The sequence below is a fragment of the Paenibacillus sp. HB172176 genome, from assembly GCF_011947265.1.
In the GTDB taxonomy this organism is placed as follows: Bacteria; Bacillota; Bacilli; order Paenibacillales; family Paenibacillaceae; genus Pristimantibacillus.
Genome location: NZ_JAATHD010000006.1, coordinates 115,343 through 173,013, shown reverse-complemented (window position 1 = coordinate 173,013; position 57,671 = coordinate 115,343). Strand labels below are relative to the sequence as shown.

Annotated in this window: 52 protein-coding genes, 1 tRNA gene and 1 riboswitch (2 of these 54 running past the window's edge); of the genes, 11 read left to right on the top strand and 42 right to left on the bottom strand. The window is 50.9% G+C overall.

Annotated elements, in window-relative coordinates:
• The 6 genes from HFP08_RS10980 to HFP08_RS10955 all read right to left on the bottom strand — a co-directional run.
• On the bottom strand, positions 1 to 108 hold the start of the coding sequence (locus HFP08_RS10980) for a carbohydrate ABC transporter permease (RefSeq protein WP_168120643.1). The gene continues 828 nt to the left of window position 1, outside the view; 108 of the gene's 936 nt are visible here — the first part of the coding sequence; its start codon is at positions 106 to 108; its stop codon lies off the left edge, out of view.
• Positions 109 to 123: 15 nt separating this feature from the next.
• A complete protein-coding gene (locus HFP08_RS10975) occupies positions 124 to 1,044 on the bottom strand; it encodes an ABC transporter permease (RefSeq protein WP_168120642.1) in 921 nt (306 codons plus the stop codon).
• A 212-nt stretch (positions 1,045 to 1,256) separates the two neighbouring features.
• Positions 1,257 to 2,834 carry a response regulator gene (locus HFP08_RS10970; RefSeq protein ID WP_168120641.1) on the bottom strand — a complete coding sequence of 526 codons (1,578 nt, stop codon included), beginning with the start codon at positions 2,832 to 2,834 and terminating at the stop codon, positions 1,257 to 1,259.
• An 18-nt stretch (positions 2,835 to 2,852) separates the two neighbouring features.
• On the bottom strand, positions 2,853 to 4,592 hold the full coding sequence (locus HFP08_RS10965) for a sensor histidine kinase (protein WP_168120640.1): 1,740 nt from the start codon (positions 4,590 to 4,592) through the stop codon (positions 2,853 to 2,855).
• Between the two features lie 245 nt (positions 4,593 to 4,837).
• On the bottom strand, positions 4,838 to 5,404 hold the full coding sequence (locus tag HFP08_RS10960) for a hemerythrin domain-containing protein (RefSeq protein ID WP_168120639.1): 567 nt from the start codon (positions 5,402 to 5,404) through the stop codon (positions 4,838 to 4,840).
• A 182-nt stretch (positions 5,405 to 5,586) separates the two neighbouring features.
• Positions 5,587 to 9,294: an LAGLIDADG family homing endonuclease gene (locus HFP08_RS10955; protein WP_240941279.1), complete on the bottom strand. Its 3,708-nt coding sequence runs from the start codon at positions 9,292 to 9,294 to the stop codon at positions 5,587 to 5,589.
• 198 nt (positions 9,295 to 9,492) lie between these two features.
• Here HFP08_RS10955 and HFP08_RS10950 point away from each other — a divergent pair, with 198 nt between their 5' ends.
• The 3 genes from HFP08_RS10950 (at position 9,493) to HFP08_RS10940 (ending at position 13,232) form a co-directional block, all read left to right on the top strand.
• Complete coding sequence (locus HFP08_RS10950) at positions 9,493 to 11,256, top strand: DEAD/DEAH box helicase (RefSeq protein ID WP_168120637.1); 1,764 nt, start codon at positions 9,493 to 9,495, stop codon at positions 11,254 to 11,256.
• Positions 11,249 to 12,205, top strand: coding sequence for a YqhG family protein (locus HFP08_RS10945; RefSeq protein WP_168120636.1), 957 nt, complete (start codon positions 11,249 to 11,251; stop codon positions 12,203 to 12,205). The genes HFP08_RS10950 and HFP08_RS10945 overlap by 8 nt, the downstream gene beginning before the upstream one ends.
• Before the next feature lie 115 nt (positions 12,206 to 12,320).
• Positions 12,321 to 13,232, top strand: a complete 912-nt coding sequence (locus HFP08_RS10940) for a hypothetical protein (RefSeq protein WP_168120635.1) — start codon at positions 12,321 to 12,323, stop codon at positions 13,230 to 13,232.
• Here HFP08_RS10940 and HFP08_RS10935 read toward each other — a convergent pair.
• Entirely contained in the window at positions 13,223 to 13,423 is a 201-nt protein-coding gene (locus HFP08_RS10935) for a YqzE family protein (RefSeq protein ID WP_168120634.1), read from the bottom strand. The genes HFP08_RS10940 and HFP08_RS10935 overlap by 10 nt on opposite strands.
• Before the next feature lie 147 nt (positions 13,424 to 13,570).
• On the opposite strand from HFP08_RS10935, the gene HFP08_RS10930 reads away from it, so the two are divergent.
• Positions 13,571 to 14,293, top strand: coding sequence for an N-acetylmuramoyl-L-alanine amidase (locus tag HFP08_RS10930; RefSeq protein WP_168120633.1), 723 nt, complete (start codon positions 13,571 to 13,573; stop codon positions 14,291 to 14,293).
• Here HFP08_RS10930 and HFP08_RS10925 read toward each other — a convergent pair.
• Entirely contained in the window at positions 14,258 to 15,061 is an 804-nt protein-coding gene (locus HFP08_RS10925; RefSeq protein WP_481856559.1) for a divergent polysaccharide deacetylase family protein, read from the bottom strand. The two genes, HFP08_RS10930 and HFP08_RS10925, sit on opposite strands and share 36 nt — an antisense overlap.
• Positions 15,062 to 15,313: 252 nt before the next feature.
• Here HFP08_RS10925 and HFP08_RS10920 point away from each other — a divergent pair.
• Positions 15,314 to 15,397 (top strand) — tRNA-Leu (locus HFP08_RS10920).
• A 255-nt stretch (positions 15,398 to 15,652) separates the two neighbouring features.
• Positions 15,653 to 16,699, top strand: a complete 1,047-nt coding sequence (locus HFP08_RS10915; RefSeq protein ID WP_168120632.1) for a hypothetical protein — start codon at positions 15,653 to 15,655, stop codon at positions 16,697 to 16,699.
• Positions 16,700 to 16,990: 291 nt separating this feature from the next.
• On the opposite strand, the gene HFP08_RS10910 is transcribed toward HFP08_RS10915, so the two are convergent.
• From HFP08_RS10910 to HFP08_RS10890, 5 genes are all read right to left on the bottom strand, one after another.
• A complete protein-coding gene (locus tag HFP08_RS10910) occupies positions 16,991 to 18,253 on the bottom strand; it encodes a tetratricopeptide repeat protein (RefSeq protein WP_168120631.1) in 1,263 nt (420 codons plus the stop codon).
• A 279-nt stretch (positions 18,254 to 18,532) separates the two neighbouring features.
• The gene (locus tag HFP08_RS10905; protein ID WP_168120630.1) at positions 18,533 to 19,030 is read right to left on the bottom strand and encodes a hypothetical protein; all 498 of its coding nucleotides are present in this window, start codon (positions 19,028 to 19,030) and stop codon (positions 18,533 to 18,535) included.
• A 59-nt stretch (positions 19,031 to 19,089) separates the two neighbouring features.
• Positions 19,090 to 19,785 (bottom strand): outer membrane protein assembly factor BamD, encoded by a 696-nt coding sequence (locus HFP08_RS10900; protein ID WP_168120629.1) that lies wholly within the window; start codon positions 19,783 to 19,785, stop codon positions 19,090 to 19,092.
• 393 nt (positions 19,786 to 20,178) lie between these two features.
• A riboswitch (cyclic di-GMP riboswitch) is annotated at positions 20,179 to 20,263 on the top strand.
• An 85-nt stretch (positions 20,264 to 20,348) separates the two neighbouring features.
• Positions 20,349 to 21,050, bottom strand: coding sequence for an HD-GYP domain-containing protein (locus tag HFP08_RS10895; protein WP_168120628.1), 702 nt, complete (start codon positions 21,048 to 21,050; stop codon positions 20,349 to 20,351).
• A 421-nt stretch (positions 21,051 to 21,471) separates the two neighbouring features.
• Positions 21,472 to 22,032: an HD-GYP domain-containing protein gene (locus HFP08_RS10890; RefSeq protein ID WP_277345851.1), complete on the bottom strand. Its 561-nt coding sequence runs from the start codon at positions 22,030 to 22,032 to the stop codon at positions 21,472 to 21,474.
• A gap of 155 nt (positions 22,033 to 22,187) precedes the next feature.
• Here HFP08_RS10890 and HFP08_RS10885 point away from each other — a divergent pair, with 155 nt between their 5' ends.
• The gene (locus tag HFP08_RS10885; RefSeq protein ID WP_168120626.1) at positions 22,188 to 23,150 is read left to right on the top strand and encodes a tyrosine-type recombinase/integrase; all 963 of its coding nucleotides are present in this window, start codon (positions 22,188 to 22,190) and stop codon (positions 23,148 to 23,150) included.
• A gap of 132 nt (positions 23,151 to 23,282) precedes the next feature.
• On the opposite strand, the gene HFP08_RS10880 is transcribed toward HFP08_RS10885, so the two are convergent.
• The 3 genes from HFP08_RS10880 to HFP08_RS10870 form a co-directional block, all read right to left on the bottom strand.
• Positions 23,283 to 23,501 (bottom strand): hypothetical protein, encoded by a 219-nt coding sequence (locus tag HFP08_RS10880; protein ID WP_168120625.1) that lies wholly within the window; start codon positions 23,499 to 23,501, stop codon positions 23,283 to 23,285.
• Between the two features lie 115 nt (positions 23,502 to 23,616).
• Positions 23,617 to 23,937, bottom strand: a complete 321-nt coding sequence (locus HFP08_RS10875; RefSeq protein WP_168120624.1) for a hypothetical protein — start codon at positions 23,935 to 23,937, stop codon at positions 23,617 to 23,619.
• Positions 23,938 to 24,019: 82 nt separating this feature from the next.
• Complete coding sequence (locus HFP08_RS10870) at positions 24,020 to 24,589, bottom strand: xanthine phosphoribosyltransferase (RefSeq protein ID WP_168120623.1); 570 nt, start codon at positions 24,587 to 24,589, stop codon at positions 24,020 to 24,022.
• Between the two features lie 216 nt (positions 24,590 to 24,805).
• Between HFP08_RS10870 and HFP08_RS10865 the strand changes: the two genes are divergently transcribed.
• Both HFP08_RS10865 and HFP08_RS10860 read left to right on the top strand, forming a co-directional pair.
• The gene (locus HFP08_RS10865) at positions 24,806 to 25,519 is read left to right on the top strand and encodes a hypothetical protein (RefSeq protein WP_168120622.1); all 714 of its coding nucleotides are present in this window, start codon (positions 24,806 to 24,808) and stop codon (positions 25,517 to 25,519) included.
• A 73-nt stretch (positions 25,520 to 25,592) separates the two neighbouring features.
• A complete protein-coding gene (locus HFP08_RS10860; protein WP_168120621.1) occupies positions 25,593 to 26,639 on the top strand; it encodes a YkvI family membrane protein in 1,047 nt (348 codons plus the stop codon).
• Here the strand turns inward: HFP08_RS10860 and HFP08_RS10855 are convergent.
• Genes HFP08_RS10855 through HFP08_RS10845 form a run of 3 tightly spaced genes read right to left on the bottom strand, consistent with a single transcriptional unit; the run spans position 26,586 to position 32,407 of the window.
• Complete coding sequence (locus tag HFP08_RS10855) at positions 26,586 to 29,897, bottom strand: AAA family ATPase (protein WP_168120620.1); 3,312 nt, start codon at positions 29,895 to 29,897, stop codon at positions 26,586 to 26,588. The genes HFP08_RS10860 and HFP08_RS10855 overlap by 54 nt on opposite strands.
• A 60-nt stretch (positions 29,898 to 29,957) precedes the next feature.
• Positions 29,958 to 31,247, bottom strand: coding sequence for a metallophosphoesterase family protein (locus HFP08_RS10850; protein ID WP_168120619.1), 1,290 nt, complete (start codon positions 31,245 to 31,247; stop codon positions 29,958 to 29,960).
• Positions 31,248 to 31,267: 20 nt separating this feature from the next.
• Positions 31,268 to 32,407: a glycosyltransferase family 4 protein gene (locus tag HFP08_RS10845; protein ID WP_168120618.1), complete on the bottom strand. Its 1,140-nt coding sequence runs from the start codon at positions 32,405 to 32,407 to the stop codon at positions 31,268 to 31,270.
• Between the two features lie 154 nt (positions 32,408 to 32,561).
• Here HFP08_RS10845 and HFP08_RS10840 point away from each other — a divergent pair, with 154 nt between their 5' ends.
• The gene (locus HFP08_RS10840; protein ID WP_168120617.1) at positions 32,562 to 33,734 is read left to right on the top strand and encodes a GGDEF domain-containing protein; all 1,173 of its coding nucleotides are present in this window, start codon (positions 32,562 to 32,564) and stop codon (positions 33,732 to 33,734) included.
• Positions 33,735 to 33,869: 135 nt separating this feature from the next.
• On the opposite strand, the gene HFP08_RS10835 is transcribed toward HFP08_RS10840, so the two are convergent.
• The 4 genes from HFP08_RS10835 to nrdI all read right to left on the bottom strand — a co-directional run bounded on the left by HFP08_RS10835 (position 33,870) and on the right by nrdI (position 37,990).
• Positions 33,870 to 34,322: a GyrI-like domain-containing protein gene (locus HFP08_RS10835; RefSeq protein ID WP_168120616.1), complete on the bottom strand. Its 453-nt coding sequence runs from the start codon at positions 34,320 to 34,322 to the stop codon at positions 33,870 to 33,872.
• A 190-nt stretch (positions 34,323 to 34,512) separates the two neighbouring features.
• The gene (gene nrdF, locus HFP08_RS10830) at positions 34,513 to 35,469 is read right to left on the bottom strand and encodes a class 1b ribonucleoside-diphosphate reductase subunit beta (protein WP_168120615.1); all 957 of its coding nucleotides are present in this window, start codon (positions 35,467 to 35,469) and stop codon (positions 34,513 to 34,515) included.
• 90 nt (positions 35,470 to 35,559) lie between these two features.
• Entirely contained in the window at positions 35,560 to 37,644 is a 2,085-nt protein-coding gene (gene nrdE, locus HFP08_RS10825) for a class 1b ribonucleoside-diphosphate reductase subunit alpha (protein WP_168120614.1), read from the bottom strand.
• Positions 37,631 to 37,990, bottom strand: coding sequence for a class Ib ribonucleoside-diphosphate reductase assembly flavoprotein NrdI (nrdI, locus tag HFP08_RS10820; RefSeq protein ID WP_168120613.1), 360 nt, complete (start codon positions 37,988 to 37,990; stop codon positions 37,631 to 37,633). Before nrdI ends, nrdE begins: the two co-directional genes overlap by 14 nt.
• A gap of 280 nt (positions 37,991 to 38,270) precedes the next feature.
• On the opposite strand from nrdI, the gene HFP08_RS10815 reads away from it, so the two are divergent.
• Complete coding sequence (locus HFP08_RS10815) at positions 38,271 to 38,489, top strand: MreC domain-containing protein (protein ID WP_168120612.1); 219 nt, start codon at positions 38,271 to 38,273, stop codon at positions 38,487 to 38,489.
• 127 nt (positions 38,490 to 38,616) lie between these two features.
• On the opposite strand, the gene HFP08_RS10810 is transcribed toward HFP08_RS10815, so the two are convergent.
• The 19 genes from HFP08_RS10810 to HFP08_RS10720 form a co-directional block, all read right to left on the bottom strand.
• Positions 38,617 to 39,339, bottom strand: coding sequence for a class I SAM-dependent DNA methyltransferase (locus HFP08_RS10810; RefSeq protein WP_168120744.1), 723 nt, complete (start codon positions 39,337 to 39,339; stop codon positions 38,617 to 38,619).
• Positions 39,340 to 39,380: 41 nt separating this feature from the next.
• Positions 39,381 to 40,283 (bottom strand): CvfB family protein, encoded by a 903-nt coding sequence (locus HFP08_RS10805; protein ID WP_168120611.1) that lies wholly within the window; start codon positions 40,281 to 40,283, stop codon positions 39,381 to 39,383.
• Positions 40,280 to 40,627: a ribosome silencing factor gene (gene rsfS / locus HFP08_RS10800; protein ID WP_168120610.1), complete on the bottom strand. Its 348-nt coding sequence runs from the start codon at positions 40,625 to 40,627 to the stop codon at positions 40,280 to 40,282. The genes HFP08_RS10805 and rsfS overlap by 4 nt, the downstream gene beginning before the upstream one ends.
• Positions 40,628 to 40,630: 3 nt before the next feature.
• On the bottom strand, positions 40,631 to 41,200 hold the full coding sequence (yqeK, locus tag HFP08_RS10795; RefSeq protein ID WP_168120609.1) for a bis(5'-nucleosyl)-tetraphosphatase (symmetrical) YqeK: 570 nt from the start codon (positions 41,198 to 41,200) through the stop codon (positions 40,631 to 40,633).
• A complete protein-coding gene (gene nadD / locus HFP08_RS10790; protein ID WP_168120608.1) occupies positions 41,178 to 41,780 on the bottom strand; it encodes a nicotinate-nucleotide adenylyltransferase in 603 nt (200 codons plus the stop codon). Before nadD ends, yqeK begins: the two co-directional genes overlap by 23 nt.
• Before the next feature lie 20 nt (positions 41,781 to 41,800).
• Entirely contained in the window at positions 41,801 to 42,094 is a 294-nt protein-coding gene (gene yhbY, locus HFP08_RS10785; RefSeq protein ID WP_168120607.1) for a ribosome assembly RNA-binding protein YhbY, read from the bottom strand.
• A gap of 37 nt (positions 42,095 to 42,131) precedes the next feature.
• Positions 42,132 to 42,998, bottom strand: a complete 867-nt coding sequence (gene aroE / locus HFP08_RS10780) for a shikimate dehydrogenase (protein WP_168120743.1) — start codon at positions 42,996 to 42,998, stop codon at positions 42,132 to 42,134.
• A 46-nt stretch (positions 42,999 to 43,044) separates the two neighbouring features.
• Positions 43,045 to 44,160: a ribosome biogenesis GTPase YqeH gene (yqeH, locus tag HFP08_RS10775; protein ID WP_168120742.1), complete on the bottom strand. Its 1,116-nt coding sequence runs from the start codon at positions 44,158 to 44,160 to the stop codon at positions 43,045 to 43,047.
• An 8-nt stretch (positions 44,161 to 44,168) separates the two neighbouring features.
• Complete coding sequence (locus tag HFP08_RS10770; protein WP_168120606.1) at positions 44,169 to 44,693, bottom strand: YqeG family HAD IIIA-type phosphatase; 525 nt, start codon at positions 44,691 to 44,693, stop codon at positions 44,169 to 44,171.
• Between the two features lie 146 nt (positions 44,694 to 44,839).
• Positions 44,840 to 47,086 (bottom strand): transglutaminase TgpA family protein, encoded by a 2,247-nt coding sequence (locus HFP08_RS10765; RefSeq protein ID WP_168120605.1) that lies wholly within the window; start codon positions 47,084 to 47,086, stop codon positions 44,840 to 44,842.
• The gene (locus HFP08_RS10760) at positions 47,083 to 48,330 is read right to left on the bottom strand and encodes a DUF58 domain-containing protein (protein ID WP_168120604.1); all 1,248 of its coding nucleotides are present in this window, start codon (positions 48,328 to 48,330) and stop codon (positions 47,083 to 47,085) included. The genes HFP08_RS10765 and HFP08_RS10760 overlap by 4 nt, the downstream gene beginning before the upstream one ends.
• Before the next feature lie 4 nt (positions 48,331 to 48,334).
• Complete coding sequence (locus HFP08_RS10755) at positions 48,335 to 49,291, bottom strand: AAA family ATPase (protein WP_168120603.1); 957 nt, start codon at positions 49,289 to 49,291, stop codon at positions 48,335 to 48,337.
• A gap of 200 nt (positions 49,292 to 49,491) precedes the next feature.
• Positions 49,492 to 49,842: a stage V sporulation protein AE gene (gene spoVAE / locus HFP08_RS10750; protein ID WP_168120602.1), complete on the bottom strand. Its 351-nt coding sequence runs from the start codon at positions 49,840 to 49,842 to the stop codon at positions 49,492 to 49,494.
• Positions 49,839 to 50,861 carry a stage V sporulation protein AD gene (spoVAD, locus tag HFP08_RS10745; RefSeq protein ID WP_168120601.1) on the bottom strand — a complete coding sequence of 341 codons (1,023 nt, stop codon included), beginning with the start codon at positions 50,859 to 50,861 and terminating at the stop codon, positions 49,839 to 49,841. The genes spoVAE and spoVAD overlap by 4 nt, the downstream gene beginning before the upstream one ends.
• Position 50,862: 1 nt before the next feature.
• Positions 50,863 to 51,354: a stage V sporulation protein AC gene (gene spoVAC / locus HFP08_RS10740; RefSeq protein ID WP_168120600.1), complete on the bottom strand. Its 492-nt coding sequence runs from the start codon at positions 51,352 to 51,354 to the stop codon at positions 50,863 to 50,865.
• A gap of 458 nt (positions 51,355 to 51,812) precedes the next feature.
• A complete protein-coding gene (locus tag HFP08_RS10735) occupies positions 51,813 to 53,837 on the bottom strand; it encodes a beta-galactosidase (RefSeq protein ID WP_168120599.1) in 2,025 nt (674 codons plus the stop codon).
• Positions 53,838 to 53,934: 97 nt separating this feature from the next.
• The gene (locus tag HFP08_RS10730; protein WP_168120598.1) at positions 53,935 to 55,668 is read right to left on the bottom strand and encodes an ABC transporter substrate-binding protein; all 1,734 of its coding nucleotides are present in this window, start codon (positions 55,666 to 55,668) and stop codon (positions 53,935 to 53,937) included.
• Positions 55,669 to 55,956: 288 nt separating this feature from the next.
• A complete protein-coding gene (locus HFP08_RS10725; protein ID WP_168120597.1) occupies positions 55,957 to 56,850 on the bottom strand; it encodes a carbohydrate ABC transporter permease in 894 nt (297 codons plus the stop codon).
• Positions 56,851 to 56,863: 13 nt separating this feature from the next.
• Positions 56,864 to 57,671, bottom strand: partial view of an ABC transporter permease gene (locus HFP08_RS10720; RefSeq protein ID WP_240941288.1) — the 3' portion only. It continues 116 nt past the right edge of the window; the window shows 808 of its 924 coding nt (coding positions 117–924); its start codon lies off the right edge, out of view — the gene reads right to left on this strand; the stop codon is at positions 56,864 to 56,866.

Here is a 57,671-nt window from a genome sequence, read left to right as displayed (position 1 = left end):
CGATAGCGACACGTACCCGATAAATGCCAGTATTTTGCGATCCGTATGCTTTATTCTGCGGGCAGAGCTTCCAGACTGTTGATCAACTTTCCACTGCGATGCGCTCATGGGATCACCTCCTTGTTAGAATAAAGCGCGATCAGGATCGTACCTGCGAACCGAATAATTGACCAGCATAATCGTCGCGAAGCCGAGCACCGATTGGAAGACGCCCGCCGCCGCCGACATCCCGATATCATTCGATGTGATAAGCGATCGGAAGACAAAGGTGTCAATCACATCCGTGGATGAGAATAACACGCCGTTATTGCCCACCATATTGTAGAACATCCCGAAGTCGCCTCTGAATATATTGCCCACGGCAAGCAGCACCAATATAATGAGCGTTGGATACAGATTTGGAACGGTGACCTTCCTGATGCGCTGGAACACATTGGCTCCATCAATCTCCGCAGCTTCATACATTTCTGTGTCGATGCCCGCAATTGCCGCCAGATACAGCACCGTTCCATAACCTATCGTCTTCCACGCAGATACAATCGTCAGCAATACGGGCCAGTAGGACGGCGTATTGTAGATGTCGATCGCTTGCATCCCCAGACCTCTTAGGAGCGCGTTAACCGTACCAATATCATAGTTCAACAAATTGTAAGCGATTGCGCCGACAACCACCCAAGAAATGAAATACGGCAGAAACAAGACGGATTGCGTAATTTTCTTAAACCACTTGCCTCCAACCTCGAACAATAGAATAGCCGCGAAGATCTGAAGCCCATTGTTCACGACAATGAATGCGATATTATACAAGGCTGTATTCCGCGTTACTCGCCACGCATCTCCCGATTCGAAAAAAAATCGAAAATTATCAAAGCCGTTCCATGCGCTGCCGAATATCCCGCCTGCGTAGTCATAATGCTTAAACGCGATAATAACGCCAACCATGGGGATATAAGCAAACAAAACATAAAAAGCAACGGCTGGCAGCAGCATGAGCAGAATGGTTCTGTACTTCACAAGATCCTTCCAGAAGCCGTTTACTCTCATCGAAGTTCCCTCCCTCTCTTGTTTGTCTCTTTTCTCTAATTATAGAAGAGGAGGATCGCCCGCAAAATTGCCCGAAACAACTAAAACCTATACTGTTCCAACGATAGTCAAAGTATTTTTCCAACAGATGTCTGACCTCATGCGAAAAAAGCCCATGCCTATTCGCATGGACCGGACCTGACGCTTCATTCGCTTTTTTTGAGGATACGCACCTACATCTTATGCTTTTTTCGATATTCGCCGGGGGACATGCCCATAAGCTGCTTGAATTGCCTGTTGAAATGAATCATATTCTTGTAGCCTGCCAGCTCGGCGATTTCATAAATCTTCTTTGTGGGGTCCCCCAACAGCTCGCACACCCTCTCCATTCTCAATTCTTTCACAAAGTCGCTGAATAAGCTGTCGGTCTCCGCCTTGAACAATTGACCCAAATAGTTAGGAGTAAAATCAAAATGAGCAGCCACCTCATTCAACGTAATCTTCTGATCTAATCGTTCTTTCACATACTTCGTTATTTCAAGAATTAGACCGCGCTTCTGTTTCTGCCGCTTCACGAACAGCAGCTCCGACAGCTCGAAAAATCTTCGTCTGAGCCAGGATACAATATCATGCATGGTTTCGAACTGAAACAGTACTTGAGGCTGATGCGACTCCCATTCCAATATTTCGTACATATGCTCATTCATTTGCTGCAAATCGGCATGCAGCTTGGAATTGATCCGAATAATCAGCTCATACACATCATTCTTCTGCTGCAGCGGATAAACTTCATTAAACAGCTGTGTCAAGCAATCATCCACCGTAACAAGATCATACTCCAGCATCGCCTGAAGCATGCGATTGACCGTTTCCTCCATATTGGCAAACGCATTTCCCTTGGGAGACCGGGCATTCTCATCTTGAATCAATCGATTATTGCCCACCATCCATTTGATGCTAAGCGCCGCCTTCGCTTGACGATAAGAGGCATGCAGCTGAGCCAGCTCAGCCGCGCGCATTCCCATGCCAATCGTAATCGTATAGGAGCGGAACGACTCGCGGAAAGCCGTGATCAGCTCCTCGAACAAGCTCTTGCTCTCATCCTCCTGCAGCGAGGTCAGCGCGATAAAATGATTATCGTACGCAGGAATAACGGTGCCGTTCAGCTCCTCCGCCGCGAAGGCTCGAATAAACGCAGCTGTCTGGGCGGAGAAGGCATTCCTCTCTTCATCGCTCATCGCTTGCAGCTTTCTCGGCATATCGTCAATTTCAATTATCGCTGCGGCAGCGCCGCCTTGCAGCATGGGCCCCAGCAATCGTTCAACATGCTCCTCGGCATGTCCCGGACCCGGCTCATTGAACCATCGCAGCAGCAGCTCCTGATTGACAAGCGACAGCGTTTCCGAATAGGAAACCTCGCGCTTCCTTTCATTCTCAATGCGATCGCAAATTTCCGCCAGCCTCTCGTGAAGCTCGCCGTCCTCAACAGGCTTGAGCAAATAATCGAAGGCGTGCAACTGAATCGCTTCCTTCGCATAGGCAAAATCCTGATGACCGCTAATAAACATGATTTGAATATGCGGCGAGATTTCCCTTGCTTTCCGGGCAAGCTCCATCCCCGACATAATAGGCATGCGTATATCGGTAATCATGATGTCGATCGACTGCTCCTCCATTAGCTTGAGCGCAGCGAACCCTGACTTCGCAGTCTGAACGTTGTCCAGCCTCAGCTGCTTATCGCCCTCCACTCTTCGCCTGAGCCATTCCAGATCAAACGCTTCATCATCTACCAGCAGCACATGAATCGCCATAATATCTCTGTCTCCTTATCACCTGATGTCAGCCCGCTCTTCCTCGTCTACGCCTTTATGCTCGATTGGAAGAATGATTTCAACCGTAGTGCCCGCTCCAAAATAACTTCCGATTCGAATGCCAAAGTCCGAGCCGTACCGAAGGCTGATTCGTTCCTCCACGTTCCTTAGTCCGTAGCTGTCCGATTGACTCGATTGCGTGCGCATTCTTTCCAGCGCCTCTTTCCTCATGCCAATGCCGTTGTCGATTACCTTCAGCTCGATGCAGTCGCCAAGCCGCCTGCCCGTAATTCGAATGGCTATCGTATCCCCGAACCAGGCATGCTTGAATATATTTTCAACAAACGGCTGAAGAATGAGCTTGATCACCGATATTTGCCGAATGTCGGGTTCAATATCCACATAGACGCGGAAGCTGTCCGCATATTTCACCTTTTGAATATCGAGATAGGTCTGTACTTGCTCCAGCTCTTTCTCCAGCGGAATATAGATTTCGCCTCCATTAATTGTAAGCCTGTAAAATCTCGACAAGCCTTGAACCATTTCCGTCACCTTTTGCACTTCGCCGAGATTGGCCAAGCTGCCGATTGTCGATAAGGTGTTATACAGGAAATGCGGGTTGATCTGCGCCTGCAGCGCGTCTAGCTCGGCTTGCTTCTTCTGAATGCCCTGCACATACACATTCTTGATCAGATCCTGAATGCTGGTCGCCATCTGATTGAATGAGTTGCCGATCAGCACGAATTCATCATTCCCCGAAAAGCCGACCCGTTTATGAAAATTGCCTTCCTGAAAGGAGCCTACCAGGGTGACAATCCGCTTAATCTTCTTGCCAGACAAACGCGCGACAAAGTAGCCGATGAACGCCATGACGAGGAAGCTGATGGCGCATATCCCTCCGATTACTCGCTGCAGCCTGCTGGCGTCCTTGTTCAAATACGCTTTGGGCACGAGAGTTTCGATCATATAATTCGATTGGGCAATAGGCTTACGGACGGTCAGGAAAGCATCCTTCTTCGCGGATGACACAAACTCGCCTCGTTCATACAGGGCTTGTCCCGAGCTCGTATCGACTAGACGAACACCGATGCCTTGCTCAATCGGATAGGCGTCGAAATTGCCGAACAGCTCGTCAAATCTTGCCGTGACACGCACATAGCCAATAATAGATGCATTCACGGAAACCAGCTTGCGCAAATAAGAGATATTGCCGAGCTCACGATCGGTGTCAATCTGCATCCATATCTGATCCTTATCCTGCGAAACAATGGACTTGAACCACGGTCGATTGACGATCTGATCGAGCAAGAGCACATAGTAATCGCTTCTTGAGATCGGAGTGGACATATCATCTCCCGGAATCTCGTACATCGTATCATTGGCCATATAAAGCGCGATCCGCAGATGATTTCCGTATAATTGCAAGGGGCCCTTCAATTGCGGAACCACATCATCTCGCATCTTCAGCATATTCTGCAGCTCGTCTCCCCTGTTCTGAAGCGCGTTCTGAAACGTCATATTCGAGAACAGGATATCCGTTATTCGAGTGATCTCGTTCATCTGATAGTCAATATTGTTCTTTGTCTGCTGCATAGCCGTCTGAATATTCGTCTTCGCCATTTCGGTTCTGGAATCGACAAGCATTGAATAGGAGGTGTAACCGATTACAACATCCGTCAACAGGACGAGCAATAGATAGGGAACCAGCATTTTATAAGTAAATGGCATATACATCTTCTGAGGGAGAAATTTTCGCATGCTTCGGCTCCTAACTGTTCATATACGCATCGTATGCTCTCGCCCTATCTTACAGGAAATCGGTTAATGCTGCATATACATTTTCTGGTTATCTCCTTGAGAAAAACAGAAACGCAAACAAGCCGAACAGGGCGGGTGTGCGGCTTGCAGCGTTCTATTCTCTTTCTCTTCCTGCACGGTCAGCCTCTTTCGACAGACGTGCATTCAAATTGATAATTTTCCTCGTTCGAGCAACGCTTCACAAACTATGAGAATAAATAATCGATATCTGTCAAGATCTCGTCAGTAAGCGGGTAGATCACTTCTTCCTCCAATTGAAAATGTCCTGTGAGAATCAAGCAACCCTGCGTTAATTCATTCGCCGTTGACTTCATCTGTTCCGCGGCAATAACCCCGTCGTTCTCGAGGTCAAGCAACAAGGCGTGCCTGATCGCTTTGCAATCCTCCATGAAAGCGCTGAAAAACTGCAACGCAAGCTCGAAATCCTTCTCCAGCATCCACATAGACGGCATCATGGTAGGTTCAATCTTCCTTTTGAAGTATTGGGAAAGGATAGGAAACAGCTCCTCGTTCTCCCATTGTGTGTGAGTTTTCAGATTAAGCATTAATTCAGCTGCGCCTCTTTGCAATTGATTCAATACAGCAATCACGTTTTTGCTATTGGCCGATGAGCTTGCTTGCATGCTTAATTCGCATAACGCGTCTACTTTCAATTTAAGCAGCTCATGCTCCTCCTTAAGTCGAATGGCCTGAAGCATAAAGGCGCTGGGCCTGGCAGCATTCATCGGTTCAAACTTGCCAATGTTATTCATATCTTCACCTCCGAAGAAATTCGATGGATCCAAGTGTTGAACCAATCATATCTCTGTTTCTCTTCCTATGCTGTGAGATTTTTAACAATCCTTCATTTCTCCTCAAAAAAAGGACACCCTGTACGCGCAGGGCATCCCGTGTTGGCCTTCAATTAGTCTTGGCATGAATTGCTCAACGTTCATTAACATTTGCTGAAGCCGCACACACTGCAGCTCTTGCAGCCTTCATGATGGATAAGCGCCGCCGAGCCGCAGGAAGGGCAGAGATCAATTTCGTTATTTCCAAAGCTATTCGCATCAACTCGGGCAACAAGCTGCGATGGATCTTCTGTAGCTTCCGCATGCGCATTCCCCTGATGCATCTCCAGCGCCTTCGCCACCGCATCCGCAATCGATTCCACGCGAGCCGCGCCGAAGCCGATAGCGCCTGATCCGCCGATGCCCTTCAAATGCTTAATCAAGAGCTGAACCTTGTTGCCATGATCCCCGTATCGCAGAAACAGCGAGCATACCCTGCCGAGCGCTTCGGCCATAGCGAATACATCGGAGCCGGCTTTGCCGACATTCAGGAAGATTTCCGCGGGAGAGCCGTCAAGATTGTTGATGGTAATATAAGCCATGCCGAATGGCGAGTTAATCTTATACGTGGCGCCTGTCAACACCTGAGGGCGGCGTTTGTATTGCTTGTCGAGGGCGGCCGTCTTCTCGGGTGCTGACTGGCTCTGCGGGCCCTGCGGGTTCGAGCTCTGTGGGCTTCGCTGAGCTTGCTGGAACGCAGCCTCGACTGTAGCATCCGCGTCTACCGTCTGCTGAGACTGCGACTGCGCCGGCTGATCCGCTTCCTTCTGCGAAGCCGTCGAGAGCACCTGCACATCCCGACTTCCGTCGCGGTAGATCGTCACGCCCTTGCAGCCTAGCTCATAAGCGAGCTGGTACAGCCGCTTCGTATCCTCCACCGTGAAGTCCGCCGGACAATTCGCCGTCTTCGATATTGAGCTGTCGACCCAGCGCTGAATCGCCGCTTGCACGCGAATATGATCCTCAGCGGACAAGCTCATCGCCGTTACAAAATAATCAGGCAACGCTTCTCCGGGATGCTCATCCTTCCATTCCTGCGCGATCGGGACAAGCTGCTGATCCAGCCCAAGCCTGCTCTGCCGGAAGTATTCGAAAGCAAAGTACGGCTCGATTCCGGTAGATGTGCCGACCATCGTTCCCGTGCTGCCTGTCGGAGCCTGCGTAATGACCGTCACATTCCGCATGCCTTGCCGCCTGATCGCATCGCCAACCTCGGGATAAGCAGCGACAAGCTCCTTCATGAAGCCGCTTTGCAAATACGGCTCCGCATCGAAGGCAGGAAACGAACCCTTCTCCGCAGCCAGCTCGGAGGAAGCCAGGTATGCCTCCTTCGCCATGAAGCTATAGAGCTTCTCGAGGAAGGAGAGGGATTTCTCACCGCCGTATTTGACGCCGAGCTTGATCATCAGCTCGGCGAGTCCCATCGTGCCGAGGCCGATGCGGCGCTCGCGCTTTTGGTTCGCTTCATTTTCGGGAAAATGGTAGGGCGTCTTGTCAATGACATTGTCCAGGAAGCGCACGGACCAGCGCGTGACCCTCCCTAACTCCTCCCAATCCACATCATGCGTTGTCTCGTCGTAGAATCTGGACAGATTCACGGCCGACAGATTGCACACGCCCCAACTTGGCAGTCCTTGTTCTCCACAATTATGGGCGACGATTCCGCCTGCGATTAAGGAGTTTGTGACCGGCTCATGGATATCATAAACATCGGTTTCTTCGCCTTCAACGATATTTATTACCTTCGATTTGAACTTTTCACTTTTACGCGATGGTCTTGCTATGCGTTCAAGTGCTTCTTGTTTTCTGCTGATAAATTGGAAGCCAATTTCTTCTTTGAACAATAATATGTTGTTGCCGCTCAGGATGAGTTCAAAGAAAGGCAAGCTTTTATAATGCCTCATTTCTCCATCGTTTGTCTCATATTGGAAGTTCTGTTGGTTCTTTTTGCTTCGTAGATAGATACGTCCATGAATGCCATAATTAAGCAGTAATAGCTGCACATCCTGCAATAGTTTGAAAGAAGATGAAGTTAGTCGTACAGTTCGATGCATGTCATCATTCTCATAGACGGTTCCGTCAGCACTGAATAAAGCTTGAAGGAAACCGGTAATCGTTTCTTTTGCTGCAATGAATATGCAATGCGGCACTTCTTTACGAGATGCAGTTACAGCTTTAATCCCTAGTGATTGGAGCTTTTCACGAAAACCTTTTCTCCACCAATAAAGCTGCATTGTTCCGTTCGTACGAGTAAACAACTTCGCTTCGGCGCCGCTGAATTTTTTGCCGGCTTTGATGATTTGAGGAATGATTTCTTGATCATCTTTGCCGAACACCATCCCGATATCACCACGCTTGGACAACCAGCCGTCGCCAATAAGCCAGCCAAGGAACATTCCCCAATCAGCCCCAAGATCATCTTGCTTTGCGAACAAACCTTTCCCGGATTGCACATAGACCGAATCATTAGAGGTGAGTTGCCCAGCTTCTATCCAGCCGCGATCGGTATAAATACGGTGATCTGGAGTAACCTGCAACTCCATTCCGCTTGCAAGTGAAATTTTCAACGTTTTCTTTACGCCGGTATACATCACGCTTCCGCTTCGAATCGTTAAGCCCGCAGTTTCATAATTTCTTCCATTCACTACTTGCGCAGCTTCTGTAAGACGATTATCCGTAACAAGCTGAAAACGTTCATGGCTAACCTTCTTATATAAATCACCTATCTTCATAAGTCCAAATTCAGTAGCGATTCTCGTATCTTTATGAAAGCACGGATTAGTACTCACCACTTTGTTGAAATACCAGCTGTTCGACATTTTGTTATAGCGCTCCATGAAGACAACGCCAGGCTCGGCGGACTTCCAAGCGGATTCGATAATGCTGTGCCACACATCGCGCGCTCGAACCTTTTGATAGGTAACAACCCGCTTGCCCAGCCGCTTCCATTCTTCCAGATCGCCGCTCCAAAGCTCGTCGTAGCCCGCTTCCTTCGTATCGGGGAATACAAGCTCCCACTCCAGGTCATGCTTCACCGCATGCATGAAGGAATCGCTGACGCACACGGACAGATTCGCATTCGTCACCTCGCCCATCTTCTGCTTCACCGTAATGAATTCCAACACATCCGGATGCCAGTCATTTAGCATCAACATTAAAGCTCCCCTTCGGCTTCCACCCTGCTCAATAAGCCCCGTCGTATAGCTGAACAGACCGCCCCAGGACACAGAGCCGCTCGATGTTCCGTTCACGCCGGCAACGATCGACCTGCGAGGTCTGAGCGAGGACAAATTCATGCCGACGCCGCCCCCGCGGGCCATAATCTCCGTCATATCGTTCAGCGTGTTCATGATGCCGCCGCGGCTGTCCTTCGGCGACGGCACGACATAGCAATTGAACAGCGTCAGCTCGTCGCTCGCCCCCGCACCGGCTGCAATGCGGCCTCCCGGCACAAGCTTCCAATCATTCAGAATGGCGCGGAATCGCGTTTCCCATTCAGCCTGCCCCGCAGGGGTCGGCTCAACGGAAGCCATCGCCGACGCCAAACGGTCCCACAGCTCCTCCGGTGAATGCTCCATGACAAGCGTCAGCTTGCTGATCGGGGATTCAATCAACTCGCCGCTTCGCAATCGAACCTCGGCTATGTCTCCCGATCGACTCGTCACTTCCCCGACTTCCTTCGCGGGAAATTTGGCATCGTCCTTCATCAGTACCAACACGATGTCGCCTGGTCCAGCGCTGGATGCATCCTCTTGTTTCCGAGCGTACCGATCCAGGAATATCTTCTCGCTTAAGCCTTCGAGCTTCGCCATTTCTATCGCCTCCTGCCGTATTTCCATTCTGTTTCAAGATTATCCACCTCTGCACAAATCCAATATATTGTATGTTAACTAATTATAACATACTACATATTGATATTCATCCCATTTCATGCCTGCTCTTATTATTATGGCTTAATACGGCAATACTAATGACAACTTAACTCCGTCATGCGAAAAGGAGCGCGATCCATGATTACGAACCATCAGCTTCATCCGCTCGTCGATCTGAAATTCGACCGTTCTTGGTTCGACGAGCTGCAGCTCCGATTGTCCCGGGGCGGACCATGGGATGATTGGACGCTCTATCAGCTTGCCATGGAAGCCGAGGCTTCCAAGCTGGTTGAAAGCTTTGAAGAGCTGCAATGCCTGCGCTCTCTTCCCGAATTCGAGCCGATGCCGCATCAGATCGGAACGGCAAGCAAGGTGCTTCATGAGATGGGGGGCCGGGCGATTCTTGCAGACGAGGTCGGTCTTGGCAAAACGATAGAAGCCGGACTCGTATTGAAAGAATATCTCGTCCGAGGACTCGTGAAGCGGGCTCTAATACTCGTTCCCGCCTCCCTCGTGCTGCAATGGGTGCGGGAGCTGAATCAGAAATTCGGCATTTCCGCCGTCGCCCAGCGCAAGGCGCATACCTGGGGCAGCGATATTGTCGTCGCTTCCATCGATACGGCCAAACGTGAGCCTCATCGCGAGCTTGTGCTGGGAACGGATTATGATCTGATCATCATCGACGAGGCGCATAAGCTGAAGAACAAGAAGACGACCAACTATCAATTCGCGACGCTGCTTCGGAAGAAATATTGCTTGCTGCTGACAGCCACGCCGATTCAGAATGATCTCGACGAGCTGTTCAATTTGATCACGCTGCTCAAGCCGGGACAATTGGGCGGTCAAAGCGAGTTTGCCGCCAACTTCGTGGTCGACAAGCGTCTCCCGAAGAACGAGGATCAACTGCAAGAGGCGCTGTCCTCGGTCATGATCCGCAATCGCCGAGGAGACGGCGGCATCCATTTCACCAAACGATTTGTGAAAAATATTCCGTTGCAGCTCTCTCCCGAGGAGAAGGCGCTGTATGACGCCGTCACTGGCTTCGTCCGCGAGCGTTACGACGAAAGCGGCGGCGATATGACGAGCATGCTGTCTCTCGTGACGCTGCAGAGAGAGGTTTGCAGCAGCAGGGACGCGGTGTTCCTGACGCTCGTCAACCTGTTCAAGAAGACAGCCGAGGATTCCCCGCTTCGCCCGAAGATATGGGCGCTTGTCGACAAAATCAAAGGCATTCAAGCCAATACCAAGGCCGAAAAAGCAATGGAGCTTGTGAAGGAAATGAACGAGAAGGTCATTATCTTCACAGAATATCGGGCAACCCAGGAATATTTGCTGCAATTTTTCCGAGAGCAGAATATGATTGCCGTTCCCTACCGCGGCGGCATGAACCGCGGCAAGAAGGATTGGATGATGGACCTGTTTCGCGGACGGGCTCAGGTGCTCATCGCCACGGAAGCTGGCGGCGAAGGCATCAATCTGCAATTCTGCCACCATATGATCAACTTCGATCTGCCCTGGAATCCGATGCGTGTCGAGCAGAGAATCGGACGCGTGCATCGCCTCGGTCAGACGGAGGATGTGCGAATCTACAATTTGTGCACGCTGGGTACAATCGAGGAGCATATCGTCAATCTGCTGCATGAGAAAATTAATCTGTTCGAGCTTGTCATCGGCCAGCTCGATCATATTCTGGAGAAGCTGGACGGCGGCGAATCGATCGAGCAGCGGCTGGCTAAGGCGCTGCTGGAATCCGGCGGCGACGAGCGACAGCTGCAGCAATCGATCGGGCAGCTCGGCAGCACGCTTTCGCAGGCTCGCAACGAGATGGGCTATTCGCCCGGGCCGGACCTGCTTATCCATACCGACAAACTAGGTCGAACGGTGGAGGCGCCTCATGAATGAGAAGCAAATTCATAAATATGTGAATCGTTATCTGGAAGCAACCGACTGCTCCATCATCGAGAAATCGCCGGCACATTTTACGGTCAAGCTGTCTCCTGACGCCGACCGCGAGCTGACGAATCGTCCCTACTATTGGAGCTTTGTCGATAGGGTTGGCGCAGAGCCTGAGACAATGACCTTCCTCTTCGTGACGGATAAACCCAAATATGAAGCATTCACGTCTCAGCCCGAGCCTCGCAGACAAGAACATCAACAGTCCTCCGAGGAGAAGCTGAACGCTGCCGGGGATGCGGCGCTTGCCCGCTCCTTCGGCTTCGTGAACAGCACGCTGGCCGCCTCTGCTCGAATTCCCCGTGAGGATTTGTATTTCGGCTCGCGCAGACTCGAACAGTTGTTCTCCGCAGCCAGGGCGAAGGGCAGCTTCGTCTATCTGTTTCAGGAGCCGGATCGACGGGGGCATAATCCGTTCACTTCAACGCCTTACACAGCATGGTTAGGCGTCAATATGCGAGTGGAATTCGCCAGCGACCGCAAGCGCGAGGAGCTTCACAGCTTTGGCGTGTCTCTCGTTACCGGACACTGCGTCGATAACTTCCATGAACGGCTTCTCGGCATGAAGCTGACTCCTCGCCTGCCTGCCAATGTGCATTTGGCGAAAAACGGCATAACGCATAACAAGGCGCTCAGCATAGTCGAGCAGACGCTAGAACGGAAGCTGAAGGGCTACGATTATAGCTGGGCGGAAGGCGCCTCGGCAAGACTTCAAGATGAGCTGCGCCGAATCGAGTCTTACTATCAGCCGTTGCTGGAGCATGCTTCCGAGGAGAACAAGGCTTCAGCAGAGGAGCAATTCAAGCAGCGACAAGCGGAGATCAGATGGCAGTATGAGCCGAGAGTGACGGCTTCCGCCATTAATTGCGGCATCTTCCATCTGGAAGGCATTGATTAAGCTCGAGAATTAGGATTTGGAAGAGGATTAAGGCGGTTCTTCTCTGCCATTCAGCGACAGGTTGCAACAGCCTTCTTGCAGCTTGTCCGCTACAATGAGAGCTGAGGTGATGACGATGAGGAGACAAACAGCACGGGCGATAACAATCGCGCTGTTGACGGCAGCGCTAGTAATGGGATCAACCGGCATGGGGCATACGAAGGCAAATGCCGCTCCTGCCGAGCAGTCAACGGACGCGTCGATAAAGGCGTATGCAGGGCAACTCCGGGACAAGCTTTCTCAGGCGCAAGGCTACGAAAGCTGGAAGCAAGCCGATACTTCAATTTCCGCGCTGGGGCCCGGTACGCATACCTGGCTCGTTTTGCTCAAGAAGGAAGGAGCTTCAGTCGGCTACATGATCATACATGCGGTGGAGGCAGGAAGTTATGAGCTTGGAGAATACGGCATCGGCCCCTATCCTCCCTATCAGTCCCGATCGCTTCGGAATACGTTGCTTCAGCTTGAGCTTAGCGCCAATCCTTATCGCGCCGAGCGAATCTATCTAAGCCCTCTCCAGACGATCTGGCAAATTACCAGTAACGGAATTTCCTATTATGGTGACGCATTCTCCGGAGAAGCTCTGCCTGTGACAGCAGCGGATTACAAAGCGCAGGATGAACAGATCGATTCCGATTGGTTAAACAGCAAAAAACAAGGACTGCTCGCAGTCCCTGCTTCTCTTTCCCAACAAATAAAACAGCCGTTCTTCGATCCCTATTTTCGATTTCCATGGTTGACCAAACCGCCGCTTGAAATCGACAGCCTTGAAGATTCAAAACTGATCGATGCTATAACTTCCGTCAAAAGCAAGCCTCTGTTCACGACCAACGCCTTTGACGGAAAAGCGCGTTTTGTCTGGTCCGTTGTCGGCTTTGACCGATTCGAGACAGGCGAACTATATATTGCGCTGGACGCCGACGGAAGCGGCACCAATCTGCGTTACATCCCTTACGGGACGCTTGCCGCTTTGGGCAGCTTCTATCTTTGACGATTCATTGTGCGGCCTCTCCACCAGATAAACAGCGAAATCGGACCCAAGCCGAACCAGCGCGTCAGCCAAGGCTCTCTGCTTGCTTTGGCTGATGTGCGATTTTCTTTTCTCACCTGCGGAGGGGTCTCGATATATCGAACGAATTGCTGCGTCGCGAATTTGACGAGTTCATCTCCCTTAATCGCCATTTGGCTCACCTCCTTTAATTCCTCATGGTATAAGCTTTCCCCAAACTTTTTGGAGATAATCATGTATGAGTTTTCCTTCGAACAGCCACTCTATACCCTATTGGACCATCTTAGCTTTCTCAAAAGACAACAGGAGGCTGTTAACTCATGATTCGACTCCTATTCGCAACCGTCGCTATCGCGGCAATCGTCATTGCCGGCCATTCCAACAACTTGGCCGCAGGCTATGAGCCGGATGACAATGATAACGGTCAACAGCTTCAGGAGCATCAGAACTGGATACTTCCCCATACGGCGATCATTATTGATGTAGGACACGGCGGCATTGATGGAGGAGCATCCTCAGGCGATACCCTGGAGAAGGATATTAACCTTGCAATAGCCAAGAAGGTTTATATGCTGCTGCGCAGCCAAGGCATTGTCGCCATTATGAATCGAACGAACGATTACGCGCTTAGCGACGACAATCGATGGCATCAATCTGCTTCCAGACATCGCAGGGATCTCTCGCAGCGCAGGCAATTGACCGAGGAGATCGGCAATGAGCTCTTGATCAGTCTGCATGTCAACTGGACGCGAAACAGCGCGAAGCACGGCCCCGTCGTCCTGCATCAGCAATCGGGAGAGAGCGCCTTGCTCGCCTTTTGCCTGCAGGATGCGCTCAATCGGCAGCAACATACCCGTTTTTTCCCGAGGGAGGGCAAGCCCTTCTATTTGCTTCGCCGCGTGGACCAGCCTTCCGTCATTGTCGAAATGGGCTTCATCAGCAATGAGAAGGATCGCAATATGCTGACGGATCCGCGAAGCCAGCAGGATGTAGCGGAAGCCATCGTATCAGGGATTTGGCAATACAAGTGGATCTCCCATTGATTGCCGCACCATGTCAGACAGCCTCACGAATGAAGCCTTGGACTTCATAGACGGAATATTCTGCTTTAAAGCAGCAGATGTGATCATACCGGGAGGACCTACATGGCCAATCGAGATCGATTGATCATGCTCATCTATATGCTTCTTGAGCAATTCGACCTGCTTGGAAACATGCGATGCCGTATAGACATCATCGAGGAATACATTGTTGGACAAATAAGGCACGCCGAGCTCATCCGCGATTTTGGGTATGACGGTTTTGAAGGTTGTACGACTATCGAGGAAAAACATGCCATGCTCCTTGCATACCTTAAGCACAATGCGCATTACCCGTTCATCCGCCGTCACCTTGGAGCCCATATGATTATTCATGCCGATCGCGTACGGGACATTGGCGATGGCATCCTCGACACGGTTCCGAATTTCCTCATCATTCAAGTCAACCGTCAATGCGCCCGGACCGAGCCAGGACTTCAAGCCTTTGTTCGGCTCCATCGGCATATGCACGATGATGTCGTGTCCCAGCTTATGCACCGCTTCCGCGTCTTTCTGTGTCGTGGGCATGAAGGGCATAATCGCCGCGGTGAAAGCGATCGGGAGCTTCAGCATTTCTTCCGTGCCTTTCATGCCATTGCCGAAATCATCAATAACGATAGCAATGGTTCTTGGCGTCTCCGACTCGGCGGCATGGACAGAGAAATCCACGAAACCCTTCTGTACAGGTGTTGTTAGAAACATGCAGAGCAGCGCAACAAAAGCCATCCTTATTATTTTCCCTAAGGATCCTTTACCCATCATCAGCACTTCCTTCTTCGTGGAGATATTCAATCCAATGCAAGTTATACAAAATGCGACCACTCGCTGTAGGTTTCCAGTCGCAAATTACTTTTCCACAAAATCTCAAATATTATGTACATCTCTTCTCCCTCCTTTTTTGAATAGGCTGAAAATTTAAACTTTAAATGAGGCATTGACTTGACCTATTCCCGCATGCTATTATAAGTTTCGTTACCACGACATGCGGTCGTGGCGGAATTGGCAGACGCGCTAGATTCAGGTTCTAGTGGTGTAACAACCGTGGAGGTTCGAGTCCTCTCGACCGCATTACTTCGACAATCAAGATCTTGAATGCCTCCCTAAGAGGAACATTCAAGATCTTTTTTCTTGCCCGAAATTTGTAGTGCATTACGTATATTCTACGCCGACGAAATGTTGGAACTTTAGTCCAGATGAGGGCGCATAAATGTTATCAGGATTTGATCTGGGGAAATTTCATCATTTTGTTAGAGCTTCCATCCGAGGAGATGGGAGCGGCGGGTTATAATGGGGTTGGGTGCATTCAAAAAGGAGGACTCCGCTATGACAAATGTTACGAAGCAACGCTACGGACTTTGGTTCCTGATGATGATGACTATTTTTCTGATCGACACCACGCTCGTTCGTACGGTGCCGTCGACCGAAAACAACCGCATCCTCGCCTATGCCGTCATCTTCGACTTCGCGCTTGTTATTCCTCTTCTATATTGGTGGTTGATTGCCCGGCGCAAAGCCAAGCCGGTCTGGAAGGCGGCCCCGTTCACGGCCCTTGGCGCGGTGGCCGCTTGGCTGGCGCTGCCTGTTACGTTGAAGAATCTGGCGTTTGCAGTGATGTGGCCGGTCGAACTGTTGATCGTCGCACTCGAGGTTGTGTTCATTGGCTTCGAAATACGAATTCTTTACCGATTCATAGGCAGCTTGCGGCGCGTGAGGAGAATAGAGCCAGAAGCGAGCGAAGCTCTTCGCATAGCGATCCGGGAGCAATTCGGCAATTCCAGATTGGCAGCTCTCGCCATGCATGACGCGAGTCTGATCCATTTTCTCCTCTTCTCCTGGAAGCGCCAGGCGAAGACGAAGACGGCGGAACCGGTTTATACGTATCACCGCAAAACTTCGCTCATTCTCTATGCGGGCATTATCACTCATGTGCTCGTGTTCGAGGCTGTCATTCTTCATCTGCTCGTTAGCATGTGGTCACCCTGGGCCGCCTGGGCGCTGACTGCGTTGGATGTCTGGCTTCTCGCCCTGATCTGGGCGGACTGCCGTGCATCAGTGCTTCGTCCAATTAGGCTTGGAGGGCATACGCTCCGAATTCGATATGGTCTTCGTATTCAAATGGATGTTCCGCTCGAAGCGGTCGCGGAGATCACTTCGAATTCCACGTTCGAGCCTGACACCGCCGAACAGAAGAGCTTCGCGCTGCCAATCCTGGGCACGCCAAATGTGCGTATAGAGTTCCACCGCCCTCTCCCGGTAAATGGCTTCCTATTTCTGCCTCGCAAGGTAGAGGGTGTTTATCTAGTGATGGACGATCCGCAGGCGTTCGTAGGGGACGTGAGAGCGGCATTGGAAACTGTGAGTCGCGATTAATCGAGCATCAAAAATCGAGTAGGCCTTTGCCCATGCGCATAGCCTGCTCGATTTTATTTGCAAAAAATACGAAAGAGAAAAGATGTTCCACTCACTTCAACAGTCAAAGGCTTCATGTTACATTTGCAAGAAAAGGCTCGAAGAAATTGAAGTCTGCACGATGAAACAAAACCCCATCAAGAAAATTAATTTCGCCAAAGAAGACATCAATATTCAGCCATTTGTCATCTTATTTTGTCTATTTGGAAAATTGGGTAAAGAAAAACCGCCGAGAGTGGCGGTAACGAAAGACTAATTCTGAATAGTACTGACTAATCCATCATCAAAGTATATATACCCCTTTTTATCATAAACCCATTGTTCACTTGTTCCATACTCCGTAGTCGTCTTATTGATATCATTGGGTTTACCCCAATTAGAATCAAGAACCTCTTGTTTTGTCATTCCTATTTTCGGAGAAGGTTTTTCTTCAGGAACATTAACCCCTATCCCTTTTTTATAATAGATAGAGTCTCCATTATTTTCGTATAGTTTACCGTTTTTAATTATATATGTATCATAATTGGTTGACAGTTGATTTCCTTCTTGCTCTGTATCAAATTCATATACGGACGTGTCGGGATGATTTGGAAAATGGACTGACCACACACTCCAACCATTAAAGATTTTTTGCGAAAATCCGTATTTATCCTCCCACGTTCCCACAAACTCTAACATGATGTTGTTTTTTTCGATATATTTTGCAGATTCTTTATACTCAGGTTTGCTTTCAAAAAAAATCTTAGAAGAACTAAAATCCCCAATATTATATAAATTTATTGCATGTTCATAACGTGCCTGTATCAGTAAGTTATTAGTTTCCTCATTCATAGGCGAAGTTTGATTCAAAATATCTATAGCGTTCTTGTATTCGTGATTGTCAAAATATTGTTTCCCTAAATGATACCTCGTTTCTGCCAATAAACTATTTCTATCTTTAGATTCTTGCATATCAAGTAACAATTCATAAGATTTATTATACTGTTTAGCTGTAACATACACTTTACTCTGTAGGAACTTTACATTTTCTAATAATGTGGCGACATTATTATAGTCACCGAGACTCTTCAATATATCGATTGCTTCTATATATTTCTGTTGCTCAATCTTAAATTCTGCAAGTTTGAATTTGCTTTCCAAAACCAATTCTGATGAATCTTTATAATTTTCCAATTGAGTAAATATATTAATAGCATCTTCAAACTCTCGGTCTTCTAATAAACTCTTTGCTTCACTATATTCATAATAAGGCACTAAAACCCTGTATCCCAATATCGAAATAATCAATAACAGAGTAATAGAAGAAACGACTAATATTGTTTTTTTTCCAAATGGGCTGCTCATTACCTTAGTTCCTGTAACTATTGATGGCTGAACACTGTTTTTTTGAATAGATAATTTATTGTGTGTAACTTTCGAACCACAAAAGTTACAAAATGCGCTTAGCTCAGCAATTTCTTTTTTACAATCCTCACAAAGCATAAACATTTCCCCTGTACCCAGACTTTCCATCATATTACCACATATCGGCATTTTGGGTCTAGGGAATCAGTTGAAATATTAGTTTAGTGGTCTCAACGTCCTATTCAATTTGCTTTTCAATTTTATATTTTAATGTGTAAGCCAGTATGCTCCACCTCCTCATTTTCGCTGAGTTTTGGGCCAGCGTCTGCAGCGGTGGCGATATAAATCGATATATCAAAGCCTGCCAGACGCAAAATGCGTTTGACTTGGTCGTCCACATGCGCAGACAGCCCCCGCACGGTTCTTGCCATTCATCGAGAGGTGAATGACTTAAATCGTTTTGAGCAGCGCCAGCAGCATCTCACCCGTTGGAGTAAAGCTTTTTCGATTGCCGGGCAGGATTAGCGGTTCCTTTTCCCGCTTCATCTGCTCGCGTACGCGCCACTCCAGCAGCCCATAGATAAGGAGCGCCATGACAAACACAACCCCAAGCGCTTCGACCCGGCGCGGTTGCTTGACATACATGGCCTCCAGAATGACGGGATCTTTGAGCAAGCGAAACCGTGTCTCGGCTGCCGCTTGTCCTTTGTAAGTCTGTAGGACACGGGCACTATCCCACGCTTCGCTCTGGGCGTGGTCGGTCACGAGTACGAACAACCCTTGCTTCTGCACTTGCATCAGCAGCGCCTCTTCGTCATACCGGATCTCGCCAGCGATGATGATGAGGTCTTTGAATCCGAATTCGTCGCACAGCGCGGCGATTAATTGACTCGGCACCGCCGAGATCGATACCATATCTTCAAATTGCATGCGAAATGACGGGTGCATCCTTTTATTATGGTTTTGGGGTAAAGAAAAACCGCCATGGATTAGCGGTTGAAATGATTCTATTTTACAGAACTCGGTATTTTAACATTTAATATATGATTTACATAATCATCAATAGCGCCTATTGTACTATCTTTAGTCATTGAATCAAGTGCATTCATGGTATCAAGAAAAGCGCCAAGTTCACCACCAAAATTTCCTTTTATTTCAATATCTTTTTTCCTAGCCACATCAGATGATTTTGCAAAATCTTGATCATATTGAAGTTTAAGTAAACTATAAAATACTTGATGCTGTACTTGAATTTCCTCTACATACTTTGACAATTCATTATCACCCTCCGCAGTCATATCTTTAATTGTTCCAGTGACTCCTTTCAGGTCTTCTAGAATATAATATAAATCAATAAAATTAATTTCATCTTTAGGCTTTGCAAGTTTCACTCTCTGAATATCTTGTAAAACTGGGATGAAACTCATAATTTCTGCATTAGTCTTTTCTTCGTATGCTTTCTTTCGTTTCCAAATTGATTGTTTGGTTTTGATATCAAATAATTCTTTCCGAGAAACTTTATCGTCTTTGATGCTTATTATTTGCTCATATTTTTCTATAGCTTCCTCGTATTGATTCTGCTTGACCATGACATTTGCTTCAGTTTTTAATTGATCAATTTTCTTTTCTTTATTACCAAAGCATCCAGTCAACAAAATCAAAAATCCAATCAAAACCACAAGTATTAATATCCCTTTTTTCACCGTTACATTCCCCCAATTCAAATTTTCATTAGTCATGGTATCATAAATATAAAATTAGTTCTATCGAACTATGTCGAAATGAGAAATAAAATGGGTTAATGGTCTAAAAGTTGTAGAAAAGTGAAGTATAAGCACCCTTGACGGAGCTCTAATTCAACTTAAGGGAACTATACATGGCCGTTTGAAGCGCGTGAAGAGCATAGAGCCGGTGCTCAACAACTTTTAGCTCTATCGAGTCATATTCCTTAGGCTCAGTACTGGATATACTGATGCAAGCAGATATGAACCAAAAGACCCTGATCATAAGTATTGAAACCGCGTCGCTATATAGGTATAATGAACCTGTTATCCCCATTCAAGCATCATGATTCACAGAATATATGGAAGAAACGATATGGACAAAGGCAAACCCGCTCGAAAGACGGGGACGCAAAGCTTCAGGTCTAAGGGAGATTCCTATGGCAGCTGGGCTGCCGAAATGACCGGATTCTTAGCCGCTTACGCGGGTATGTCAAAGACCGTTCCTGATTTCGGGGAACGGTCTTTTTGCGAGCTTCAAGTAATCAGTTCATGTCTACGATAACTAATTCAAGATGGGCTTTCAAATCGATCTCATAAGGCGCCTCTACGATGCTCCCATCGCTTTCCCGGATTACTTTGACGACTGGACGCTGCACGAAGGAGGAATTGACGGATGCAATAATTGCATGCTGCCCGCTGTTGAGCCTCACCTCGCTCCCAATTGGATAAATGGAAATATGGTTGACGAATAGTTTGACCAGCGACAAATCGAACAAGCGGTTCCCAGAACCGAGCAGCAGTTCTACGGCATCGCCGCGAGAATAGGAGTCTCGATGGTAGCGCTCGGACACCAGCGCATCATACATATCTGCGATCGCGATAATTTTAGCGAATTCATGAATCTTCCTGGATGTCATTCGGGAGGGGTAACCGGACCCGTCATACCTCTCATGATGCTGTAAAGCCGCAATAGCCGCCGTTTTCGGAATATCGGATCGATTGGCAAGCATTTTATAGCCTTCAATGGTATGTTGTTCTATTCGGTCCCTTTCAATCGATGTAATTCTGCTTCTCTTTCTTACAAGCTCGTTTGGCAAATCAAGCATGCCAATATCGAATAATAACGATGCAACGATTAATTCGTATAATTGTTGATGATTGTAGGTTTTAGCGAAGCCAATAATGGAAGCCAGCATGGCGACATTAATTGTGTGCTGGAATAAAAATGGGTCCTTCATATGCATTTCAGCCAAACTCTTCTTAATAAACACATGTCGGGATATATCTTTAATAATGTCTTGATAGCGTTGAGCAAAGCGATTGTCCCCTGTCTGCGATGGAAAGCTTTGTCTAATAAATGGATTTTTTTGCATTCTCAACAAGGTTTTGTCGACGATAAAATTGGTATGATTTCTATTTTCCTTTCGAACGATCTGTTCCATTGGCGTTGTTTGACGACTGTATGCTGCCGTTTGCGGTTTGTCGTCTTGTACGAACAACTCTTGAATACCTAATTGCCGAAGCCTTTCGATATACGTTTCCGTCAGCGTTGTTCCTGCTCCAAGCATAACCATCCCATTTTTATTTAGTACCGGCTCAGCTAACACTTGCCCGGAGCTTAGGGAATAGACAGAAATTGTTTTCATTGAAATCCCAGCCTTTACATTACATTAAGGTTAATGACTTTGATGGATGCGAGGACGCATTGGAGATCGAGAGAAACAGATCTACGCACGCTCCGTCGAATTGCTTGCCGCTTTGTTCCCTCAGCTCATCCTTTGCTTCATCAATCGACTTGACCCGATTGTACGATCTGCTATGGACCATAGCATCATAGGCGTCGATGACTGCGCAAATACGCGCCCAAATCGGGATCTGCTTGCCCCGTAGACCATCCGGATACCCGGTTCCATCCCAACGCTCGTGATGGGATCGGATAATCGTCAGCATCCTTGGCTCCCTCCAACTTAGAAGCTCACTGGCCATTTGCTCTCCGAGAACGGGATGTTCGCGAATAATGATTCTTTCATTTGCTTCCAGCGGCTTTTTCTTGGATAACAGATCTTTGGGAAACAGAAGCTTGCCGATATCGTGAAATCTGCATGCTTCAACGAACATGCGCTCAGATTCGATAGACATTTTCGTTGCCTGCGCTATGGACCGAGCAAGCTCTCCGACTCTCATGCAATGTGAGAAAGTGGAAGGATCTCTCCTTAAACCCAGCATCATAAGTTCTTTTTGAACGAGAACCGCCAATGTGTATGTCACATCCTTTGCCATAGTCGTAGTCGATCATAAGACCCTATTCCTACTACCCTCGAGCAATGATGTCGAACAATAAAGATTGTTCGAATTATACAAGAAAGGAGTCCAAAAAAATCATGACAGCGGAAACAGGAAACCATACTGTCGAAATCGACATGACGGACTTGGATGACAATCAGATGATTCAAAGCTTTCTGGCTGGCTATCATCGTCCCAATACCATTCGAAATTATGAGCGCGCATTAAGATGTTTTAGAGCCTTTATCGGGACTAAACGGCTTCGTGATGTCACCTGGCATGATTTGGAGAGATATAAGACGGCGTTATTACGAGGAACGAAGACAAACAAGCCGTTAACGGCTTCGGCTTTGGCCAGCTTGATCTCACCCCTGCGTTCTTTCTACAAATGGGGGAGCAATGTGAATATTGGATTGTTTGACCATAATCCATCATCCTGCATCAAGCTGCCTAAAGTACAAGTGACGAGCGAAAACCATTTTTTGACGCAGCGGGAATTAATGGAGCTATTGGCCTATTTGCATGACCGAAATTTGCGAGAGTGGATGATGGTGCTCTATATGGTAATTCTGGGGCTTCGTGTGTCCGAGCTTGTGGGTATGAAATGGAGCGACTTTCACACCGATATTACGGAAAGCAGCGCATGGTTGACCATTGTGGACGGAAAAGGAGGAAAAAACAGGCAAGTAAAAATGCCAGATTCCTTATGGAAGCTGCATAACGATGTTCGAATACGCAGAAGCATGAAGCATTCCAAGGAAAAAGCCAATGATGAAAACCGTATCTTCCCAATTACCAGTCGTCAAGTAGAACGAATCGTGAATCGGGCTTGCAAGAGCTGCGGTATTACAAAGAAGGTTACGCCTCATTGGCTAAGGCATACGAATGCAACGCTTGCGCTGCTGAACGGAGCATCGCTTCAACAGGTTCAGCATACGCTGGGACATGTGCAAATCAATACTACGCAGCGCTATATGCATACTGTTGAGCTTATGAAGAAAAGCGCCCCGGATTTCGTGGCGGACAGCATGCAAAATATGATGAAAAATGTATTGTTATGACCAGCGTTATGGTTTATAATAAGTCGTAAATTAGGTATTTTAACCCAAAAAATGTCGAACAATCTTTATTGTTCGACATTTTATTTTAACCGTTATCGAGTTAAATGATTCGTGAATCCTTCTATTTTAGATTTATTTTTCAAGCTCCGATTCCCGATCGGCTGAAGCGGCTATCACGCGGTATTCCCTGCTTAATTTCAACACTCTGCGGCTTGGCTTGCGAATGACGACTGTTGTATCATCCCATGCGACTACAATGCCCAAAACGTCGTTCTCTTCCATCCCGTCACGCACAACTCTAACCGTTTCTCCCGATAGCCTGAACTGGTCCAATTGCTCTTCGCTAATCATCAAGCACCCTCCTTCCCGTAACTATCTTTCCCTTTATCGAAAAGAAAGACTCCAATGACTGCTTTCGCAATCGATTGAAGTCTATTTCGACTTGAACTATGATCATGTACGACCGTTAGCCGACATGCTCCTTGGAATCATTCGTCTCGTACCATTCGTCGAGAACTCTGGATGACATGACTCGCTTGCCGATATAATCAACCTGTTTCGCAGTGAAGGATTCATGCCATTCGATCGACAGTTCCTCACACAGCTTAACAATCGTAAGCAGCTCCGACCAAGCAACATAGCGTTTATACCAGAAAAATTGCGGATGCTCAATCATATAAGGATATAAGTCGTCGAATTCGGTATGCTTGCAATCCAGCGCTCTCTCGAAATGAATCTTCGCGTCAGCAAGCTTCGCGTTCATAAAATCTGCATTCATGTTTCCCATAGCGTGTGCCTCCCCTCGATCACTTATGTTTCATTATAAGCCAAAACCGCGTTCGAGAAAAGTGCAATCGTGCTGGAACAAATTACTCGAATGTAATTTCTCCGTTCTCCAGAGAAGAAATTTGCACCAGAGACTCTACTCTCACGCCTTGCTCCCGCAGCGATTTTCCGCCTGACTGAAACGTTTTCTCCACAACAACGCCGAAGCCGGCCAGCGACGCGCCGGAGGTTTCGATAATTTTGATCAATCCCTTGGCGGCATCTCCGTTCGCGATAATATCGTCAATATACAGCACATGATCCTTCGCCGAAAGGAATTGCTTGGATACCATAATATCCGTCACCATTCCCTTGGTGAACGAAGGAACTCTCTCGCAATACACGTCCGGGTCGGCGATTAAGGTTTTCTTGCGTCTTGCGAACACGAGCGGCACGCCGAGCGTAAGCGCCGTTGCGAAAGCGGCGGGAATTCCTGAGGATTCCACGGTAATCACCTTCGTTATGGATTGCCCTTCGAACCTGTCTGCGAACTCACGCCCCATCTCCATAATTAATTCAGGATCCACCTGATGATTAATGAGCGCGTCCATGCGCAGTACATCATTCGACAATACCGAGGATTCTTTCAAAATGCGTTGCTTCAACTTTTCCATCGTACATGACCTCCGCCAAATTTCCCTTTAAGATAACGTACCATAGGTGACGCGCGGTGCGCAACCTGACACAGGCTGTTTCGCTGCGCTTGAACTTCTTTTCTGCAATAAACTTGCAACTTTTATGACGTCGGTTGCGTTTAAAAGAGTAGAATGACGTTTATATTATGTAGGTACTCCCAAACAATACCATAAGCTGAATGTGGAGGTGCAATCGTGAATATTCGCAATCAATCGCTGCAAAATCGAATTCTGTTATATGCCGCTTCGACCATTGTGGTGCTCGTTATGGCAGGCTGTCAAAACTCTGCAAACGTAAACGCAGATTACGAAGTTTCGGACAATCATCTCCCGCTTGCGAGTGAGAAACCGCAAGGCGCATTAAATCATTCTTCGCAGCAAACAGACGATGAAGAGCAGAGTGATACGGATATCCCCGATAAGCTTAACGCCCTCGACAAATCAATGTCGGCGGAAACCTCTTCGATGAGAGACGAACTGACAGCGGGCAGTCCATTCTCCCAGCTCGACGGCAGCGCGGCTTGGAATGCGAGTCTTCCTAAGCTTTCAGGCATTTCCATGCTGGACACGTCTTCTTCCGTTATCGCCGAATACGGCTCCGAGAAGGACAGCTATATGCTCGGCGAGGAGCCCCTGCAAGTGAAAGTGCTGGAATACGAAGGCATCTCCATAGGATTCGACAATCAGAATTCCGTTCAATTCATAGAAGTGTACAGCGATCAAATTCCCGCGGGGCTTAATGGGCTCAAGATCGGCGATTCGCCCGATGACGCCTACTCCCTGCTTGGCAAGCCCGATACACAGACCGAATATCTGCTTACCTATCAAGCGGAGGGCGCGCTCCTTAAACTGGATATCGATCCGGGAAGCAATCGGATTATTTCCATTAAACTCTTGTCGGCGGCGTAAGATTTATGTCATGCCTGTCCTTCTTCCGTCATACCTTCTTAAGAGAGACACAAGAAGGATCGGAGGACGCCTTATGCAGAAGAGGACAGGCCAGGTACTGCAGATTGCTTCAACCTACATGGGCACGATTGTAGGGGCAGGCTTCGCGACAGGGCAAGAAATATTGCAATTTTTCACGAGATTCGGATATTGGGGCTCGCTTACGATCGTAATTTCGACGGCCTTGTTCATATGGCTTGGCACGAAGATGATGCTGATTTCCAATGAAATCAAGGCGAAATCCTATGAGGACCTGAACAAAGCGCTGTTCGGGGAGAGATACGGCCGGTTGATCAGCCATTTCATGCTGCTGATTCTGCTCGGCGTGACTGCCGTCATGCTTGCGGGAGCGGGCACGATCTTCTATGAACACTGGGATATCTCTTATCAACTCGGTTTGCTGCTGACGATTGCGGCAAGCTTCTTTCTATTGAAGAAAGGCATGAAAGCCATCCTGACGGTCAACGCGATTGTTGTCCCCATCATGCTCTTGTTCACCGTGCTGGTCATGGTCGATACGTTCCATACGCCCGGCTCAGACAAGTTTCTTATTCTGACGACCGATTATTCGCCGCTCGCGGCTCTTGCTTCTCCATTCTTGTACACCGCCTTCAATCTATCCCTCGCGCAAGCGGTTCTCGTTCCGCTCGGCGCCGAGACTCCCGACAGAAAAACGATTATTATCGGTTCATGGGTCGGAGGGATCGGCATTGGCTTCATGCTGCTTGCCGGACATATTGCCTTATCCGTTCATATGCCGGGCATTCAGCAATACGCTATTCCAATGGGCGGCATCGCGAGACAACTCGGCGGCACTGTCCAGCTTATTTATATTTTCCTCATTTTCGCCGAAATTTTCACAACTTTGATCGCCGACATATACGGACTCACCCTTCAGTTGCAAGAACGTATGAAGTGGTCGCGCGAGCTTCTCACATTAGCGGTGCTTATCATCTGTTATCTCGCAAGCCAGATCGGCTTCGGCCCGCTTCTGTCGACCCTCTATCCGATGTTCGGCCTAATCAGCCTAGGCTGGCTCATTCTCATGATTCGCAAACGCGTCGGTTACCCCCGCGCCTGATACGGCTTCCATCGCTATCAGCTTAGCGTCTTCATTCTCCCGAAGCAAAGCGTCCCGGATATGCTCGTGGCAGGTGAATAACAGAATCTGTCTGTCCCTGGCAAGCTCGGCCACCAATCGTACAGCCGCGTGCAAGCGGCTTTGATCGAAATTAACAAACAAATCATCGAGCAGAAGCGGCAGCTTGACTCCCTGGGCCGCTTCGCATGCCAGCGCCAGACGCATCGCCAGATAAAGCTGCTCGGCTGTTCCCCGACTTAAGAATCGGCTGTCAACGGCGCTCCCATTGGAATTGATCAGCTCCAGCTCCGATTGCTCTTGCCTGGCCGCGACCCTGATGTATCTCCCTCCTGTAAGCTGCTTCATGTATAAGGAAGCCTTCCTCAGAACGGCAGGCTGTCTCTCCTCTTCATAAACGCGTTTCGTTCTCTCTATCAGACTCTTGCTCAGCTTCAATACCGCGTAACGATCCATTGCTTCATGCATCTCCGTTACAATGAGCTCGCGTTCGAGGAGCAGCCGTTGACGCTCATCCTCGTTCGACAATTGGGCAATGGCTTGCCGGATGCTCCCGCGCTTCTCGAGCAGCTCTTGCTTCTCACGCTCCAGCCTGTTGACGGTTTCTTGCACGACTTTCCCTTCAGCCAGCAGTTGCTCCTCGTCCAAGTCCGCTAGAAGCTTGTCGAGCTCGCGTTTCTGTTCCGTCGATAAGCCCGCGCTAAGCTCGATGTCCAATTGAAGCAACTCTTGATCGAGCTCCCTTAGCCGCTTATGATCTTCTATCGCGATTTCGAATTGAGATTCATCATGCAAGGCGGCAGCTTCAATCATCTCGTCAGAAGCCTGCCGAAGCTCCTTGTCTCGCAATTCCTCCATCCCTATCAAGGCATCGAGCTCGCTTAACCGGGAGCGGAGCTTCTCCGCCTCTAGCTTGACGTCTTGCTGCCTCTTGATTTCCGATTGGAATAATCTTAGCGCAAGCGCGGGATCGTCGGATACATGCAGGCGACCATCCTCGAAGTCTACGCAAAGCAAGGCCGCTTTCTCTCCAAACGCCGCGATTTCTTGCCTCATGACATGCTGTTTATCAAGCAGCCGGTCGTACAGGCGGAGCTTCTCCAGCGCCGTCTCGGCCAGCTTAAAAGACTCCAGCGCCGCGATCGGCGACATTCCCGCAGGAAGCCGTCGATCCAACAGCCATTGCTCCCAGCTCGCTTGCTCGTTCTGAAGCCTAATCGAGGCATGCTCGAGCGAGTTCCGGGCTTGATGAAGCAAACCGGCCGCATTGTTGTGGCGAAGCGCCAGTTCCTCTCTTTGATCCAATAGCCTCTCGCGTTCATTCAACTGCGCAAGCCGTTCCTGAATCGCTTGTTTGACAAGGGATCTCTCCTGCAAGGCGGCCGACCCCGAGTAACTGTGATGTTCGTAATCAAGCAATACGGGCTCCAGCCTGACAGCTTCTTCGAACAACGAATGAAGCGCAGCGACAACTCGCTCCTTCAGCGCGATCGAATCATCTGTCGCTCTATCGCTTGATCTGCCGCTTCTTCCTCTGCCAGACGTTCCGCCGCCCGCGACATCCGGCTCTTGGCCTTCCCGCAATGACCACAGCAAATAAGCAATCAACGCGAGTGACACGCCTCCAGCGGCTACGGCGCCAATGACGGCAACTCCCGCAGCTTCCTTCAGCAGTCCGCTGGCCGCTGCAGCTCCAAGCGCAACAGCCGCTCCCGCACTGCCAGCCGCTCCGATTCTCCAATAGAGGAGACGATTAGGACTATGCGATGTTCGAAATCCGGATGCAGAAGCATTCTTTGATTGCTGCTGCGAGCTTGCTTTCACAAGCTCCCATTCCCTAAGACCATCGTCCAGACTGTTCCACAGGGCAGTTAGCTCCGCTCTGGCGAGCGGCCGCAATCCATATTGCTCGCGTCCTTGCTGCTCCACGCGCTGCTGATTCCTTTGCAGCAATGCTTCCGCTTCGTTCAATCGAAACGCCGCCTCGCGTTCTTGATGAATCATGAGCTGCAATTCAGCCTTAATCCGTTCCTCTTCGCGAAACAGGCTTTGCAGCGAATCCCGAATCGCTCTTGCTTCGTCTTTGTCCGCAACGGTAACGATCAGTTCTCGCAGCTGCCTCTCCGTCCACTCCGGCGAAATGCCGGTAATGAGGGCGGCAATCGCCTGATCCAATTGTTGAAGCTCCGAGGCTGCGTCCGCCAGCTGCTCTCTTCGCGAACGCATGAGCTCGGCCGAGAGCAGCAGATTCTCCGTCTCGCCGCCCTTGGCAATCCAGTCGTCGTTATAGCGCAAAAGAGAAAGGCGGTCTTTCAGCAGCTGCTCTTCATAACGCCATTCCCGAATGTTGGCACTGACGGCTGAGCGTGCTCGCTGCAATTCCTCCCACGCCTTGTCCACTCCGAGAGGCAGCCGTTCCGTGTAAGCCAGCTTCAGTCTTTCAGCCTGCAGTTGCAGCTCCTGCAGCCGAACGGGACGAACATGCGCAGCCTTGCGCAGCAGCCTCAGCCTGCTCTCCGCCTCCGGCAACAAGCCGCCCAGCGCCGACAAATTCCTCTCTACCAGCTCCGAAGATTGCTTCAGCTTGTTGAACTGATCAATATCATCCTTCAGGTGACGAAGCGAGGCGTCAACCTGCTCCAGCCTTTTCAAGCCTTTGCTCAGCTTCTGGTTGCTTCCCTTCGGTTTGAACAGCTCTTCGATTTCATTGTTCAGCTTCTTCTCGGCTGCCGCAACGGCGTTGCCTTCCTCCCAGCCGGCCTGATACAGAAAGCGGCTCAGCTCTCCGCCGCTCAATGACTGAACCTCTTGAAGCTCCGTCAGCGTTATCGCATACAGCTGCCGGAACAATCGCTCCGGCATGCCTCCGAGGAATCGCCCCTCCAGTGCGGCTTGCTCCATTGGCGTTTCAAGCTCCATGGATTCGTCTCCCTCTCCTCCGAGCGCTTTCAGCTTCGGCTTTCCGGATGCTTGATCCGCATATCTTTCGAGCTCATAGAGATTTCCCGATTCATCCCGAAAGGCGAGCCTGCCGCCATGACGGCCTCCCCGGACGGGCTCCTGCCGTTCTGCAGCCTGACTTCGTCTGCCGAATCCGTACAACATGGCGCGCAGGAAGCCGAACAGCGTACTCTTGCCTGCTTCATTGGGACCGAAAACGACAATAACCGCCGCATCCAGCCCGAAGCGGCGATTATAATGCTCTCCATATCCGTTAATGCTTGCTTCCGTCAGCTTCATACCCTTCCTCCTTCATGGACGACATTTGCCTTCGTTCTTCTTGTCTTCAACAGCGGGAAGTCAGCCGCCCTTCTCCCGAACCCCTTCGGCCACGAGTCCTATCGCGAGCTCCTTCGCCTCTTGAAGCCAGCGTTCGGGCAGCTCGTCCCACTTGGCGCGGCCCAGTCTCCCGAGCTTGGCATGCGTTCGAATATCTCCAAGCGACTCGGCCGAGAAGCTTCGCCATTGCTCCGTATCCACGGCAAGCTGCTCGCTTAATCGAAGCATCTCTCCGGCAAAGCTGTCTTCATCCGCGAGAGAAGACCAGTCAAGCTCCGCCCTCGTAGCAGCTTCCAGAGCATAGAGATAGACCCATGGTTGATTCGGCTGCGGTTCGAATTCCCCCTGCAGCTCCAGCAGCAAATCCGAGATGACCGTACTTTGAAGAAGTGTATCATGGAGCGGGCCGCTTCCCCCAATGCGAATGCGCAGCATGATCGAGCGGCCCTTCGACTCGTCGGCAACTCGCATGACAAGCTGCCTCAGCCGCAGCAGCAGCTCTTGCTCCCCCCCGATGTCCTCTATGGATACCGACTCCTCTTGGAACCGAATCGAATCAAGCGGCATGAAGACAAGTCGAACCTCATGCGAGGAAGATACCTCAACGAGGTAACAGCCCTTCTCCCCGGCTTCGCGCGGATGTCTGCCCTGCATATTCCCGGCATACACGACATGAGGATAGGCGTGCAGCTCCTGGCGCTTGTGAATATGACCGAGAGCCCAATAGTGGAACGCGCTGCCAGTCAATTGCTCGAGCTGGCATGCCGCGTAGGGGTCATGCTGGAGATCGCCGCCGACATTGCCATGATACAGTGCGATATGGAAGGGCGCTTCCTCCGATACCGCGTATTCCTCCGCCAAATTTCGCAGAACCGCTCTCTCTCCATAGGAAATGCCGTACACATATGCCGCGAGCTCCCCGCTGCGGCAATAGGCTGGATAATGAGAGACTCGTTCCGAACCGAAGATATGTACATTGGAAGGCAGCGCCATTCGGGCTCTGCTTCCGCCAAGATGATCATGATTGCCGTGAATCGCGAACACGGCAATCCCGTGTTCCTCAAGCCGCTCCCACTCCTTGACCAGCGTCAGCTGCGCTCTAAGCGATCGATCCGCCTCATCGAAGAGATCGCCGGCAATGACGATAAAATCAACCTTCTCCGCAATTGCCGTGTCGGTAAGCTTCCGCAGAGCGGCGAAATCGGCCGCGACGAGCGATTCGCGCACGGCTTCCGGAGCCCTGGACAATCCGCGGAACGGACTGTCCAGATGAAGATCGGCCGCATGGATGAATCGGAATGGAGCTCCCATCCCATCGCCCTCCTTTGTTTTTATTCCGCGAGCTCTTCCGGCTTGATCCCCACATACACCTTCTTAAGCTGCGAAATGACCCGAGTCAGCGAATACACCTTCTTCGCCTTATTCCATGCGGAACGGGCGAGATTATACCGATAGGAAGAATCCGAAACCACCTTCTCCATCGCATCGGCCAGAGCGCCGACATTCTCCGGCGGAACCAACAGACCGTTCACCCCGTCATCGATTTGCTCGGCGATGCCGCCTACATTCGTGCCGATAAGAGCCAGCCAGCACAGCGCCGCTTCGGCGAATACAGATCCGAACGCCTCCGCTCTCGACGGCAGAACGAAGATATCGAAGAACGGCATGAATTGCTCCGGATGCAGCATATAGCCGTAGAAGATAATATCATCGTACAGATCCAGCTCCTGCGCCAGCGTTTCGAGCTCCTTGCGAATCGGTCCGTCGCCGATAATATGCAGCACGAACCCATAGCCTCTTTCCTTAAGCTCCGCGCAAGCATGGAGAAGAATATCGAGTCCTTTGGCCGGGACGAGCCTGCAGACGGTTATCAGCTGCGGCACTTCGTTCTCATGCGAAATAGGCTTGAAGCGCTTCTCGTCGAAGCCGTTGGGAATAACTTTGATCCGCTCGGGATGCTCGATCATGGGAGAGATATAGGAGCGGAACGACTCCGACACCGTCATTAATTGATCGGCCTTCAACTCCAGCTCTTTATAGATCGAGGTCAGAAAGCGATGCTCCACGCCTCCCTCTTCGATCCTTCCGTTCAGAATCAGCTCCCGCTCGTAGCTCGAATGAATCGTGACCACGAGCGGCGTATCGGGGAACAGCTGCTTCATGACGAGCGCCGCAATCGGATGATGCGCGTGAATAATGTCGTAAGACTTCTGGATGCGCAGCTTCGTCCACCAGACATAATCCTTGTAGGTTTGCATATATTTGTCCACCAGTTCATTCCCGGCGAACGCCTTGTGGTCGAAGGTTTGGAAGACGATCTCCTCCTGCCCCTTGTTGCGCACGCGTTTCGGCAGAGAGAACAGTTCCATCTGCCAGCCCATTTTCTGAAACCTCTCTTGTATATAAGGCACCATGGACGATACGCCCCCTGGCTGCTCCGGCGGGAAGAACAAGGCTTGCAAGATATTCATTTGCGGTTCAACTCCTGCTCCTGCTCGGAAACGGCAAGCGCTTCGAACAGAATTTTTTTGAAAATCGGGATTCACACTGTTGATAACTATGATATAATAGAACGTATGTTTCTGTAAATCTATACCTACCAATTCTTGAGTGGTGACTGACAAAATGACAATGATGCAATGGCTTACCGGTCCGAACGGACAACTGTTCTCGTCCTCATCCGTAATTGTAATTCTTATTCTGATGCTGTTCATGTCGATCAAGCTGTACATCAGCTATCGCAACAAGCACACCTATCGGCTGCTGATCGCGGGCATTTCGCTCAACATCGTCAGACAAGCTTTGCTCGTCGCGCTTGCCTTTCCGGGATGGTCGCCCTCTCCCTGGATGTATATGCTTTCACAATTGCTTCAAATCATCTCTTTTATCATTATAAACTTTGTATTCATGAAATTATATACTTACCGGTCGGCGCAGCTGAGAATTATGCCGTTCGTGTTCATGAGCCTGCTTGCCGCGATCTTCGCGGTCGTTCAATATTCGTTGGCTCCTCTCTCCGAAGGCGATGCCGGCCTCTCTGCCGTCACGGCCTTCCCGCTTCTTGACGCTTACAGCCTGATCGTCATTCTCGTTATATTGCTCGCAACCCGCAATGCGGCCATGAACAGCAAATATTACGGCAGTCTCATCGCTTTCTTCTGCTGCGAGCTGATGCGGATCGCCGACGCCTATGCGTTCGAGGGCGGCCAGAGCTGGATCGTGCTGCTCGTTCAGTTGACGCCAATCGTCTATTTCTCGCTGCTGTTCATGCTTCTCTTCGAATGGGTCATCGATCGGTTGATGTCCACGTATCAGTCTTCCATTATGGACGGCTTGACGGGACTGTACAATCGCAGGCATTTCCAGAACAAAGCGGAGCAGCTCTTGCAGAGCTGCAAGACAATGGCCGTTATCTTCTGCGATATCGATAATTTCAAGCGCCTCAACGATACGCATGGCCATCATATGGCAGACGGCGTGTTGAAGCGCGTTTCCGAGATTATGCGGGAGGAGAGCGCTGGCATCGGAGCGGCCGGACGTTACGGCGGAGAAGAGCTGCTGATCTGCATGAATGCCGATCGCGCGAAGCCGGCGATCGTTGCCGAATCGATCCGTAGACGCGTGGAAGCGGAGACGATGGTAACGATCAGCGTTGGCTACAGCACAACCAAGCTGGCCAACCAGGTTGGCGAGTTGGTCAGGCTTGCCGACGAAGCGATGTATTATTCCAAATCCACCGGCAAGAACAAGGTGACGGATTACAAAGCTATTCCAGCCAAGGCGAAATTGTCGAATTAAAGGCAAAGAAGAAACGCGATGTCCTTGGAAAAGGACGTCGCGTTTCTCGCAACATATAGAGAAGGTATGGGCAAAAATAATATACTTTCCTATATGTCAAAAAAAAGAAGCTGTTTAAGTCAGCTCCTTCACGTTCTAATCCTTCAGAGGTATGAGCAGTTCAACCGGCTCTTCCTCCCAATGCTGTTCATCGATATAAAATAATTCCATGGACACGGCTTGCTCATGCTTCTCTAGCCTCTGCTCGTTCATCCAGACATTCAGTTGTTCGTACGCTTCGCCGATACGCTTGTTCGAGCTTCCGACCATCGCATATCGATGCGCGGGAATGGTGAGCTGCACCATGCCGGGAGGAACCTCCTCCATATGTTGCACTTCATAACAAGCCCAATAGGTTGCAAAAGCTTCATTGCCGTAGTAAGGACTGTACAATACAGGTGATTTGGCAGCTCCGCCCAGCTCATGCTTCCTGGCCAGGAAATCCGTCTGCAGTCGAATCGCTTCATCTGGAAAGGTTGAATACGGACCGCAATAGCTGATTCCGACCAAATGCAGTGCGGGCTTCGTCACGATCGAGCAGTTTTCCACGCTTTCTTCCTCCTTTGGTTAGGCAGAACCTATGCGCCCTGGATGAGCATGCTTCCCCACTAGTGTAGCATGTATCTCCCTGTAATGGATAGTATTTTTCTTGGTAAATTGGGAATGCTTGTACAGCAAAACCGCTGGGGCAAAAGTCAATCGACTCGAGCTCCAGCGGTTTTCCATTCCAAGCTTCCTATTAAAAATTAAAAACGAAATCATCGTCCTTCAGCGGTTCTACATGAATCGTCCGCACATAGCCATTGCCTTTCTTTGAGAAGAAATCATGCTGCTTCGTATGCGTACTGATGCCATTGAACACGATTGGATTAACCGGCTCTTCAGGGAAATACGGTTCCATGCCCAGGTTCATGAGCGCTTTGTTCGCATTGTAACGCACATACGCCTTCACATCCTCCTGCAGACCAACCGCGCTGTACAAGCCGTCCGTATAAATCATTTCATTCTCGTAAAGCTCAAGAAGGAACGCCCCAACCTCGGCCTTGAGCTGCTCCTGTACCTCGCTGCTGAACGTCTCAAGCAGCTCTTGCGCAAGCACGCCGACGTACAAGCCATGAATGCTCTCATCGCGCAGAATCAAGTCGATAATCTCGCCGCTGCTTGTCATCTTGCCTTGTCCCGCCAGATAGAGCGGGTAGAAGAAGCCGCTATAGAAGAGGTAGCTCTCGAGGAATACGGATGCCGCCATGGCTTTGTAAAGCTCCTGCGGACCCGTAATGTTGTTGTACCACGCCGAGATTAGCGACGCCTTCCTCTGAAGCTGCTCGTTATTCTCAACCCAACGGAAGATCGAATCGATCTCCTCGTTTGACGCGAGCGTCGTGAAGATGCTGCTGTATGATTTCGCGTGAATTTGCTCCATCATGGACATGAACGACAGCACGGCTTTGCGCTGCAGCCCGTCCACATGCTCCAGGATCTTGGGCATGCCGATGCCGCCTTGAATCGTGTCAAGGAGCGTCAGTCCGCCCAGCACATTCTTATACAACGTGCGCTCATCATCCGACATCTGCATCCAATCCATCTTGTCGTCAGACAACGGAATTTCTTCATCCGTCCAAAACTGCATCACATTCTGCTGCCAGAACGTTAGCGTAAAATCATCATCCGGTCGATTCCAGTTTACTGCTTTCATAATAGGCAAACTCCTTCTCTTCTTCCATATTCACCGATTCGTGAATCGGATCGTTCAGCGATGACCGATTGCTCCGTTATAGCATTCTCCCTAGACGGCGCAGCTTGTGCATTCTTCCACGGAAAGACGCTTCGTTCTTGTGTAATACAACGATTTTAGCCCTTTTTGCGCCGCATACACATAGAAACGAGCCAGCTCGCGGGTCGTCACATTGCTGTTCACATGCAGAACCGTCGAGATGCCTTGGTCGATATGCTGACCAATCTCGGCAATGAGATCAATAAGCTTGAATTGATCGATATTGTAAGCCGATTTGTAGTAGAAGAAGTTGTCCTGGGACAAATACGGCATCGGATAGTACGTTGTCGAGTTCGCGTACGTCCGCGTTTCGATATGCTCGACAATCGGCATTACGCTGGAAGTCGCGTTTTGAATATAGGAGATGCTTTGCGTCGGCGCAATCGCCAGTCTGTACGCATTATACAAGCCATGCTTCTGCACCTTGTCCCTCAGATCCGCCCAATCCTGCGGCGAAGGAATGTCGATGCCTTCGAACAGCTCTTGCACTCTAGCCGTCTTCGGACGATTGTCCTTCTCGACATAGCGCGTGAAATAAGTGCCCTTCGCATATTCCGACTTCTCGAAGCCTTTGAAAGAAACGCCGCGCTCCTTGGCAATCTCCATGGAAATTTCAATAGAGTAGAAGTTCATCATCATAAAAAATGTATTCGCGAAATCCTTCGCTTCGTCGCTCTCGTAGGCAATCTTGTTTTTGGCCAGATAGCCGTTCAGATTCATCGCGCCGAGACCGACGGAATGCAGCTCTTCGTTTGCTTTGCGCACGCCGGGAGCGTTGTCGATCTTGGACAGATCGCTCACTGTCGTCAAAGCCTCAATGCCGACATGAACCGATTCCTTCACCTTCTTGCGTTCCATCACGTTCACGATATTGAGAGATGCCAGATTGCAGTTAATGTCGCGGCGGATGACATCATCCACACCGTAATCGTTAATTTCCGAAGTCTCCTGCAGTTGGAAAATCTCCGTGCACAGATTGGACATCTTCACCGATCCAAGATCCTTGAGCGCGTGAACATTGTTCGCGTTCGACTTGTTCATAATGTACGGGTAACCCGATTCCAATTGAATCGACGCAATCTTCGTCAGCATATCGCGGGCGGACATGACCGTCTTGCGCGTAACCGCCTCGTTTGCCAGCAGCTCCTCGTACATCGCGTCCATATCCATATCGTCAAGATGAATGCCGTACGCTTTATGTACAGAATGAGGTCCGAATACCACAAGCGGCTTGTTCTGAGCAGCAAGCTCGTAGAATTTGTTCGGAATAATCAGGCCGATCGACAGCGTCTTGATGCGCGACTTCTCGTCCGCATTAATCTTCTTGCAATCCAGGAATTCAATAATGTCCCAGCCGAAAATATTATAATAGCCTGCGCCCGAGCCCTTGCGCTGTCCCATTTGATCCGCATAGGAGAACGCGTCCTCCATCAGCTTCAAGACGGGCATGATGCCCTTCGCCGCGCCCTCCACGCCTTTGATCGGCTCGCCGCGTCCGCGAAGCTTGGACAGATTGACCGCCACGCCTCCGCCAATCTTGGAGAGCTGCATGCATGTGCCGAGCACATAGTTGATCGAATTAAGAGAATCGTCCATTTCAAGAAGAAAGCAGGACACCAGCTCGCCGCGGCGGCTCTTGCCTGCGTTCAGAAAGGTTGGCGTTGCCGGCTGCAGCCGCTGCTCTATCATCGCGTCGGCGATGCGCAGCGCGCGCTCCCCGTCTCCTTCGCCAAGATGCAGCGCCACGATGGCGACGCGGTCGGAGTATTGCTCCAGATATTGCGACTTATTGTTCGTCTTCATCGCATAATCCTTGTAAAATTTCGAAGCGGCCATATAGGACTGGAATTCGAAGCCGCTGCTCGCAGTCAAGTGGAAAACCGCTTCTACCTGTTCATATGTATAATTAACGAATACATCATCGTAATAATCATTTTCAATGAGATAGTCCAGCTTTTCCTTCAAGCTTGGGAATTTCACGCTTTTCTCTTCAACCTCCGCCATGAAGGCCTTCACCGCTTCTTTGTCTTTCTCCAGTTGATAGAATCCGTCTGCACCGCGTTGCATCAATTCGTTGTTCAATTCAATATGCTTCAATGGATCGCATCCTTTCGACAAAATATTGCGTGTCTTGACTCGTTCCCGACAATTCAAACTTCAAAAGCACGGGCACATCATATAGATTGGCTATCGTGTCCGCGCTCTTCGCAAAGCCCGGACCCCAGTTGCGATTGCCGCTTGCGGATACGCCGCGCAGCATGCGGTGATTCGATTGCAGGAAGCTGCTGACCTTCTCCGGCACTTGACCGAATCCGGTCGTGTAAGTCACCAGAACGAACGGCTCGTCCACCTCGGGCCTCTCATCAATAGGCATTGAACGCATATTCAATTTATTGATAAACCGCTTCACATTTCCTGTTTTTGAGTCGTAGACCACTAACATCCCGTCCGCTCTCCCCTACTCTATTATCGCAATCAAAAAGCGCTTCCGGCCGTCTATGGGCGGCAGACGCGCTTGTTCATGATTTACCAGAGGCAGATCATTGAAAGCACCTTTACTATCAACATCTAGGTGATGTACTTGATTTTACATCAAGATATAGGTACAGTCAATGAAAATTATGGAGGGATTGTGAATCTATTTTTTTGCGCCACTCGACTATTTTAACAGATCAAGCTATGATGGGATAGTGACATTTTATAGGTATATGGGAGGAAATCTTGTGTCGAATATAACCCCCGAGGAAGCGCGAAGCATGCTCGCGACGTTGTTTCACGAAGCTGGCCGCGAGCAGCAGGAGCTCATCTTGTATATCGAGAAATTAGAGCAATCGAACGCCGAATTAAGAGAGGAGCTGTTGCGATTGAAGCAGTCTTCGGCACGGCGCGCCCAAGCCTCGACCGCCATGAACAGCCGGCTGAAGGACGCCTTAAGAGAATGATTTTCTCGGTCGCCGCACCAAAAAAGACGGTTGTCTTGGATGATAACCGGTTCGATACCGTTCATTTATCCTCCAAGTCAAATTCCGTCTTTTTCCTGCTTAATAACCTTTTTTCGACAAATGACAATTATTTGATCGCGGCAAAAAACAGCCGCTGGGAATGCTCGTCGGCAGCCTTAAACTGAAAATCGGCAAACCTCTCCACCGATTTAAACCCCGCCCGCCTCAGCGCCGTCTCCACCCAATCCGGGTCATAGGCTCGCTGACAATGCGTTTCCTCGAAGCGCGTAAATCTCGCATCATGCTCACGCACGAATAGGGTGAGATTATGCTCAATCTGACAGATCTCCTGCTCGAAATCGCAGGTCCAGATATAGGCGACATCTCTCTCGTCGAGAATGAACGGCTGCTGCTCCGCGTACTGTGACAACTGCCGCGGCGAATGCATGTCGAACAGGAAGGAGCCTCCCTCCTTGAGCGCCGCGTATGTGGCCCGAAAAGCCGCCTCTATGTCTCTCTCCTCCGTCAGATAGTTCAAGCAGTCGCAGAACGATATCACCGAATCCACAGGCTCTGCAAGCTCCCAGGAGCGCATATCCTGTTGAAGCCATCTAATGCTTCCCGCATGCCTCCTGATCGCCTGCTGAGGCGTCTCGTCCCATTTGCTGCGAGCGACAGACAGCATCTCGGAAGACAGATCGATGCCGTACACATGAAAGCCGGATTTCGCGAGCGGAATGGACAGATTTCCGGTGCCGCAGCCGAGATCCGCTACTGACGAGGGCATGCCGTAACGCGTCCAGCCCGCTCTCGCAAAGCCGAGCCAGTCCGCATACGGCATATCCTCCATAAGCTGATCATACACTCTCGCGAACTGTCCGTAAGATAGAGTCACTCCTCATCAGCTCCTTCGGAAGGCTCATTCAAGTAGGTCCAATTTCCCTTTTGCGACACAAGCCCGTCGCGCATCAGCTTGCCCAGCGCCCGCTTGAAGGCGGATTTGCTTATGCCGAAGCGCTGCTTGATCGTGTCCGCTTCCGTCTGATCGGAATAAGGCATGCCTCCGCCCGGGCGTTCCTTCAGAAAGGCGAGCAAGCGCTCGGAATCCTCGATTCGCCCGACCTCCTTGCGCTCCGTCATGGAGAGATTGACGCGGCCATCCTCGCGGATATACGCGACGCGAGCGCGCACGCGCTCGCCGAGACGCAGCGGCTTGGTGCGCTCCGAGCTCGGAATCAGTCCATAGACGCCGAAGCCCAGCACGCCGCCGTCCACCATGACGAAGGAGCCCATCTGAAGCGTCTTCGTCACCCAGCCTTCGACCCAGCTGTTCTGCCAGGAAGCGGGCGCGGTGAAAACAAGGGGGGACAGCTCCTCCTCGAAGGCGATCTTCGCCACCAGTCTGCCGATTTTGTCATGCTTCATCACGACGAACACCTCATCCCCGGGAAGCGGTCGATAAGCAATGCTCTCCGGAAGCTCGGACAGCGGCAGAAGCAGCTGCCTGCCCAGCCCCATCTCCAGGAAGCAGCCAAGCCGCGGATGCACATCCGCGACTTTAAGCCGTGCAAGCTCGTCAAGCTGAAGCAGCGGCTTCTTCATCGTAGCCGCTATCCGATCCTCGGAATCGTAGAAGATGAACACTTCCGCTTGATTGCCGACAACGGGCTTCGAGCCGACCAGCTCCGTATAATGCATCAGAACCTCGGTTTCGCCGTCGGTAAGGAAATAGCCGTAGGGAGATACCTCGCGCGATATTTTGAGCGTGTACGTCAAGCCAGCCGTCAGGCTCATGCGAATTCCACAACCTTCGCATCCGACCACAAGCGCTCGATATTATAATATTCGCGTTCCTCGCGATGGAAGACATGCACGATAACATCGCCGATATCGATCAAGACCCATCTGGCCGAGTCCATGCCTTCGATGCCGCGAATTCGCACGCCATGCTTCTCCGCTTGCTTGCGAATTTCGGTCGTGATCGCTTGCACCTGAGTATCCGAATTGCCGCTGCAGATGACGAAATAATCCGCAACAAGCGATACCTCCTTCAAATTAAGAGCAATCACATCCACCGCTTTCTTGTCTTCGGCGGCATCTACCGCGATCTTGAGCAATTTATCTGATTGTAACGCCATTCGTCAGCCTCCTTTGTTTGCGCTTTGCATACTGTCTCTAGCTTCGATCGTTAGGGGATAAATCTTCTTCTCTTTGGCGGCGAGGAAGGAGATTGTCGCGTTCAAGGCGGCGAGCAGCGCCTCCTCGAGGCTGGATTCGGCAAGCGTTCTTATCGCGTCGACGCCGGGAAAATCTCGGCCGGGCTCGATATAATCGGCGAGCCATACGATCTTCTCCAGCTTCGTCATTCCGCTTCTTCCGGAAGTATGGTAGCAAATCGCGTCCAGCACGCCCTTGTCTTCGACGCCGTATTCATGCTCGGCGACCCATGCGCCGACAGGCGCGTGCCAAAGCTCCTTGTCGTAGAGAAGCACGTCGCCGCGAAGCCCATTATCCACAATGATTGATTTCTGCTTCTCGATCCCCCAATATTTGGCCACGTCATGCAAGATAGCAGCCAGCTCCGCTCGTTCCGGATCCTCTCCGTAACGCTCGGCAAGCTTGATTGCCGTCGCCATGACGCCTTCTGTGTGCCGCCATCTTCTCTCCGGCATCTCCTTGCTGACTCTGTCAATCATCTCTTGCCGTTCCATACAGCCCATGCCTCCTAATAAATTGATAGGTCTGCTCGGACAGCTGATAGCGGACAGCTTCGCCAGCAGCCATGCGATTGCGGAGATCCGTCGATGAAATCCCGATTAACGGCATGGGAATCAACTCGACGCGCTGCTTCAAATACAGAGGCAGCCCATCGAGTCTTGGCGTATCCGTCGGCCGCTCCAGCCCGATGAAGGAAACGAGCGAAGCGAGCGCCTCTATTCGATGCCACTGCTGCAAGTCGTTAATCCGATCCGAGCCGATAATATAGCGAAACGCATGGTTGGGATGGCGCTTTTTGAGCTCAGTCGCCGTATCGATTGAATAGCTGACTCCGCTTCGTCGCAACTCGATATCGTTAACGCGAAAGCGCGGATTGCTCACGACTGCGCCGCATACCATCTCGTAACGAAGCTCGGAGCTTGCGCCTGGAGCATGATTCTTAAGCGGCGGAGAGGCAGACGGAATGAACCAAACCTCATCGAGGCCGCAAGATACGAGCGCGCATTCGGCGGCAATCAAATGACCGATATGAATGGGGTCGAAGGTGCCGCCCATGATGCCGATCTCTGGCATACTCCGTTCCCTCCTTCCCGTTAGCGCGGAAGCTCGATTGTCTTGTGATCCTTCGATTCCTTATATAGGATAATCGTCTTGCCAATGACCTGAACGAGCTCTGCGCCTACGGCCTCCGCCGCTTCGCGCCCGATTTCCTTCGGATCGTCCATGCAATTGTTCAGCACGGAGATTTTCATCAGCTCGCGAGTCTCGATCGCTTCCGTAATATGACGCATCAGATGATCGTTGGTGCCGCCTTTTCCCACCTGAAATATTGGATCTAGATGATGCGCTTGCGAGCGCAAAAAGCGTTTTTGCTTGCCTGTTAGCATGTACGGTTCCTTCTTTCGTTATTTTCCACTATTTAAACTACGATTGTTTCAGTGCACTCAGCACAATCTCGCGCATCGCATCGACCGGAGCCGGCTTGCCTGTCCAATATTCGAAGGCATATGCGCCTTGATAGATGAACATGCCGAGGCCGCTGTGGACGATGCAGCCCTGCGCCTCCGCTTCCTTCAGGAAGGTCGTCTTCAGCGGGTTGTAGATCAAGTCGCTCGCAACTGCTCCCGGCTTCATCCAGCTTCCTCTCACAGGAGCTTCCTCCACCTTCGGAAACATGCCAATCGAGGTTGTGTTGATGACAAGATCGGCCTCGCCGCAAAGCGGCTCCAGGCGCTCATTTGGTTCGACATGCATCTCCGTCCCGCCGCAATCCAACGAACGCGCAAGCTGCTCCGCTTTTTCGATCGTGCGATTCGCGATCGTTACGCGGGCGGGCTTCTCCTTCAGCAGCGCATAGACGATGCCCCGGGAAGCACCGCCGGCTCCGATCACAACGATATGCTTGCCGCCGAGACTGGCAACCGCCTCTTCCTTGAGCGAGCGGACATATCCGATTCCATCGGTATTATATCCGATCAGACGGCCGTTCTCGTTCACGATCGTATTCACCGCGCCGATAGCCAGCGCGTCCGCGTCAATCTCGTCAATCAGCTCCATCACATGCTGCTTATGCGGAATAGTCACGTTCACGCCGCGTATATTCATGGCCCTGACGCCTGTGATGAAATCTCCAAGCTTGTCGGGCGTAATATGAAAGGCCGTATAGACGCCGTTCACCCCAGCCTCCCGGAACGCCTTGTTCAGCATAATCGGCGATTTCGAATGGCGCACCGGATCCCCGATTACTCCGTACAGATCGGTATGACTGTCAATACTATGCTCCCCGCGAATTTGCGACACCGTTCTTCCCCCATCTCTCCTGCAAATAATCAGCCGCCTAAATCATCGAATCTCGAAGCATGACCTTGACGCCTTTGGGCGCGTAAATATCAATCTGCGCGCCATGCGAGCCGTTCACTTGAATCCAGCCGAGTCCGGCTATGAACACATCCTGCTTCGAACCCGGCCTCACTCGGAGGCTGTGGCGGGACCACTCCGGTATGCTCTCCAGCTCCTTGAGCGTCGGCGCCCCGAGCAGTTCGCCTTTATGATCCTCATAGAGCTGATCCGCGCGTTCCAGCTTCGTGCGATGCACATTAAGCGCGTTGGAGATGTACAACGTGAACGACTGACGCTCTCCCTCCACGAAGTCGAAGCGAAGCAAACTGCCGATGAACAAGGTTTGCCCTTCGTTCAATTGGTAGACGAGCGGCTTGATCGGCTTGTCCGGCAGCAAGGAACCCAAGAAGCTGCGGGGAACCACCTCGGTCATGCGGCTCGGATAGACAATGCCGGGCGTATCGATGATCGATTTACCGTCGTCAAGCGGAATATGGACAGCATCCAGGGTCGTTCCCGGATATCTGGAGGTCGTCAGCTCCCGATCCATATCGCTGTAATCGCGGATCAAGCGATTGATCAGCGTGGATTTGCCGACATTCGTCGCTCCGACAACATATACATCGCGGTTATTGCGCCGCTTCTCCAACGCGTCGATGACATGCTCGAACCCCATATTTCGCTTGGCGCTGCACAGAATGACGTCGACCGTACGCAATCCTTGCTCCTTCGCCTGCTTCTGCACCCAGTTGCGAATGCGGTTATGATTCATGCCCTTGGGCAGAAGATCGATTTTGTTCACGACCAGCACAACCGGATTATTGCCCACGAATCTCTGCAGGCCTGCGATCAGGCTGCCTTCGAAGTCATACAAATCGACGATATGAATAACAAGACTGTCCGTTGCGCCGATGCTGCCCAGCAATTTCAGGAAATCATCCTGATCGACCGTTACGCTGGAAGCTTCATTATAGTGCTTGATCTTGAAGCAGCGCTGACAAATAACGGGCTCGCGCTGAAGAGCCGATTGGGGTATGAATCCCGGCTTGTCGCTTTGCTGCGATTGAAGCTGAATGCCGCAGCCCGCACAGGAGGTTGCTTTTCTGATTGCCATGTTGTCCGTCACTTCGTTTCCTCCTCGTACCATAAGCCGCGCTTGCGCAATCTGGCCAGCGCGAAACGTTCGATTCTTCTGTTCACCATTGTCATCATCCCCTCATCGCCAGGCGATATCGGAGCGACGAGCACCGTATACAAACCCATGCGATTGCCTCCGAGCACATCCGTCATCATCTGATCGCCTATCATGAGCGTTTGTCCGGCTTCCAATCCGAGCAAAGCGAGAGCCTTGCGGAAAGCCTTCTGCGACGGCTTTCGCGCGGCATGGACGAACGGAATCTGGAGCGGAGACGCGAAGCTCCCCACTCTGGTTTTATTATTATTAGACACAATGACGACCTGAAAGCCCGCGGACTTCACCTTCGCAAGCCATGCCACCAGCTCCGGCGTGGCAAGCGGCTCCTTGGCGCCGACAAGCGTGTTGTCCAGATCGGTAATAATGCCGCGAATGCCGTGAGAAGCAATCTCCTCAAGGTTGATATCGTATACCGAATTGACCCGCATATTCGGCAATAATCGTTCGAACATAACTGAAATCCCTCTGCTTTCTGCCTGCTATCTTACGAAACTATACCATATAATCCAAAACGGTTGCAAAAAAATTGCCGCAATCCATAATAACCGCGAGGCTGTAAAAGGATAGCCTCTGTCATCATCGAAAGCGGCAAGCTATTTTATTTTAATTTGACGATTAATTGCCGAATTCTCTCGATCAGACGATGAGATTCCTCTTTGGAGAATGGAGCTGCGCCGTATTTGGCTTGCTCGAAGCCGTCTACGACAAGAACGAAATCGTCCTTGAGCCATTTCTGATGCTTCGACCATCGAAGAGCGGCCTCTCGAAGCGTCTCATGCTCTTCTCTCCGAAGTCCTTTGCGCTTGCAGATGCGAAGAAGCCTCTCCGTCTCGAGAATAATCCGCTCATTGGCTGTATAGGAGCCTTCCCTGAGCTGCTCCCAGAGAGCGGCGATTCGGGCGCGCCGATAGAACAATAAACCGCCAAGAAGAGCTGCAGCAGAAAGAATTGCCAGCCACAGCCAAAGCGTCGCCAGCGAGCTGTCCGAAGCGCCTTGCTCCGGCTCAGGAACGGTGGTTTCCTTATCGTCCGTATCCAGTTCCTCGACAGGAGTTTCTTCCTTCGTTGGCAACGTATAAGGAAAGATGAAGCCCGCTGTCGGCTCGAAGGATATCCAGCCGTAGCCGTCAAAGTATATTTCCACCCAGGAATGCGCGTCCGAATTGCGAATCGTATAGATGCCGGCTTGCTCCGCGGACTCCTCCGCCTCCACGCCGTAGGGCAGCTCATCCGGCATAGTATTCGTATTCGGAAGCGATCCCGGCGCGAAGCCCTTCACCCAGCGCGAGGGCATCCCGAGACTTCTCGCCATGACCGCCATGGCGGTCGAGAAGTAATCGCAATAGCCTTCCTTCAGCTCGAACAGAAATTGATCGACGAAGTCATCGCTCTGACCGGACAGCTTGCTCAAATCCGGCTTATTCGTGTACGTATAAGTCTGACTCAGGTAACTCTCGAGCAGCTTTGCCTTCTCGTAATCGCTTGCGCCCTCCGCCGTTACCGCCTCCGCCAATTGGCGCACGCGCGCCGGAAGCGCATCCGGCAGCTGCGTGTAATACGCCTCTTGCCGATTATCTTCTATTAATGAAGAAACTTGCTTGAGTCCTTCCTCGTCCAGCACCGTCACTGCCGAAGTGAGAGCATACGATTCCGGATAGCTGTCGACTTTCCCTTGAAATTTTAGCTCCCAATACTGAGGCAGCCATCTCAGCTGGGACGGAATTGGCGATGTATCCGTATCCAACCATTTGACGCTCGAAACAGGAGCTGCGTTGAACAAGACCGGATAGACATCCTCCCGAATCATCGTTACGGTATAATCGATCTCCACCGTTTGCGCAAGCGAGCGACCATCTCCGTCAGACAGCAATTCATTTCGTCCGATGCTCTGCATGGTTCTCGAGTCGTTCCCGCGCTCCGCCTCCGTCCAGCCTTCGCCGGTATAGATGCCCTTCGTCTCTCCGCGCCAATAGCTTTTGCGATTCGTCGCAATGGTCATCATAGGCGAATAGTCGAAGTTGAAGCCTCCGCCAAGAACATCGTCATTGCGGCTGTAGCCCGAGCTGGCGCTCCGCTTCGGACTTGAAGAGTCGTTCGATTGAACCGCCTTGTCGCCCAGAAACAGTTGGACCTCTTCGCCCCGGGAGTTTTTCCAGATGGTATACGGATCTTGAACGAGCGGCGCAAGCGAAGGCACATTCAAGCCAATCAGCATGAACAGTGAGAACACAATGACAATCGACACAATTAATCCCGCCGGGTATTGAAGGAGATGCTTCAAGCTTTCCGGATGCACCGTCTGAAGCTTGGCCAGATGACTGACAATCAGCCATAGCAAGCCGATAAACACGACCAGGGCCACATTGTCCCATAGCCAGATCGGCGTGAACGAATCCGTAACGGTGAGCATGAGCAAGGCGGCAGCAACAAAGCCCGCCATGCGCATGCGCGTCGTAGCCCAGGCGCTGAACAAGAAATGAATGCCCAGCAGCGTCAAGCTAATCCACAAGAAGGGGTGAATCTGCGCGAGATGCTGCTGCACCCACCAGGCAAGATCCGAAGTGCTGCCCGGAGGCGATATCGCGTATTCCACTCTCGCAAACCGAAAAGTAATATAGACAGCCGATGCCAGCTGCAGACTGAATCGAAGCAGTCTCATCCGCTGGGGCAGAAGCAGATCCACGATAACCGCGACCGCGACCGTGCAGTATCCGATGACAAAGCTTTCCTTCCACCAATAACGGTCGAAAATGGCCATGCAACTTGCAATCGTAAGACCTACGAATAGCGACACCAACTTGCGGTACCACTGTGAATGAAGCTGATGCGAAACCGTTTTTCTCATGCAATACCGCTCCCTTCCAAAATCGATGGAAGCTCTTGCAGCTGATTGATTTCGAAGGCATGCCACCCTTTGTCGCGAATCAATTTCTGCCACCCTGCTCCCTCGTCATGCCTTGTCCCACGTGAGCCTACATGAATGAGACAAGGCGTGAGGCCTTTGCGGGAGAGAAACTCCATGCTCCTCAGCATGCTGCTTCCCGTCTCGCCGGTAATCAGCAAGGCAAAGCTTCCCGGTTCGATCACCGAATTCGCCATTTGCAGAGACAAATAGATGGAACGCGGAGCATCCGCATCGACGAAGGTCAGATGCTTCATCGCCAAGCTTCGTTGCTCGATGCCCGATTTGGCGGGAAGATAGGTCATGCTCTCCCCTATTGACAATAATCCCATCGCCGTGTCGTCCTTGAGCCCATGCTCCATGAACGAAGCCGTAACGGAGACCGCGAGCTCGAAGCGTTCCAGCAATGAGCCCTCATAAGCAGGCAAATGCCGATCCAGAATGAGCAGGGTTCTCGGCAACGACTCCCTCTCGAACGCTTTGGATTTCCATTCTCCCGTCTTGGCTGTCGCATTCCAATGAATTCGGGACAGCCGGTCGCCGTACAAATATTCACGAACGCCGTTCAATTGCGTCGTTTCTTTCGCAGATCTCGAAGCGGCGGCATGCGAGTAAGGACCGCGAACGCCGCGCTGGAATCCGCTCCACTGCCTGATGGCAACCGTCTGGGGCAGAACGCTGAATACCGCTTCCGCAGGAAAGCTCCCCGTATGCTCGAACAGTCCGAAGACATCCCAAGTGACGCATTCCGCGTTCGCGAATCGATATTCTCCCCTTTGAAGCGCCGGCGTATGATACGTTACGCTTCCGGCTCTCTTCCAATTGGGAATGAACGAGGCTTCAAATTGCAGAAGCTGTCCGTTATGACGGCGCAGCACGTCTCTGATAATGACGTAAGGGACGGGATAATAGCCCGGGACCTTGACCTGAAGATTAACCTCCAGCGGACTTCCCGCCGAAATGGTCTTGTTATGCGCCGAGGAGCCCTGGCTCGTGAATGCGCGCGTACCGTTTACCCGGTTAATTCCGCTCCATCTTCCAAGCAACAGGTACACCAGCAGCAAATTCAATATGACGAAAAGCATCAAAGCGGTCTTGCCGCCCTGAAACAAAAAATAAAACGCGCTGCAAACATATACGGCAGCGATAATCGGCCAGCGGACTCGACTTGCATTCGCCGGTTGCATGAGCTTATCGCTCCAGCCGGATCGGCACTTTCGTCGATTGCAGCACCTGCTCCACGACTTCCTCCGAGGAGAGTCCGTTCATCCTCGCTTCCGTTCTGAGGAGCAGCCTATGCGACAGCACGTATGGAGCGAGCGCCTTAACATCGTCGGGCGTAACATATCTTCGTTGATTGAGAAACGCGCGCGCTTTGGACGCGCGGGACAATGCGATGGCCGCACGGGGACTTGCCCCGAGCCTTACTTGATTATGCTCTCTGGTTCCACGGACCAGGCTGACCAAATATTTGCCAACCGCATCATCCATATGCACCGCAAGCGCCTGTTGTTGAATCAACGTAATGTCGCCGATTTCCATGACGCGCTGAATGCGCTCGGAAGGATGGTTGCCGTCATTGCCCGTCACCATGCGATGCTCATCCTCCTCGCTCGGATAACCAAGCGAAAGCTTCATCATGAAGCGGTCCAGCTGCGCTTCGGGCAGCGTATAGGTGCCTTCGAATTCAATTGGATTCTGCGTGGCAAGCAGGATAAACGGCTGCGGCAGCTCGAAGCTGTCTCCATCGACCGTCACATGCCCTTCCTCCATCGCCTCCAGCAGCGCCGATTGCGTTTTTGTCGTAGCTCTATTAATCTCGTCCGCAAGCAAAATATTCGCCATGATCGGACCTGGTCGGAATATAAATCTCTCCTGCTTCGGGTGGTAAATGGAAACACCGGTAATATCGGTCGGAAGCAGGTCCGGATTGCATTGAATGCGCCTGAACTGGCCGCCGATAGATTTCGCTAGCGCTTTCACGAGCTGCGTCTTGCCGGTTCCGGGAACATCTTCAAGCAAGACATGACCTCCCGCGATTACTGCAATCAACAAACGTTCAATTTCTTCGTGTTTGCCCAGGATACAGCCATCTAAATTACTTAAAATCGAGGAGCATAATTGCATATCAGCCATTTGAATATCCATACCAGTACCTCCTGGAAACGAAGAATAGTAGAAAAGAATGAAGAAATTCGGTAATAGTCTTATTCTACCGTATGACGTTCGAACTGGACACACAATCGCCCTACAAAAAAAATTGGAGAATCCCACAGGATTCTCCAAACCTTTTTTTGACGGCTGTCTCCGCCACCTATTCAAAAACCGATTTTATCGTCTTCACCGCTTCACCCCTTCGGCCTGACAACGAGAGCCGCCAGGAATGAGAAAATAATCGCCGCGGAAATGCCCGCGCTCGTGACCTTGAAAATGCCGGATATAACGCCGATCCAGCCTTGATCATGAAGCTCGGTGAGCGCCCCGTGAACGAGCGCGTTGCCGAAGCTGGTAATCGGGACGGTAGCGCCGGCGCCGGCGAATTTGATCAGCGGCTCGTACAAATCGAAACCGTCTACGATCGCGCCAATCACGACCAGAGTCGCCATCGTGTGGGCCGGCGTCAGCTTGAATACGTCGAACATAATCTGACCGAGCACGCAGATGGCTCCGCCGATAACAAACGCCCAGAGAAAAATCATGCTCCATGCTCCTTTCCCGCAGCGATGGCGACCGCATGAGCAATACATGGAATGCTCTCGCCTTGCTGGAAGGATAGCGGCGAGAGCAGCGCTCCTGTCGCTACGACCAAAATGCGCTTTAGTTCTCCTTTGTTGATCCGTTTGAGCAGATGGCCGTAGGTCACGACCGCCGAGCAGCCGCAGCCGCTTCCCCCCGCCTGCACCTTCTGCTTCTTCACATCGTAGACCATCAGGCCGCAATCATTAAACACCGTATGGTTCATCGGCACGCCGTCCTGCAGCAGCAAATCATTCGCAATCGGATGACCAACGCCCGCAAGATCTCCCGTTACGATCAGATCATAGTCGCCGGGAGATCTTCCTGTATCGTTGAAATGCGCTTGAATCGTATCGACTGCGGCGGGGGCCATAGCCGCACCCATGTTGAACGGATCCTTGATGCCCAGATCGACGACCTTGCCGATGGTCGCGCATTCGACGATCGGACCTTCTCCGGCTGAAGAGACGACCGCGGCCCCGGCGCCCGTTACCGTATACTGGGCCGTCGGCGGCTTCTGCGAGCCGTATTCGGTCGGATAGCGGAATTGCTTCTCCGCGGTGCAATTGTGGCTGCAGGTTCCGGCAAGCGCCTTCTGGGCCGCCCCGCTGTCAACGAGCTGGGCGGCGAGCGCCAGTGTCTCCATCGAGGTGGAGCAGGCGCCGAACACGCCCAGATACGGCAAGCCAAGCTTTCTCGCCGCGAAGCTGTTGCTTATGATTTGGTTCATGAGATCGCCGCCGACATAAAATTGTATATCCTCTTTCTGCAGCTTGGCGTTCTGAATTGCGAATTCGGATGCCTGCTCCAGCAGCAGCCGCTCCGCCTTCTCCCAGCTCTTCTGCTGCATATCAAGCTCGGGATGCACGAAATCAAAGTCGGCAGCAAGCGGTCCTTCTCCTTCATCCGGTCCGACAACCGTAGCAGCCCCTGCTATAACCGGCTTGCTCTCGAACCACCAGGATTGTTTGCCTTGAAGCATATCATTGACCTCCGGTGCCCAGAATGAGATGCGCGATTCCGACGAAGAACGCCGCTACGGTGCCGTACACGATGACGGCGCCAGCCAGCTTGAACATATTGCCCCCCACGCCAAGCACCAGGCCTTCGCTGCGATGCTCCAGCGCCGCCGAGCACATTGAATTGGCGAAACCCGTTACCGGAACCGCCGATCCCGCGCCTGCGAATTGGGCAAGCTTGTCGTAGACCCCGAGACTCGTCAGAACGACCGATATGAAAATGAGCACGGCAACGGTCGGATTGCTCGCCTCCTCCGGAGTCATATTCATGAGATGCACGAACAGCTCGGAAATCGCTTGTCCGACAATGCATATTGAGCCGCCAATCAGAAAAGCCTTCAAACAATTGCCGAGAATGGAACGGGGCGGCTCCTTCACCTTGGCGAATGCCTGATATTCCTTCGGTGACATGGTCATCTTCTTGAACCTGTTGCCGCCCCCAACTTTAATTGCCATCGTTATTTCCTCCTTCACGCGACCGCCGATCTCTGCCGCACCGAATAACTTCCTTCCCGTTCATTATTTGTTATTTGCTATTCGGTTATGCTGTGGAAGAAATTGGATGGTTGAACAGATTGGAGGGCTGGATGATTAGAAAGTGGAGTGGATTGGGAGGTGGATCAGACAGGGAGACGCATATGAAGGAATAGTTAAGCAGGAAAAACTCCAGTATAAACAATGAAAATGAACCCGTTTAAGTAAAACAACCAAAATAAGCTGGAGAAATTCCAGCTTATCCGATTTATTCCTGAATTTCATTTCATTAATACTGGAGAAAATCCAGTTCATATGAACAAAACGACTTTTGAGACAGCATCAGCGCTGCATCCGTAAGCTAGAATAACGTACTAACGCACTTACAAACTTCACACTTGCGCACTAACACACTTTTACGCACTTAAGCATTTACAAGCTTAGCCCTTTAGAATCAGGACGCCCTTCGCCGGAAGGTCGAAGCTGCCGGACAAACTTTCCCCGCTGAGCAGCTCTTGCCGCGCCGTTTCGCCAAGCTCAACCTTCGCAGCCGCATCATTATGATTCATCACGAACAGGAAGCTGACGCCATCCTTGCTTCTCTCCGTTACTTCTACGCCCGGGACAGGAGGAAGGAGCGAGGCGATGCCGTTCTCCTCGCATACCGTCGCCATGAAGCTCTTCATGAACGCGCCATCCGGCGAGCTGGCTACATACCAAGCTTTGCCCGCGCCGAAACCGTTCACGGTCAGAACCGGCATGCCCTGATAGAAATCGCTGCCGTATTCGGCGATCGTCTCCGCGCCCTCGGTATGAATCAGATCGCATAGAATGCCGCAGGAATAGGAGCCCGACAGCTCGCCGCGCTGCGCTCGAACGACCATTTCGTTCGTCTTCCCGGGCATTAACGCGTCGATCTCCTCCGCCCAGATGCCAAGCACCTTGCGGAGCTTGCCGGGATATCCGCCGGTCGTGACAATATCGTTCTCGTTCACGATGCCGCTGAAGAATGTCGTGATGAAGGTTCCGCCGCGCGCGACGAAGGCTTCCACTTTCTCCGCGAAGCCTTCCTTCACCATATACATGACGGGAGCGATAACCACCTGGTACTTGTCGAGACTCTCTTCCACGCTGATCATATCCGTAGCGACATTGAGCTCGGACAGCGCTTCATAATAGCGATGCACCTCGTCCACATATTTCAGCGCCACGCTCGGTCCGCTCGAGAGCTCAACCGCCCAGCGATTTTCCCAATCATAGACGATGCCGACCTTCGCCTCCGTGCGCGAATCCAGCAATTGACCGCCAAGCTTCTGAAGCTCGGAGCCAAGCTCGGCGCATTCACGAAATACCCGCGTATGCTCGTGCCCGACATGCTCGATGACGGCGCCGTGATATTTCTCGCAAGCGCCGATCGATCTTCTGAGCTGGAAGAACATCACCGTGTCCGCGCCGTGCGCGATCGCCTGATAGCTCCACAAGCGCATGACGCCCGGACGCTTCAAGGCGTTGTAGGCTTGCCAGTTCTGCTGGCTCGGCGTCTGCTCCATCAGCATGAACGGCTGGCCGCTCTTGAGGCCTCGCATCAGGCTGTGCGTCATGCCTGTGAAGCTGAAAGGCGTATCAATCGAAGGATAATTGTCCCATGAGACAACATCCATCTCCTTCGCCCATTTGAAATAATCCAGCTCGGGATAGGTTCCCATCAAATTCGTTGTAATGAGAACATCGCTTGAATGCTTCCGAATCGCCTCATGCTCGAGCTTATAGCATTCGAGCATGCTGTCGGATTGAAATCTGCGATAGTCGAGTGAGATGCTTTGAAAGTTCGTGCGATTGCCGGCCCATTCCTCGCTCAGCGCATTGGGAACGACAATCTCGTCCCAATCGTAGAAAGTATGTCCCCAGAAGCTCGTATACCATGCCTTGTTAAGCGCATCGATCGTGCCATAGCGCTTCTGCGCCCAAACGCGAAACTCTCGCTCGCAATTGTCGCAATAGCAGTAGCCGCCGTATTCGTTGGAGATATGCCACACAACGAGTCCTGGAGCATTATGATAGCGCTCCGCAAGCTTGCCTGCTATTAAAGCTGAATATTTGCGATAGGCCGGGCTATTCGGACAAGAATTATGTCTGCCTCCGAACTTGCGCTTGCGTCCCTCGTAATCGACTCTTGTCACGTCCGGATGACGCTTCGCCATCCAGGCGGGATGCGCGCCGGTGCTCGTAGCCAGACAGATCGCGATGCCGTCCTTCTGCAGCTTGTCCATGATTTGATCGAGCTCGGAGAAATCATACTTCTCCTCGCTTGGCTGAATACGCGCCCAAGAGAACACGTTCACCGTTGCAATATCAATGCCCGCAAGCTTGAACATGCGCAGATCCTCATTCATGATCTCGCTGTCCCACTGCTCCGGGTTGTAGTCTCCTCCATACCAGATCTTCGGCAATTTGTTATTAATCATTTGATGATTGACTCCCTTCTCATGCGATATCCCTATGAGTATAACAGAACGAAGAGCCCTTAGGTAACAGGCTCTCCGCTCCTTGATGTTGCTTATCTTATTTGGACCAAAGCGCCACGCGGTCTTGAACCATTTTGGAGAACTCGGCGTTCAATTTGTCAACGCCCGCAGCGTCCAGGTCTTTCAGGAAAGCGTCATACACTTTGTCGAAATCTTCCGGTTTGGCCAGAATCGCTTCTGGAATGCGCTTCTTCATAATATCCTGTGTTTTCTGGAAAATAACATTCGCCTGCGAGCCGGTTTCGAAAGGAAGCGTCCAAGCCGCGCCGTATTTGCGCTCGGGGAACGCGTCGTCTGCCGGCCACAGATCCTTGTAAGTCGTCGCGCCGTATGCAGTCAAGGTTTTCTTGTCTTGATCGGAGTATCCTGCCACGATCTGGTCCGGGAACGTCGTTGTATAGTAGTTGCCGGTCGGATCCTTCACACCGTCGCCGTAGCGAGCGGAGATCAGGTAGTTTCCGATTCCTGTCGTTTTCTTGAAGTTATTGCCGTCATTAGACTTTGCTTGCTGCACTTCTTCAGGAATAACGCGTTTGCCGTCTACCACATTGTAATGCTCGCCTTCGATGCCCCAGTTGATCAGCACTTGGCCTTCATCTGATGCCAGATAATCCAAATATTTGATGACGCGTACTGGGTCCTTCGCATCCTTCGTGATGCCAATGCCGTAGCCTGCAAGATAGCCTGTGCCTTGGAACGAATGATCCTGGAAGCTGTCGTTCAGCGTAATCGGGAAGCGCGCATATGTGTCCTCGAATTTGCCTTCCGCTTTCAGAGCGTTCTCGGCTTCGCCGTAATCCCAGTTCTGATCGATAAGTCCGAGCACGCGGCCGGAAGCGATCTTCGCTTTGTATTGATCATATTTCTGAACAAAGCTTTCCTTGTCAAGCAGACCGATATCGTTCATGTGGTTCAGCCAGCGGAAGTATTCTCTCTCTTCCGGACGTTGATAGTGCATAACCGCTTCGAGCGTGTCTTGGTCGACATAGAATTCGCCGTCGTCCGGAGCGCCTGTTGCCAGGAAAGCCGGGTTCGTAACCGAGATTAGAATTTGCCATTCGCCGCCGTTCAGAGACATGCCGATTGTCGGCTGCCCGTCTTCAGTCGTAGGGTTTTTCTCGATATATGCTTTGATTGCCGCTTCATAATCTTCGACTGTTTTCATCTCCGGATAGCCTGCCGCCTCCAGCACCTTGTGCTGCAACTGGAAGCCGCCGCCCGCTTCAAAGTACGTTTGGCCTACGCCGTCGATTGGCAGGAAGTAGATGGAATCATCATCCTCGCTCCAGTTCAGACGGTTGTAATAGTCTCCGTAAATTTTCTTCAGATTGGGTGCGTATTTGTCGATCAGCTCGCGCATATCGATCATGGCGCCGGCATCTACCAGCTTGCCCGCGTTACCCTTCGGCATAACAAGATCCGGATACTCGTCGCTCGCTACCATCAACGAGAACATGTCGGCGTCATTGCCGCCTACCGGGAATTCTTCCTTCAGCGTTACACCGGTTCTCTTCAGAAGCTCTTGACCAACCTCGCTTTGATTGTCGTCCCAGCTTGGATTAACATCTCCGGCAACCAGGCGAATCGTAATCGGCTCCAAATCCTCGTCATTGGCCCCGTCATTCGATGCCGTATTATTGGCCGAATTGTTGCCGCCTTCATTTCCTCCGTCATTCGAGTTGTTCGAATTATTGCTGTTGCTGCAAGCAGCCATGATAAGAAGGATTAGGACCATCATCATGCTTAGTGCGATTTGCGCTTTTCTTCTCATTGCTTTACTGCCTCCCTTTTTTGTGTGATGCTCATTGTCATGCTCATGTATAGTTCAGACCGGATGGTCTGCTATTACTGTTATTGATTGTGAATAAATTTTCATTATGCAACATTCACTGCCAGGATAGGGCTTTGCTTGGAAGCTCAAACACGTTTTGTCGGCCTTGATTTCATTGAAATTTTAAGGTGTCAAGGCCAACAAAAAACTCGCCCTCAAGCAAAGACCTTTCCCTCCCGCTCATGTTGTTGAATATTGATTCACAAAACTTTTTCGCCGAAATCAGTTCTAGCTCTTTACAGCGCCAAGCGTCATACCCTTGACGAAATAGCGCTGCAAGAAAGGATACACGAGCAAGATCGGAACGGTAACGACAATCGTAATCGCCATCTTGATCGATTCCGGCGATACTGACGCAATGGCCTGCTGAGCGTTCGGATCGCGGTAATTGCTGCCGGATTGGGTCGATTGAAGCACCTTCATCAGCTCATATTGCAGCGTCGTGAATTGCGGCTTCTGACTGTTGTAGAGATAGGTATCGAACCAGGAGTTCCAGTGTCCGACCGCGATAAACAAAGCGATCGTCGCCAGCACCGGCTGACACAGCGGAAGAATGATGCGCCAGAAGATCGTCCAGTCGTTGGCCCCGTCGATCTTCGCCGATTCTTGTAGCGCAAGGGGCAGTCCGTCGATATAGGATCGAATGACGAACACATTCCATACGCTCAGAATAGCTGGTATCAGATAAACCTCGAAGGTTCCGATGAGATGCAGATGTCGCATCAGCATGTAACCCGGAATCAATCCGCCGGTGAAATACATCGTCAGAGCGAACAGCACCGACATCCATCTTCTTGCCTGAAAATCTCTGCGGCTTAGCGTATAAGCCATCATCGATGAAGCAAGCACGCCGATTGCCGTTCCAAGCACGGTTCGAATAACAGAGTTTTTGAAGCCTGTAAGCAAACCGTCGAAGGCAAAAATGGTTTCGTAATTTTTGAGCGTGAATTCTCTTGGAAAAATGGTAATTCCCCCGCGTACGGTATCAACGGAATCATTGAATGAAATGGCGAGCACGTTGAGAAATGGATACAGCGTTACAATTCCGATCAGCGTCATCAGGATATAGACGCCGCTATCAAATAGTTTGTCGCTGAGATTTCGATTCGATAAGGTATTCATGACAGCAGCCCTCCTAGATGACCGATTCTTTGGTTACGCGTTTGTAGATCGTATTGGCGCCGAATACGAGCAAGATGCTCACGACGGAATTGAAGATGCCGATTGCCGTTCCGTAAGAATAACGGCTTAAGTTAATGCCGTAATTGAGCGCATACAGATCCAGCACCTCGGAATAATCCTTGACGAGAGGATTGCCGAGCAGGAATTGCTTCTCGAATCCGATCGATATCAAATGTCCGATGGACAGAATGAACAGCACCATAAAGGTTGTGCGAATGCCAGGCAGCGTAATATGCCACATCTTGCGGAATCTTCCGGCTCCGTCGACCGTGGAAGCCTCGTACAGCTCCGGATCGATGCCCGACATGGCCGCCAGGAAGATAATCGAATTCCAGCCCGTCTCCTTCCAGGCATCCGAAGCGGTTACGATGCTCCAGAACCATTCGCCCTTCGCCATGAATTGCACCGGCTCATTGATGAGATGAAGCGACATCAACAGCTGGTTCACCGCCCCTCCGTCCGTGGACAGCATCTTCGTGACCAAGCCCGCAACTACGACCCAGGATACGAAATGGGGCAGATAAGAAATCGTTTGAATCGATCTTTTGAAAAATTGTCCTCTGATTTCGTTAATGAACAAAGCGAAGATGATTGGCACCGTAAAGCTGACCATGAGTCCCATAACGCTCATACCAAGCGTGTTGCGCAGCGCCATGTAAAATTGATGATCCGCGAACAGCTCCTTGAAATTGTCCAGCCCTGTCCATTTCTGATTCAGAATCGAGAATCTCGGCTTGTAATTCTGGAAGGCCATCAGCCAG

What these genes read in the sequence shown, in the direction of transcription:
- HFP08_RS10975 (WP_168120642.1), bottom strand. Translation starts at nt 1,044, where the DNA reads ATGAGAGTAAACGGCTTCTGGAAGGATCTTGTGAAGTACAGAACCATT.
- HFP08_RS10970 (WP_168120641.1), bottom strand. Translation starts at nt 2,834, where the DNA reads ATGGCGATTCATGTGCTGCTGGTAGATGATGAAGCGTTTGATCTGGAA.
- HFP08_RS10965 (WP_168120640.1), bottom strand. Translation starts at nt 4,592, where the DNA reads ATGCGAAAATTTCTCCCTCAGAAGATGTATATGCCATTTACTTATAAA.
- HFP08_RS10960 (WP_168120639.1), bottom strand. Translation starts at nt 5,404, where the DNA reads ATGAATAACATTGGCAAGTTTGAACCGATGAATGCTGCCAGGCCCAGC.
- HFP08_RS10955 (WP_240941279.1), bottom strand. Translation starts at nt 9,294, where the DNA reads ATGGCGAAGCTCGAAGGCTTAAGCGAGAAGATATTCCTGGATCGGTAC.
- HFP08_RS10950 (WP_168120637.1), top strand. Translation starts at nt 9,493, where the DNA reads ATGATTACGAACCATCAGCTTCATCCGCTCGTCGATCTGAAATTCGAC.
- HFP08_RS10945 (WP_168120636.1), top strand. Translation starts at nt 11,249, where the DNA reads ATGAATGAGAAGCAAATTCATAAATATGTGAATCGTTATCTGGAAGCA.
- HFP08_RS10940 (WP_168120635.1), top strand. Translation starts at nt 12,321, where the DNA reads ATGAGGAGACAAACAGCACGGGCGATAACAATCGCGCTGTTGACGGCA.
- HFP08_RS10935 (WP_168120634.1), bottom strand. Translation starts at nt 13,423, where the DNA reads ATGGCGATTAAGGGAGATGAACTCGTCAAATTCGCGACGCAGCAATTC.
- HFP08_RS10930 (WP_168120633.1), top strand. Translation starts at nt 13,571, where the DNA reads ATGATTCGACTCCTATTCGCAACCGTCGCTATCGCGGCAATCGTCATT.
- HFP08_RS10915 (WP_168120632.1), top strand. Translation starts at nt 15,653, where the DNA reads ATGACAAATGTTACGAAGCAACGCTACGGACTTTGGTTCCTGATGATG.
- HFP08_RS10910 (WP_168120631.1), bottom strand. Translation starts at nt 18,253, where the DNA reads ATGATGGAAAGTCTGGGTACAGGGGAAATGTTTATGCTTTGTGAGGAT.
- HFP08_RS10905 (WP_168120630.1), bottom strand. Translation starts at nt 19,030, where the DNA reads ATGCACCCGTCATTTCGCATGCAATTTGAAGATATGGTATCGATCTCG.
- HFP08_RS10895 (WP_168120628.1), bottom strand. Translation starts at nt 21,050, where the DNA reads ATGCATATGAAGGACCCATTTTTATTCCAGCACACAATTAATGTCGCC.
- HFP08_RS10890 (WP_277345851.1), bottom strand. Translation starts at nt 22,032, where the DNA reads ATGCTGGGTTTAAGGAGAGATCCTTCCACTTTCTCACATTGCATGAGA.
- HFP08_RS10885 (WP_168120626.1), top strand. Translation starts at nt 22,188, where the DNA reads ATGACAGCGGAAACAGGAAACCATACTGTCGAAATCGACATGACGGAC.
- HFP08_RS10880 (WP_168120625.1), bottom strand. Translation starts at nt 23,501, where the DNA reads ATGATTAGCGAAGAGCAATTGGACCAGTTCAGGCTATCGGGAGAAACG.
- HFP08_RS10875 (WP_168120624.1), bottom strand. Translation starts at nt 23,937, where the DNA reads ATGGGAAACATGAATGCAGATTTTATGAACGCGAAGCTTGCTGACGCG.
- HFP08_RS10870 (WP_168120623.1), bottom strand. Translation starts at nt 24,589, where the DNA reads ATGGAAAAGTTGAAGCAACGCATTTTGAAAGAATCCTCGGTATTGTCG.
- HFP08_RS10860 (WP_168120621.1), top strand. Translation starts at nt 25,593, where the DNA reads ATGCAGAAGAGGACAGGCCAGGTACTGCAGATTGCTTCAACCTACATG.
- HFP08_RS10855 (WP_168120620.1), bottom strand. Translation starts at nt 29,897, where the DNA reads ATGAAGCTGACGGAAGCAAGCATTAACGGATATGGAGAGCATTATAAT.
- HFP08_RS10850 (WP_168120619.1), bottom strand. Translation starts at nt 31,247, where the DNA reads ATGGGAGCTCCATTCCGATTCATCCATGCGGCCGATCTTCATCTGGAC.
- HFP08_RS10845 (WP_168120618.1), bottom strand. Translation starts at nt 32,407, where the DNA reads ATGAATATCTTGCAAGCCTTGTTCTTCCCGCCGGAGCAGCCAGGGGGC.
- HFP08_RS10840 (WP_168120617.1), top strand. Translation starts at nt 32,562, where the DNA reads ATGACAATGATGCAATGGCTTACCGGTCCGAACGGACAACTGTTCTCG.
- nrdF (WP_168120615.1), bottom strand. Translation starts at nt 35,469, where the DNA reads ATGAAAGCAGTAAACTGGAATCGACCGGATGATGATTTTACGCTAACG.
- nrdI (WP_168120613.1), bottom strand. Translation starts at nt 37,990, where the DNA reads ATGTTAGTGGTCTACGACTCAAAAACAGGAAATGTGAAGCGGTTTATC.
- HFP08_RS10810 (WP_168120744.1), bottom strand. Translation starts at nt 39,339, where the DNA reads ATGGAGGATATGCCGTATGCGGACTGGCTCGGCTTTGCGAGAGCGGGC.
- HFP08_RS10805 (WP_168120611.1), bottom strand. Translation starts at nt 40,283, where the DNA reads ATGAGCCTGACGGCTGGCTTGACGTACACGCTCAAAATATCGCGCGAG.
- rsfS (WP_168120610.1), bottom strand. Translation starts at nt 40,627, where the DNA reads ATGGCGTTACAATCAGATAAATTGCTCAAGATCGCGGTAGATGCCGCC.
- yqeK (WP_168120609.1), bottom strand. Translation starts at nt 41,200, where the DNA reads ATGGAACGGCAAGAGATGATTGACAGAGTCAGCAAGGAGATGCCGGAG.
- nadD (WP_168120608.1), bottom strand. Translation starts at nt 41,780, where the DNA reads ATGCCAGAGATCGGCATCATGGGCGGCACCTTCGACCCCATTCATATC.
- yhbY (WP_168120607.1), bottom strand. Translation starts at nt 42,094, where the DNA reads ATGCTAACAGGCAAGCAAAAACGCTTTTTGCGCTCGCAAGCGCATCAT.
- yqeH (WP_168120742.1), bottom strand. Translation starts at nt 44,160, where the DNA reads ATGGCAATCAGAAAAGCAACCTCCTGTGCGGGCTGCGGCATTCAGCTT.
- HFP08_RS10770 (WP_168120606.1), bottom strand. Translation starts at nt 44,693, where the DNA reads ATGTTCGAACGATTATTGCCGAATATGCGGGTCAATTCGGTATACGAT.
- HFP08_RS10765 (WP_168120605.1), bottom strand. Translation starts at nt 47,086, where the DNA reads ATGAGAAAAACGGTTTCGCATCAGCTTCATTCACAGTGGTACCGCAAG.
- HFP08_RS10760 (WP_168120604.1), bottom strand. Translation starts at nt 48,330, where the DNA reads ATGCAACCGGCGAATGCAAGTCGAGTCCGCTGGCCGATTATCGCTGCC.
- HFP08_RS10755 (WP_168120603.1), bottom strand. Translation starts at nt 49,291, where the DNA reads ATGGATATTCAAATGGCTGATATGCAATTATGCTCCTCGATTTTAAGT.
- spoVAE (WP_168120602.1), bottom strand. Translation starts at nt 49,842, where the DNA reads ATGATTTTTCTCTGGGCGTTTGTTATCGGCGGAGCCATCTGCGTGCTC.
- spoVAD (WP_168120601.1), bottom strand. Translation starts at nt 50,861, where the DNA reads ATGCTTCAAGGCAAACAATCCTGGTGGTTCGAGAGCAAGCCGGTTATA.
- spoVAC (WP_168120600.1), bottom strand. Translation starts at nt 51,354, where the DNA reads ATGGCAATTAAAGTTGGGGGCGGCAACAGGTTCAAGAAGATGACCATG.
- HFP08_RS10735 (WP_168120599.1), bottom strand. Translation starts at nt 53,837, where the DNA reads ATGATTAATAACAAATTGCCGAAGATCTGGTATGGAGGAGACTACAAC.
- HFP08_RS10730 (WP_168120598.1), bottom strand. Translation starts at nt 55,668, where the DNA reads ATGAGAAGAAAAGCGCAAATCGCACTAAGCATGATGATGGTCCTAATC.
- HFP08_RS10725 (WP_168120597.1), bottom strand. Translation starts at nt 56,850, where the DNA reads ATGAATACCTTATCGAATCGAAATCTCAGCGACAAACTATTTGATAGC.